Source organism: Negativicutes bacterium (assembly GCA_021372785.1).
Taxonomy (GTDB): domain Bacteria; phylum Bacillota; class JAAYKD01; order JAAYKD01; family JAAYKD01; genus JAJFTT01.
Genome location: JAJFTT010000071.1, coordinates 1 through 57,671 on the forward strand (window position 1 = coordinate 1; position 57,671 = coordinate 57,671).

46 protein-coding genes, 5 tRNA genes, 1 other RNA gene, 1 riboswitch and 1 other annotated feature (1 of these 54 running past the window's edge) are annotated in these 57,671 nt (G+C 50.7%); of the genes, 7 read left to right on the forward strand and 45 right to left on the reverse strand.

The window, feature by feature from the left end:
• Positions 1-268: 268 nt before the first annotated feature.
• Positions 269-745: a transcription elongation factor GreA gene (gene greA / locus LLG09_08710; GenBank protein ID MCE5197189.1), complete on the reverse strand. Its 477-nt coding sequence runs from the start codon at positions 743-745 to the stop codon at positions 269-271.
• A gap of 73 nt (positions 746-818) precedes the next feature.
• Positions 819-1,814 (reverse strand): tRNA dihydrouridine synthase DusB, encoded by a 996-nt coding sequence (gene dusB / locus LLG09_08715; protein ID MCE5197190.1) that lies wholly within the window; start codon positions 1,812-1,814, stop codon positions 819-821.
• A gap of 180 nt (positions 1,815-1,994) precedes the next feature.
• Here dusB and LLG09_08720 point away from each other — a divergent pair, with 180 nt between their 5' ends.
• The 4 genes from LLG09_08720 (at position 1,995) to LLG09_08735 (ending at position 7,392) form a co-directional block, all read left to right on the forward strand.
• A complete protein-coding gene (locus LLG09_08720; GenBank protein MCE5197191.1) occupies positions 1,995-3,413 on the forward strand; it encodes a M20 family metallopeptidase in 1,419 nt (472 codons plus the stop codon).
• A 317-nt stretch (positions 3,414-3,730) separates the two neighbouring features.
• Entirely contained in the window at positions 3,731-4,726 is a 996-nt protein-coding gene (locus LLG09_08725) for an ATP-binding cassette domain-containing protein (protein ID MCE5197192.1), read from the forward strand.
• Entirely contained in the window at positions 4,713-6,044 is a 1,332-nt protein-coding gene (locus LLG09_08730; protein MCE5197193.1) for an ABC transporter permease, read from the forward strand. Before LLG09_08725 ends, LLG09_08730 begins: the two co-directional genes overlap by 14 nt.
• Position 6,045: 1 nt before the next feature.
• Positions 6,046-7,392, forward strand: coding sequence for an ABC transporter permease (locus LLG09_08735; GenBank protein ID MCE5197194.1), 1,347 nt, complete (start codon positions 6,046-6,048; stop codon positions 7,390-7,392).
• Positions 7,393-7,668: 276 nt separating this feature from the next.
• Here the strand turns inward: LLG09_08735 and LLG09_08740 are convergent, their stop codons facing one another.
• Positions 7,669-8,367, reverse strand: coding sequence for a polysaccharide deacetylase family protein (locus LLG09_08740; protein MCE5197195.1), 699 nt, complete (start codon positions 8,365-8,367; stop codon positions 7,669-7,671).
• A gap of 524 nt (positions 8,368-8,891) precedes the next feature.
• On the opposite strand from LLG09_08740, the gene LLG09_08745 reads away from it, so the two are divergent.
• A complete protein-coding gene (locus LLG09_08745) occupies positions 8,892-9,494 on the forward strand; it encodes a transposase (GenBank protein MCE5197196.1) in 603 nt (200 codons plus the stop codon).
• Positions 9,495-9,744: 250 nt separating this feature from the next.
• Here the strand turns inward: LLG09_08745 and LLG09_08750 are convergent.
• From LLG09_08750 to LLG09_08815, 14 genes are all read right to left on the reverse strand, one after another.
• A tRNA-Sec gene (locus tag LLG09_08750) sits at positions 9,745-9,841 on the reverse strand.
• 95 nt (positions 9,842-9,936) lie between these two features.
• A complete protein-coding gene (gene selB, locus LLG09_08755) occupies positions 9,937-11,847 on the reverse strand; it encodes a selenocysteine-specific translation elongation factor (protein ID MCE5197197.1) in 1,911 nt (636 codons plus the stop codon).
• 8 nt (positions 11,848-11,855) lie between these two features.
• Positions 11,856-13,280: an L-seryl-tRNA(Sec) selenium transferase gene (gene selA, locus LLG09_08760; GenBank protein MCE5197198.1), complete on the reverse strand. Its 1,425-nt coding sequence runs from the start codon at positions 13,278-13,280 to the stop codon at positions 11,856-11,858.
• Between the two features lie 252 nt (positions 13,281-13,532).
• Positions 13,533-14,708 carry a glycine reductase gene (locus LLG09_08765; GenBank protein ID MCE5197199.1) on the reverse strand — a complete coding sequence of 392 codons (1,176 nt, stop codon included), beginning with the start codon at positions 14,706-14,708 and terminating at the stop codon, positions 13,533-13,535.
• Positions 14,709-14,724: 16 nt separating this feature from the next.
• Positions 14,725-16,266 (reverse strand): DUF5940 domain-containing protein, encoded by a 1,542-nt coding sequence (locus tag LLG09_08770; protein ID MCE5197200.1) that lies wholly within the window; start codon positions 16,264-16,266, stop codon positions 14,725-14,727.
• Positions 16,267-16,396: 130 nt separating this feature from the next.
• Positions 16,397-17,707 carry a glycine reductase complex selenoprotein B gene (gene grdB / locus LLG09_08775; protein ID MCE5197201.1) on the reverse strand — a complete coding sequence of 437 codons (1,311 nt, stop codon included), beginning with the start codon at positions 17,705-17,707 and terminating at the stop codon, positions 16,397-16,399.
• Positions 17,708-17,747: 40 nt separating this feature from the next.
• Positions 17,748-18,212, reverse strand: coding sequence for a glycine/sarcosine/betaine reductase complex selenoprotein A (locus LLG09_08780; GenBank protein ID MCE5197202.1), 465 nt, complete (start codon positions 18,210-18,212; stop codon positions 17,748-17,750).
• Positions 18,213-18,313: 101 nt separating this feature from the next.
• Positions 18,314-19,600 carry a glycine/sarcosine/betaine reductase component B subunit gene (locus LLG09_08785; protein ID MCE5197203.1) on the reverse strand — a complete coding sequence of 429 codons (1,287 nt, stop codon included), beginning with the start codon at positions 19,598-19,600 and terminating at the stop codon, positions 18,314-18,316.
• Between the two features lie 52 nt (positions 19,601-19,652).
• Complete coding sequence (locus LLG09_08790; GenBank protein MCE5197204.1) at positions 19,653-19,967, reverse strand: thioredoxin family protein; 315 nt, start codon at positions 19,965-19,967, stop codon at positions 19,653-19,655.
• A gap of 81 nt (positions 19,968-20,048) precedes the next feature.
• A complete protein-coding gene (locus tag LLG09_08795; GenBank protein MCE5197205.1) occupies positions 20,049-21,272 on the reverse strand; it encodes an FAD-dependent oxidoreductase in 1,224 nt (407 codons plus the stop codon).
• A gap of 34 nt (positions 21,273-21,306) precedes the next feature.
• Positions 21,307-21,684, reverse strand: coding sequence for a GrdX family protein (locus tag LLG09_08800; GenBank protein MCE5197206.1), 378 nt, complete (start codon positions 21,682-21,684; stop codon positions 21,307-21,309).
• 138 nt (positions 21,685-21,822) lie between these two features.
• Positions 21,823-21,924, reverse strand: a riboswitch (glycine riboswitch).
• A gap of 151 nt (positions 21,925-22,075) precedes the next feature.
• Positions 22,076-22,795, reverse strand: coding sequence for a copper homeostasis protein CutC (locus LLG09_08805; protein MCE5197207.1), 720 nt, complete (start codon positions 22,793-22,795; stop codon positions 22,076-22,078).
• Between the two features lie 32 nt (positions 22,796-22,827).
• Positions 22,828-23,835 carry a selenide, water dikinase SelD gene (gene selD, locus LLG09_08810; GenBank protein ID MCE5197208.1) on the reverse strand — a complete coding sequence of 336 codons (1,008 nt, stop codon included), beginning with the start codon at positions 23,833-23,835 and terminating at the stop codon, positions 22,828-22,830.
• Between the two features lie 210 nt (positions 23,836-24,045).
• Positions 24,046-25,209, reverse strand: coding sequence for an amidohydrolase (locus tag LLG09_08815; GenBank protein ID MCE5197209.1), 1,164 nt, complete (start codon positions 25,207-25,209; stop codon positions 24,046-24,048).
• 181 nt (positions 25,210-25,390) lie between these two features.
• Here LLG09_08815 and LLG09_08820 point away from each other — a divergent pair, with 181 nt between their 5' ends.
• Both LLG09_08820 and LLG09_08825 read left to right on the forward strand, forming a co-directional pair.
• Positions 25,391-26,599: an alanyl-tRNA editing protein gene (locus LLG09_08820; GenBank protein ID MCE5197210.1), complete on the forward strand. Its 1,209-nt coding sequence runs from the start codon at positions 25,391-25,393 to the stop codon at positions 26,597-26,599.
• Positions 26,586-26,987 (forward strand): NusG domain II-containing protein, encoded by a 402-nt coding sequence (locus tag LLG09_08825; protein MCE5197211.1) that lies wholly within the window; start codon positions 26,586-26,588, stop codon positions 26,985-26,987. The genes LLG09_08820 and LLG09_08825 overlap by 14 nt, the downstream gene beginning before the upstream one ends.
• A gap of 98 nt (positions 26,988-27,085) precedes the next feature.
• On the opposite strand, the gene LLG09_08830 is transcribed toward LLG09_08825, so the two are convergent.
• From LLG09_08830 to LLG09_08965, 28 genes are all read right to left on the reverse strand, one after another.
• Positions 27,086-28,303 carry an LCP family protein gene (locus LLG09_08830; protein MCE5197212.1) on the reverse strand — a complete coding sequence of 406 codons (1,218 nt, stop codon included), beginning with the start codon at positions 28,301-28,303 and terminating at the stop codon, positions 27,086-27,088.
• 182 nt (positions 28,304-28,485) lie between these two features.
• Positions 28,486-30,165, reverse strand: coding sequence for a DEAD/DEAH box helicase (locus LLG09_08835; GenBank protein MCE5197213.1), 1,680 nt, complete (start codon positions 30,163-30,165; stop codon positions 28,486-28,488).
• Between the two features lie 209 nt (positions 30,166-30,374).
• Positions 30,375-32,744 carry an endonuclease MutS2 gene (locus tag LLG09_08840; protein MCE5197214.1) on the reverse strand — a complete coding sequence of 790 codons (2,370 nt, stop codon included), beginning with the start codon at positions 32,742-32,744 and terminating at the stop codon, positions 30,375-30,377.
• A 22-nt stretch (positions 32,745-32,766) separates the two neighbouring features.
• On the reverse strand, positions 32,767-35,238 hold the full coding sequence (locus LLG09_08845; GenBank protein MCE5197215.1) for a U32 family peptidase: 2,472 nt from the start codon (positions 35,236-35,238) through the stop codon (positions 32,767-32,769).
• An 8-nt stretch (positions 35,239-35,246) separates the two neighbouring features.
• Positions 35,247-37,316 carry a phenylalanine--tRNA ligase subunit beta gene (gene pheT / locus LLG09_08850; protein MCE5197216.1) on the reverse strand — a complete coding sequence of 690 codons (2,070 nt, stop codon included), beginning with the start codon at positions 37,314-37,316 and terminating at the stop codon, positions 35,247-35,249.
• Between the two features lie 14 nt (positions 37,317-37,330).
• Positions 37,331-38,359 (reverse strand): phenylalanine--tRNA ligase subunit alpha, encoded by a 1,029-nt coding sequence (gene pheS, locus LLG09_08855; protein ID MCE5197217.1) that lies wholly within the window; start codon positions 38,357-38,359, stop codon positions 37,331-37,333.
• Positions 38,360-38,720: 361 nt separating this feature from the next.
• Positions 38,721-39,515, reverse strand: a complete 795-nt coding sequence (locus LLG09_08860; protein ID MCE5197218.1) for an RNA methyltransferase — start codon at positions 39,513-39,515, stop codon at positions 38,721-38,723.
• Between the two features lie 72 nt (positions 39,516-39,587).
• Entirely contained in the window at positions 39,588-39,944 is a 357-nt protein-coding gene (rplT, locus tag LLG09_08865; protein MCE5197219.1) for a 50S ribosomal protein L20, read from the reverse strand.
• A gap of 34 nt (positions 39,945-39,978) precedes the next feature.
• Positions 39,979-40,176, reverse strand: coding sequence for a 50S ribosomal protein L35 (gene rpmI / locus LLG09_08870; GenBank protein ID MCE5197220.1), 198 nt, complete (start codon positions 40,174-40,176; stop codon positions 39,979-39,981).
• 33 nt (positions 40,177-40,209) lie between these two features.
• Positions 40,210-40,698: a translation initiation factor IF-3 gene (gene infC, locus LLG09_08875; protein ID MCE5197221.1), complete on the reverse strand. Its 489-nt coding sequence runs from the start codon at positions 40,696-40,698 to the stop codon at positions 40,210-40,212.
• Positions 40,699-40,753: 55 nt separating this feature from the next.
• Positions 40,754-40,874: a sequence feature (ribosomal protein L20 leader region), on the reverse strand.
• A gap of 75 nt (positions 40,875-40,949) precedes the next feature.
• On the reverse strand, positions 40,950-42,350 hold the full coding sequence (locus tag LLG09_08880) for a glycine--tRNA ligase (protein ID MCE5197222.1): 1,401 nt from the start codon (positions 42,348-42,350) through the stop codon (positions 40,950-40,952).
• 20 nt (positions 42,351-42,370) lie between these two features.
• Complete coding sequence (gene trpS, locus LLG09_08885; GenBank protein ID MCE5197223.1) at positions 42,371-43,366, reverse strand: tryptophan--tRNA ligase; 996 nt, start codon at positions 43,364-43,366, stop codon at positions 42,371-42,373.
• Positions 43,367-43,396: 30 nt separating this feature from the next.
• Positions 43,397-43,873, reverse strand: a complete 477-nt coding sequence (trmL, locus tag LLG09_08890) for a tRNA (uridine(34)/cytosine(34)/5-carboxymethylaminomethyluridine(34)-2'-O)-methyltransferase TrmL (protein MCE5197224.1) — start codon at positions 43,871-43,873, stop codon at positions 43,397-43,399.
• 77 nt (positions 43,874-43,950) lie between these two features.
• Positions 43,951-46,557, reverse strand: coding sequence for an alanine--tRNA ligase (gene alaS / locus LLG09_08895; GenBank protein ID MCE5197225.1), 2,607 nt, complete (start codon positions 46,555-46,557; stop codon positions 43,951-43,953).
• A gap of 352 nt (positions 46,558-46,909) precedes the next feature.
• The gene (locus LLG09_08900) at positions 46,910-47,932 is read right to left on the reverse strand and encodes an NAD(P)-dependent glycerol-3-phosphate dehydrogenase (protein MCE5197226.1); all 1,023 of its coding nucleotides are present in this window, start codon (positions 47,930-47,932) and stop codon (positions 46,910-46,912) included.
• A 1-nt stretch (position 47,933) separates the two neighbouring features.
• Positions 47,934-49,250: a ribosome biogenesis GTPase Der gene (gene der, locus LLG09_08905; GenBank protein ID MCE5197227.1), complete on the reverse strand. Its 1,317-nt coding sequence runs from the start codon at positions 49,248-49,250 to the stop codon at positions 47,934-47,936.
• 2 nt (positions 49,251-49,252) lie between these two features.
• The gene (locus LLG09_08910) at positions 49,253-50,596 is read right to left on the reverse strand and encodes a DUF512 domain-containing protein (protein MCE5197228.1); all 1,344 of its coding nucleotides are present in this window, start codon (positions 50,594-50,596) and stop codon (positions 49,253-49,255) included.
• A 108-nt stretch (positions 50,597-50,704) separates the two neighbouring features.
• The gene (locus tag LLG09_08915) at positions 50,705-52,795 is read right to left on the reverse strand and encodes a bifunctional 4-hydroxy-3-methylbut-2-enyl diphosphate reductase/30S ribosomal protein S1 (GenBank protein MCE5197229.1); all 2,091 of its coding nucleotides are present in this window, start codon (positions 52,793-52,795) and stop codon (positions 50,705-50,707) included.
• Positions 52,785-53,375 (reverse strand): 1-acyl-sn-glycerol-3-phosphate acyltransferase, encoded by a 591-nt coding sequence (locus LLG09_08920; protein ID MCE5197230.1) that lies wholly within the window; start codon positions 53,373-53,375, stop codon positions 52,785-52,787. Before LLG09_08920 ends, LLG09_08915 begins: the two co-directional genes overlap by 11 nt.
• Positions 53,372-54,082, reverse strand: a complete 711-nt coding sequence (gene cmk / locus LLG09_08925) for a (d)CMP kinase (GenBank protein MCE5197231.1) — start codon at positions 54,080-54,082, stop codon at positions 53,372-53,374. Before cmk ends, LLG09_08920 begins: the two co-directional genes overlap by 4 nt.
• Before the next feature lie 19 nt (positions 54,083-54,101).
• Positions 54,102-55,370 (reverse strand): NAD(P)/FAD-dependent oxidoreductase, encoded by a 1,269-nt coding sequence (locus LLG09_08930; protein MCE5197232.1) that lies wholly within the window; start codon positions 55,368-55,370, stop codon positions 54,102-54,104.
• Positions 55,352-56,149 carry an rRNA pseudouridine synthase gene (locus LLG09_08935; protein MCE5197233.1) on the reverse strand — a complete coding sequence of 266 codons (798 nt, stop codon included), beginning with the start codon at positions 56,147-56,149 and terminating at the stop codon, positions 55,352-55,354. Before LLG09_08935 ends, LLG09_08930 begins: the two co-directional genes overlap by 19 nt.
• Before the next feature lie 190 nt (positions 56,150-56,339).
• A tRNA-Tyr gene (locus LLG09_08940) sits at positions 56,340-56,425 on the reverse strand.
• A 5-nt stretch (positions 56,426-56,430) separates the two neighbouring features.
• Positions 56,431-56,506 (reverse strand) — tRNA-Glu (locus LLG09_08945).
• 77 nt (positions 56,507-56,583) lie between these two features.
• Positions 56,584-56,659, reverse strand: a tRNA-Ala gene (locus LLG09_08950).
• 58 nt (positions 56,660-56,717) lie between these two features.
• A tRNA-Gln gene (locus LLG09_08955) sits at positions 56,718-56,793 on the reverse strand.
• A 147-nt stretch (positions 56,794-56,940) separates the two neighbouring features.
• Positions 56,941-57,303, reverse strand: an RNA gene (gene rnpB, locus LLG09_08960) — RNase P RNA component class A.
• 49 nt (positions 57,304-57,352) lie between these two features.
• Positions 57,353-57,671, reverse strand: partial view of a class I SAM-dependent methyltransferase gene (locus tag LLG09_08965; GenBank protein MCE5197234.1) — the 3' portion only. It continues 389 nt past the right edge of the window; only the last 319 of its 708 coding nucleotides appear in the window; its start codon lies off the right edge, out of view; the stop codon is at positions 57,353-57,355.

Here is a 57,671-nt window from a genome sequence, read left to right on the forward strand (position 1 = left end):
CATCTCCTCTTCGGTCACTCGTTTTTTGAATTGACCGGTTCTTCTTTTCTTCGTCTTTTTTCTTTCGCTGTTTAGTTCTCAAGGATCTGTGTCCTCACGTTCCGGTTTGCTCTTGTTCCGTGAGTGCTTTGTTATAATAGCATAGCGAAATTCCTTTGTCAACTCAAAAACCCTTGAGAATTTGATGTTTCACAAAGAATTTAATTCTACTCCCGAAAAATAAAACAGGCCTCCGCCAAGAGGTCTGTCTTTTGAAGTAAAAGCCCGATTAGCGGCTGATATTCAGAATTTTATACTTTGAACTGCCAACCGGCAGGGGAACTTCCACAATTTCGCTGACTTTTCTGTTCAGCAAGGCTTTGCCCAAAGGAGATTCGTTGGAGATTTTATTCACAAAGGGATCGGCCTCGGCTGTGCCCACAATGGTATAGGTAAATTCGTCGCCGTACTCTTCATCGTGCACGGTCACGGTGGCGCCGACGTTAATAATGTCCTGGCCAATGCCGTCATCTTTGATTACGACAGCATTGCGCAGCATTCTCTCCAGATTCTGAATTTCCCCTTCCACGAAAGCCTGTTCGTTTTTGGCGTCATCATATTCCGAGTTTTCACTCAAGTCACCATATTCTTTCGCTTGCTTAATCCGCTCAGCGATTTCACTGCGTTTTACCGCCTTTAAATACTCTAAACGTTCTTCATTCTTCTTTAAGCCGTCCGCTGTCAAATATACCGGTTGATCGATCATTCCTGTCACCTCATAAATTATGTCGTCTGTTCAGCCTAGAATGCACCTAGTATATGCTATTTTGCGAAAACTGTCAACAGGATTCCAGGATCTGATCCTCCGGCAGGCCTGCCAGCTCTCTCTGATAGGTCAGCAAAATCCGTTCCATTTCCCCGACTGATTTGGCGCTGTTCAGCAAAATCCGGATACCGGAAGCACCGCGCAGGCTTTTTAAATACCATGCCCCGTGTTTACGCATTTCACGCACGCCAATATGTTCCCCCTTATAGGCAACCAATTCATGCAGATGCCGAATCGCCATTTGAATTCGCTCGCGGTAATTGGGTAAACTTAAGGTCTGACCGTTTGTCAGCAAGGCTACCGTATTGCGTATCAACCAGGGATTGCCTAAAACAGCGCGCCCAATCATCACGCCGTCGGCACCGGTTTCTTTCTGCATCCGCGCCGCATCTTCCGGCTGCCAGATATCCCCGTTGCCGATGACAGGAATCGATACCGTCTCCTTCATCTGCTTGATGTAATCCCAGTCTGCTTTACCGCCATAAAATTGATCCCTGGTTCTGGCATGCAGTGTGATGGCTGCGATGCCGGCGGCTTCGGCTCGTTTGGCCATCTCCAGGCAGTTGATGTTCTGCGCATCCCAGCCCAGCCGCATTTTCACCGTAACGGGTACCGCGGCGTGCAAAACGACTGCGGTCATAATCCGAGACGCCAGTTCCGGTTTCAGCATCAAGGCGGAGCCTTCTCCATTTCTGACGATTTTTGGCGCCGGACAGCCCATATTCAGATCGATGAGATGCGGCTGCATCCGGTTGATGATTTCCACAGCCTGAAGCATCGGCTCCACTTCGGAGCCGAATAATTGCACCGCAACAAAGCCCGGCTCGCTGATTTCAGCGATCTTCAGGGTGGCTCTTTGCGAATAGATCAGACCTTTATCGCTGATCATTTCAGTTACACTCAAAGCGCAGCCCATTTCTTTGCAGATGCGCCGAAAGACAAGATCGGTCACACCGGCCATGGGAGCAAGGACCACAGGATTGGGAAAATGATAATCTGCTATCTGCATTGTTTCACCCGCTTAGAAAAGCTGCCTCAACGGATGAGACAGCCTGTATATTTTTATCTGCCGACTTTTTGTTTATCATATCATATCTGTGTGAAAAAAGAAAGGCAGGTTGATTTTTTCCGTTGAAATGGTTATACTGAAGAGAGTCAAGAAGAGAGTTTTTTATGGAGGAGGAATCGTATGAGTTACCGTGAAGATCTGGCGCAGTTAATCGACGCCAAAAAGGACGCATTCTGCCATATCAGTGATGAAATTTGGGGGTTTGCCGAATCCAGATTCCAGGAAGTAAAGTCATCGCAGCTGCAAGCGCAGTATCTGACGGAGCAGGGATTTCGCGTTACGCAGGGTTTAGCCGGTGAGGCTACGGCAATTTTAGCTGAATTCGGCAGCGGCATACCGGTCATTGCCTTGCTTGGAGAATTTGATGCTCTTTCCGGTCTTTCTCAGGAAGCGGACAATACGGTGCACACACCAATTGTGCCGGGTAAGGATGGTCATGGCTGCGGGCATAATCTCTTGGGTACTGCTTCTTTGGCTGCTGCGGTTGCCTTAAAGGAATATATGGAGCAGCAGAAATTAGCCGGTACCATTCGTTATTATGGCTGCCCTGCCGAAGAAAATGCCGGAGGCAAGGCCTTTTTGGTCCGTGACGGCTACTTCAAAGACTGCGATATTGCAATCACCTGGCATCCTGGCAGCATCAATGGCGTGACACCCACCGGTTCTCTGGCCAATTTCCGCGCCTTTTTTACCTTCCATGGCAAATCCGCTCATGCCGCCGGAGCGCCTCATCTCGGCCGCAGCGCTTTGGACGCCGTGGAAATTATGGACGTCGGCGTCAATTATATGCGTGAACATATGATCGATGAAGCGCGCATCCATTATGCCATCATCAATACCGGCGGCACAGCGCCCAATGTTGTGCAGTCGGAAGCCCAGGTGCTGTATGCCATCCGCGCTCCCAAAGTCACCCAGGTGATGGAGCTGTATGAACGCGTCTGCAATGTGGCACGCGGGGCCGCTTTGATTACGGAAACAACGGTCGACATCCGGCAGGTAGCCGCTTACTCCGATTACATTGCCAACGACGTGATCAACAGCCGTCTCTCAGAGCATATGGACGCTTTCTTGCCGGTTGGCTATACAGAAGAAGAATTGGCTTATGCCAAAGCCTTCCAGGCGGTGATTACCGACCTCGACCGCAACAATTTGAAAGTGGAAGCAAAGCGGATCGCCGGTCACGATGCCGGCAAATTGCTGGAAAAACCGCTTTTTGATTTCAAAATAGAACAGAAAGGCGCCAGCAAAGGTTCGACCGACGTTGGTGATGTCTCCTGGGTTGTACCAACCGGTCAATTCAGCGTTGTCACCTTAGCTGCCGGAACGCCGGGCCATGCCTGGCAAACCGTTGCGCAGGGTAAGAGTTCCATCGCGCATAAGGGAATGCTGCTGGCAGCTAAAATCATGGCGGCCGCCGCCTATGATTTCCTGACCAATCCAAAGCTGATCCAAGAGGCGAAAGCCGCCTGGCTCGCCGATCTCGACGGGGAAACCTATCCCAATGCTTTGCCGCGTGATGCCAAACCGGAAATTTGGTAAATTGGTTTGATTGCAATCTCAAATACTGGCTTGGTGTATTAACAGGCAATCCTTGAGCAACCGCGCGGACCAGCTGCCTGCCAGTTAAAAAACTGCTTTTCTTGATGGTTCGCCTGTATCAAGAAAAGCAGTTTTTTTATCGCATTTCTCCCATTATTTAGGTCGATTTGGTAAGCAGTCATTTCTCAAGATAGAAATATCACTGTTTCTCTTGCGGCTTTGAGGAGTTTATTTTCTGTAACATTCATGCTTTTATAAATTCCGATCTGAATCCTCTAAGCAATCGCAGTTGCGCAGAAAATAGGAGAAAAAACAAAATGAGCTTAATCGTCTCGAATTTAACCAAGAAATATGAAGACAAGACCGTGCTGGATCACTTAAGTTTTCAAATGATAAAACCGGGTGTCTATGCGCTGCTCGGTACAAACGGCGCCGGTAAAACAACCGCGATCCGGATGATGCTGGGTATGCTTTCCCGTGACAACGGCGAGGTGCTTTGGAACAATCGGCCCCTGGATACCGCTACCTGCAATGTCGGTTATCTGGCGGAAGAACGTGGCCTTTATCCCAAATATGCTTTGATGGACCAACTCATCTACTTTGCCAGGCTGCGCAATGTGCCGACAGCGGAAGCGAAAAAGCGCATCAGCGATTGGGCGGAACGGTTGGAAGTGACGGAGTACTTATACCCAGGCTATGCCAATGGCAGCCTGGCCGACACCACCGGCAAGAGAGCCGGCTTTGGTTTTGGCAGCAAACGCAGAAAAGCAGCTCCGCCAAAATTGGCAGATCAGCTTTCCAAAGGCAATCAGCAGAAAATTCAATTTATGACAGCCTTGATTTCCGATCCGGAGCTGATCATCCTGGACGAACCTTTATCCGGCCTCGATCCGATCAATACCGATTTGTTCCGCAATATCATCCGCGATGAAATAGACAAGGGCAAATACCTGATCATGTCCAGCCATCAGATGGCTACGGTGGAGGAATTCTGCAGCGACCTGACCATCCTTGACCGCGGCAAAGTCATCTTACAGGGACATCTGAATGAAATTAAAAAAAGTTACGGCAGAGTCAATCTCAAGCTGAAAGTGGAGCAGGATATTTCGCAGCTGCTTGACGCGGCGGCAGTGCAGCTGATTGCAGAAAAGGAATATGAATATCAATTGAAGGTGAGCGGGCAGGAACAGGCCAATCTGTTGCTTTCAATGCTGATCGCCCGGCAGATCAGCATTATCACCTTTGATCTGCGTGAACCTTCGCTGCATGAGATTTTCGTGAAAGTAGTAGGTGAATCCAATGAAACTGAATAAGAATGACTTTACCGGTATCGGCAAAGTTTATTCTTTCACCTTAACGCAATATGCCAAAAGCAAAGCCAATCTCATTGCGTTGGCGATCATGCTGCTGCTGGTTCTGGTCAGTGTCCCGCTGGTAGTATTATTCAAAGGCAATCCAACGGAAGGGATACCAACGACAAATCTGAGCAAAGTTTATCTTCTCAATGAAACCGGTTTTGCCTTGCAATTGGAAAAGGCGGCCCAGCATAATCCACAGCTTGCTGATGTTACCTTTCTTGAAGTTGAATCTGTTCCTGAGAACGCTGCGGGTCAGCTCACAGCAGAAGAACTATTCCTCCATCTCTATCCTGCCAACCATACCTACGCCATTGATGTTTTTTCGTCGAGCGCGAGTGCGCTGAGTAATGCTGAGATTTCGCAGCTGACATCCCTGATTTCCTATTTGTTTAGCCAAGCGCGCTTGTCAGGTCTGGGTGTCACGGCAGAGCAGTTTGGCGTGGTGATGTCGGGTTACAGCAGCAGTATCAGCAGTATTGAGGAGTATCTTCATCCACGCCAATCGCTTGGTATGGATGCGAAATTCCTGATTCAATATATTTATGCAATTCTTGTGATGATTCTCTGCCTCACCTCTTCAATTTATATTATCCGCACCATCATCGAAGAAAAATCCTCCAAACTGGTTGAGCTGCTGATGATCAGCATCAAACCGCTGGCTATGATCGCGGGTAAAATTCTGGCAGTCATGACCTATGTTTTCGGCATGATTCTTGGGCTTGGTGCCGCTTTTCTGCTTTCTTATTGGCTAACCGGTTATTTTGCCGATGTTTCCATCATCACGACGATGTTAACCGGTCTTGGCTTTTCCTCCGCTTTGCTCAACATCGGCTGGTTTACGATCGTCATCGTTTTGGTCTCTTTGCTGCTTGGTTACTTAACCTTCTCGTTGATCGCCGGCATCGCCGGTACCAGCTGTTCTTCCATGGAAGATGTGAATTCCGCCAGTCAGCTAACGACGATGATTGTCATGGCAGGTTATCTGATATCGCTTTTTGCTGTGAATTTTGAAAACAGCGCGGTCAGTATCATCACCTCCCTCTCTCCCATCGTCGCTGTTTTCTGCGCTCCGGTTGCTTTTGTCAGCGGCAATATTTCTTTCACCATTCTGCTGCTCTCCTGGTTTTTACAAGCCTTGACCGTGGCGTTTCTGGCTTGGTTCTGCGCAAGGATTTACCAGGATTTGCTGCTGCACAAAGGCAGCCGGGTAGAATTCAAGGAAATGCTGGTCATGGCCAAAAACAATAAAGTATCTGTAAAGGTAGGTAAATGAAATGAAAAATATCTTGAAAGGTTTACCTGCCATTTTCTCCTTTACTTTCAACCAACAGATCAGAAGCAAAACCTACAAACTCCTGACCATTGGGCTGGCAGTTCTTTGCTTTCTGATTCCCGCCGTCAGCATGACCCTCGTCGCTTATTTGAATGGCAGCGAATCCGACCAACTGACTGTTTCTTTCGTCAGGCAGGTTTATGTGGTCGATACCAGCAATACCACTAAACTGGATTATACTTTCCTGAACAGCTTGGGCAATGCTGAATTTGCCAATCTTCTCTACGTCAATTACGACGATCTGAACACCGCCAATCAGGCCGCGCAGCGCTCTGATGGAAGTGTTTTAATTCTGCTGATGGAAAAGAGTGCGGCGGGATTCGCTCTGCATCTGCTTTTACCGGATCAAACCAAGCTGACAGAACAAGACGCCCGCGGTTTTGAACGGTTTTTCAGCGCCAACTTTCAATCTGTCTTGATTCAAAAATCCAGTCTCAATCTGCCGCAGATTCTTGAATTAACCACACCCATTGCGGTTCAAATCAAAACCGAAAGCCAAACGCCCGCGATTGAACCTGTTGCCACTGCCAAAACAGTCCTATCTTACGTTCTACCTTATCTCAATATGATGCTGCTCTATTTTCTGATTCTGGCGTACGGGCAGGGGGTTGCCAACAGCGTGATTATGGAAAAAACTTCAAGGTTGATGGATACTTTTTTGGTCGCTGTGCAGCCGTCGGCTATGGTTTTCGGTAAGGTTTTTGCCATCGCGCTCTCCGGTTTGCTGCAGCTAGGCATCTGGCTGCTCTCCGTGATTGGTGGCTTTGCCTGCGGGACCTTCTTCGTTCAGGCAATGCATCCAAAAGCCAGCCTGGGAATCATGCAATTGTTCGATTCTTTCGGCGCTTTCTCCGGTATGTTTACAGTCTCCGGTCTTGTGGTTGCTCTGCTTGTTCTGATCAGCGGTTTCCTGCTTTACTGCGCTTTGGCTGCAATCGGCGGCGCCGTCGCCAGCAAACCGGAGGATTTGTCCTCAACCAATCAACTATTTATCTTGACGTTGGTCATCAGTTTTTTTAGTGTTTTTGCTTTCAGCGGAGGTTTCTCTTCCGGAGGTTTCACGAATACCGCCTGGCTGAACTGGATTCCTTTCACTGCTATCATGATTGTACCCAGCCGCGTTCTGCTGGGGCAAATGAGCCTGTTGGCCGCCATGGGGTCCCTTGCGGTGATCCTGCTGACGACTGGCTTGGTGATGCTGCTGGCCGGCAAACTCTACACGATGATGTCGCTCTATAAAGGCAACCCGCCAAGTATTAAGAAGATTTTGCTCATTTTATACCGATAAGGCAGAATGTAAAAGATGTTTCTTGCTGCTCAGAAATCATCAGAAAAACTGCTCAGACACACATAAAAAGAGGCTGCAGCAAAACAGCCAAAAAAACAGAGCCAAGTGGCTGCGAAATGATATGCTCCCCATAGAGTAGACACTCGAAATAACAAAAGTTCGAGACTACACAATGGGGAGCAGATGATTTTTCCGTTTTGCTACAGCTCCTCGTATTAGGTTGATAACCGAAAGAGATGCGGCAGATAAGACAACACCCCCGTCGCACCGGAACACTCACTTAAAACTGCCGGCGAACTGATCCAGATTTGTCCAACCGTGGACTCTAACCCTGGGGATCAAGAATTGGTTGTCTTCGGGGGTGGCTAAGCCATAGGTAACGATAACCGCCGAAGTATAGCCGGCCTCTTTCACCAACTGCGGTGTAATTTCACTGTAAGAACCGCTGGGATAACAGAAGGATTTTACCGATATATTCAATTTCTCTTCCAGCATTTTTTTGGAATTACTGATTTCCAGTTTCTGATCATCGTTACTGATCGCCTTTAAATCCAGGTGATGTTGTGTATGGCTGCCGATCTCAATGCCTGCGTTTGTCAGCGTTTTCGTTTCCTCCCAAGTGAGGTAATTGGCTCGGTCCAGTAATTCGGTCACCAGATAAACGGTACCTGTAAAGTCAAACTCCTTCATAATGGGCCATGCCTGCTTATAAAAGGAAGCATAGCCATCATCAAATGTCAAAACTACCGTTTTGGCGGGGATTTTTTTGCTGGCCAGCATTTCCTGAGCAGCGGACATTGTAGCCGTATGATACCCGTTATCGGATAAATATTCCATCTGGGCTCTGAAATTCTCCGCCGATACATAAAGACTGTTGGAGCCGGTTCCAATTTCATGATACATGAAGATCGGAATTGAAGTTCCGGTGTATTCAATGGGCGGCATAGCATTCTGACGGTTATTGGTGAATTTCATTTTACAGATACAACAAATAGAGGCTGACAGAATTGCCAAAATTGTAAGAGAGAAAAGAAACCTCAGGAGACGCTTGCTCTTTCGCTTGTTCTTTCGCTTGTTCTTCTTCTTGTCCGTAGATCCCAATACTTGTCTCTTAACCATTGCCACATCTCGCATTCTTGATTAAAATTGCTTATGCATACTCTCTATTATCCAATGCAACAGAGAGTAACCGGATACGCAAGCATTATACCCCTAATGAGCACCGAACGCAATCGGAGTCTCGGTTTAGATGTGCCCGTGTGAATCTGTTGTTTTTACTGTGTTCCCCAGTCTTCCGCGGTTCGGATCCCGGGTGTTAATGCCCATCTTCCCCACCCCTGACATTCATCCTACCATTTCGGCGCAGCCCAGAGCTTCATTACTAAAGTCAGGGACCCCGAGAAGAGGTCAACCATAGGCGGCAGCAAGACTCCGGCGCAAATTTGTTGGCCGCCTCCCCGGATGCTTCATGTTCATGGATTCCTTTTGGCGATATTGTGTTGCAGCGAGATGACACAGCGGATGCGGGTTATGAGAGCGAGGGAAATTACACCTTTTTTGAAAATAAAACCACACAGTGTTACATTAAGCCTCAAAATGATAAGCGCTCTAAAACGAAGAAATACAAGAGCAACCTGACGCTGAGAGAAAACATGGCCTATGACAGGACACTGGATGAATACACCTGTCAGGCTGAAAAGAAGCTCAGAGCAGTTCATATAGGCAAACGTAAGAGCAAGTCTGGTTTTGAAAGTGAAATCACCTACTACGCCTGCGAAGATTGCGGATCGTGTCCCTTCAAAAAGCAATGCACCCAGTCGAAGGGGAACAGGACACTGCAGGTCTCCAAGAAATTCATTGCGCAGCGTCAGCAATCGCAGCAGCGGATCACCGGTGCCAAGGGGATCTTGCTGCGGATGAACCGTTCCATTCAGTCGGAAGGAGCCATCGGCGTGATCAAGCAGGATTACGGCTTCCGTCAGTTCCTGCTCCGCGGCTATAAAAAGGTTTTGGTCGAGATTCTTTTGGTGGCAATGGGCTATAACATCAACAAGCTACAGAACAAGATTCAACAAAAATCGCACCGGCAGACAATTGTTTAAAAAACCAACGGCTTAATAATGGTTAAAACCAGAATATCTCCTGTATTTGGATGAGATTTTGTCTGACCTTTCTGTTTTTTATCTGCTGTTTTTCTTATTAGCTTGCTTTTCGTTTGCGAAAAACGATACTGGAGCAGCAAAAAGGAACTGCAGCAATTTTTCGATTTGCTACAGTTCCTTTTATACATTACGCACTTTCAACAGATTTAATTCACTGAATCTGCTCTTTTCTTTGCCTAAAAAATCAATTTGGCGGGAGTATGTGGGAATCGAACCCACCTTGGAACGTATCAGGCCCCAAACTCGGTTTTGAAGACCGGTAGGCACACCAGAACCTAGCTACTCCCAAGCAAAGATTATAGCAAATAGCAGCCGGGGATGCAAGTCGTATTTTAAATTTTACGCTATGTTTTGCCTACAGAGAAAGATTCGCTTCAATTTTTCAGCTCTTTTTTCTTAAAATCCTTTTCTCTCCCTGACGCTGTGTGATTTTGGCGGTATCAAAATACTCCAGCAAAGCCAAGGCATACTTCCTGCTGGTTGCCAGCAGATCACGGTATTCCGCCAAGCTGATTTCCGTATGTTCCCGAAAGAAGTCAAACAGCAGCTGCTCCGCCTGATCGAAATGATCTTTGTTGTAAAAAATCTCCTCCGTCAGACGCAGCAGCGAACCTTCTTCCTGCATCAGTTCCAGGATCGCGGGTAAATCTTTGCGTTTGGCATATTGCGTCAGCAGATCGCTTTTGGCAGGCGGCTCAAATCCGGCAGTCCGGAATTTCTCACTGATCTCCCGGTAGAGGGATGTCTGTTCCGCCGTTAGTTGGACTTTAAAATCATAAGCGGCTACCGTATTGCCGGTGATTTTGATCCGCTCATCGCTCAGCCAAATCAGCAGCAAAGCGGCGAATATTTTATTGCTGGTTTGCTTCAGCAGGCGGCTGTGCAGTTCTTCTTTTGCCATACCCAGGCGCAGCGGATTTTTGCGGTGAAAACGCTGCAAAATTTCTTCCGCTTGAATTTCCAGAGCCTGCAGATAGGAGGAAGCAAGCAGAATCTCTTTTTTATCAACCGTTAAGGAAACCGCCTGTTCGCTCTGCAGCAATTGTTCGATCAGCTCTTCGATCTCACTGATTTCCGGGTGCGCTTTGATAAAATCTTCCCGCAGCGGATAGGAGTCGCTGACCGCTGCCAGCATTTGCAGCAGGCGGTGCTGCGGCGATCCTTTTTCCATCCGGCGCAGCGCCTCAATCTGCTCTGTCTTAAAGCGTGTTTTCTTGCGCGGATTGGTCTGCAATACCGTGCCGCCGCCGATGGTAACCATCGGTGAATAAGAGCGCAGCACAAACAAATCGCCTTCGGCGGCGGCAACCGGCTCTTCCAACCGCAGTTGAATCAAAGCGCTTTCTCCGGGTTCGACGCTTTCCTGTTCCAGAGGAACCACCCGTCCCATCACTTCACTGGCGCCGATGTATAAACGGATTCTGGTTCTGTGCTGCAGGGGACGGGGAGCGGTGACCAGGATGCGCACCCTGGCGTCCAGCATTAAGGTCGTCTTTAGGGTGTTGACTGCCGCCAGCACATCACCGCGCCGTACGTCTGTCACATCCACGCCCGCCAAATTAACCGCCACACGCTGGCCGGCAAAGGCCTTCTCTACTTTTTCGCCATGCACCTGCAGGGCACGCACACGGACTTCGGTTTTACCCGGCATGATCTCCAATTTATCGCTGAGCGCTAAAACTCCGGTCAGCAGGGTTCCTGTCACCACCGTGCCAAAACCGGGAATGGTGAAGACGCGGTCAATGGGCAGCCGCGCCGCGGCATGGCTGTCTTTTGCTTCCACTTCTTCGGTCAGGCGATCAATCTCGGCTGTCAGTGCCGGCAATCCTTGCCCGGTCAGACTGGAAACCGCAATAATCGGCGCATCCGCCAGAAACGTATCGGCCAGTTCTTCCCTGACCTGCTCGGTGACCAGCTCCAGCCAATCTTGCTCCACCAGGTCCGCTTTGGTTAGAGCCACGATGCCACGCTTGACTTGTAGGAGCGACACGATATTTAAATGTTCTCTGGTCTGCGGCATGACTCCCTCATCCGCCGCGATGACCAGGATGACAATATCGATCCCGCCGACCCCGGCCAGCATATTTTTAATAAAGCGTTCATGACAGGGTACGTCGATCAGACCCGACCGTCTGCCGCTCGGCAAATCAAAGTAAGCAAAACCGTTCTCAATGGAAATACCGCGCTGCTTTTCTTCTTTTAAACGATCGGTATCGATCTGCGTCAACGCCCGGATCAAAGCGGTCTTGCCATGGTCGACATGACCAGCCGTACCAATAATAATATGTTTCATCGTTTCTCCTAAAGGATTGTTTGATCGATCATCTGCACCACGCCGTCCGCCACCCGCGTCAGTTCATCGTCCTGGATGGTGCGCAGATCCAGCAAATACTGGTCTTTGGCAATCCGCCCAAAGATCGGCGTCTCAAAACCGCGCAGTGCCGCTTCCAATTGCACCACACTGCAATCGCGCGGTACAATCGCCAGCACATAAGTTGGTAATTGTACCAAAGGCATGGACCCGCCGCCCACCTCAGAAACATCTTCCTGCACACGGACAAACGCTTTGCCGCCTACCCGCATGGTGATATCCAGCCAGAGCCGATCTGCTTTCTTATGCAATTCCTCTTTACGAATCGTCAGCATGCGCAGGACCGGAATTTCGCTCAGCGCCTTTTTTTCGTCCAAATACAATTTTAAAGTGGCTTCCAATCCCGCCAGGGTCATTTTGTCAATGCGCAGCGCCCGATTGAGCGGATGCTTTTTCATCAGCGCAATATATTCTTTCTTACCCAAAATAATACCAGCCTGCGGACCGCCCAGCAGTTTATCGCCGCTGATCGTCACCACATCAATCCCCGCCTGCAGAGAACTCTGTACCGTTGGTTCCGTTAAGCCATAGGCGGACAGGTCGAGCAAAATACCGCTGCCCAGATCTTCCACAATCGGTAAAGCGTGCGCGTGCCCCAATTGCACCAGATCGGCGTTGCTCACTTCCCCGGTAAAGCCAACAATCCGGTAATTGGAGGTATGCGCTTTCAGCAAAAGAGCGGTTTGGGGGCCAATGGCTTTTTCGTAATCCTGCAGATGCGTTTTGTTGGTAGCGCCAACTTCAACCAGACGGCAGCCGCTTTGCTGCATCACTTCGGGGATACGGAAAGAACCGCCGATTTCAATCAATTGTCCGCGGGAAACGACAACTTCCTTGCCGCAGCCCATCGCAGCCAGAACCAGCAGTACGGCGGCGGCATTGTTATTGACAACCATCGCATCTTCGGCGCCGCTGATTTGACAGAGTAATTGATTGACATGATCATACCGCGAGCCGCGCATGCCTGTTTTTTCATCGATCTCCAGGTTGGAATAACGGCTGGCTACCTCCAAGACTTGTTTGCAGGCGTTTTTTGGTAAAAGAGCCCGGCCCAGATTGGTGTGCAGAATGATTCCGGTGGCATTGATCACACCATGCAGACTGGGCTGCATTTTTTGTTTTGTCATGATTTTTACCCGCTGCAGGATTTCCTGTCGGTCCGGCATCTCTTCCGGGAACCAATCGGTTGGCTGCGATAAAATTTCACGGCGAAATAAAGCTAAGACCTGACGAATGGAATCCGTCACCGCCTGATGAGAATATTCTTCTATTAAAGCTTGTATGGACGGTGTTCTTAACAACAATTCCACTTGCGGAATTTGAGACAATACTTCCTGTTTCGATTTTAAACCCATTGCACTCATCCTTACTGTTCTATTCTCTAGCAAAATGGTTTGACTCTGTTTGATCAATTTCTCTGTCCGGCGGCGGTTTCCCTGCTGTTTTTCTGAAATCAGCGCAAGGAAGCCGATTTTGGCGGTCAGAAATCCGTAAGCAGGTATTTTTTTCATGATAACGAGAAAATTCCCCCCTGGTCTGACCTGAATCTCCCTGTTTCAAGCCGGCCCAGGAGGGAATTTTTTATCTTTTCGGATCAGAACTACCTTTTAGCAATAACCTGCTCTTTTCAGTTCCTCCATGGCTTTTTCCTGATCCTCTTCTGCCACCAGAATCACAGGGCCAACGCAGCCCATCCCGGTTTCGGCGTAAAACCCAGTCTTCCAGAGCACATGCGTGGCATCCTCCAATTCCATCACGTCAATACCGGTGATCTCTTCGGTAACCACCTTCCTGGCAGGTGCTTTCACTTTTTCTACTACTGCTTCCGCAGCCGCCGCTTTTTTTGTTTCTTCAAACAAGCCGGCTAGACCAGCCTTATTGACAGCATCAAATTCCGCTTTGGCAACCTGCCAGATCTTGCCGCCGGCCAATTGACCGGCATATTTGATCGCATTCGCCACCACCGGAGAACCTGAGGCACGCGAGAGGATTAAAACGGTACGTTTATAATTTTCTCCGATGCCGGGCCCGTAACCATAACCTGCCGCTTCATAATCGCCGCCGGTTTGGAAGGATGAGAACATCTTCATCAGCAGGTTGCCGGTCAGCGTATCGGTAATCATCACATCCGGAGTCGCCATCAGCAAATCATTGCCGCGCATGATGACACCGCCGTCGGCTCTGGCTGATTCGACCCATTGGAAAGAATAACCTTGCTCTGCCAGCTTATTGAGGGCGCGCTCCACCTGACGGGAACCGTCCACATTCAGGATACCGAGGGTTGGCTGAGCGATCCCCATGGTTTTAGCGGCAATGATACCATAGATCGCATTGCGAACCATCGCTTCCACCCGCTCGGTAGCGGAAGTGCCGGTCGTGGTGGCAAGAAACATTTCTTTGCCGCGTCCCGGTGTCACTACCTTGCCGACCGTAGAGACACCGATCGGGAAACTGTAATGCATGGTAACACAGGCATCGATGCTGCCGGCATCCAGCAGTTCTTCCATTTTTTTGTGCTGCGCCTGGAAATCCGCAGCGGGGAAAGTCGGAAGACCGCTGTTGTTCTGCGGTCCGATCAGACAGACCTCTAAATCCGGATTTTGTTTTTGCGCTAAGACTGCGCCGCGGATAATCTCTTCCGGACCATGCTCGCTACCCGAAACAGTAACGGCAACTTTTGCTTTATGCCCAAATTGACCGGTTTCCAGGGCCTCGGCTAAATCCAAGAAAACCTCTCCGATCATGGCTTTGATGTTTTGTTCAGCCAAAATTTCCACCTCCATAATCAAAGCATTGGGGTTATTTTGTCAAACTTTTGGCAAAATCACGCATTGCTTCGGCGATCATACCGCGAACTTCCTCTTTATTGATCCCTTTTTCCGATTCTACTTTACCATCGTTCACTTCAATTACAAAGGAAACACCATCGAACAGATTGGTCAGGCGCGCCAGGAACAGAGAGCCTTTGCCAATGATCATCGTATTCTTCAATTCCCCGGCTAACATGGCGTCACGGGCATGACCGATATAAGGTACACCGGAAGGAATATGACCTTGCGTGGGTGCAAAACCAGGCATTCCATGCGTCTCGCCAAAAGTAGCGACTTCTGTTCTATCCAGCATTTTTTTCATGACAGCCAGGGCGGCAATCATTTTATAATTGGCTGTCGGAACATCTCCGGCTCCGGCCGGAACGGTAATTTCCGGATTTTGCAGTTCCGCAGCATAACGTTCGATATCAGTAATCGTCATTCCGGCACGCAGCAAAGGATCCAGAACCAAAGCCTGCATGACAGCCTGAGGAGCAGAACCGGAACCGATCAGATGGCGGCCGACAATATCGGTCCGGATCACCGGGTTGATACCATCATTTTCACCAATATGGAAAGCAAAAGCACCTAAGCAGTCTTCCAATAATGGCATATCTTTTTTGACATGATCGCGGCCGTTCATACCGAGTTTAGCGGTGCAGCCGCCGGCTACGACCACAACATTTTTATAGATACCCGCTTTGACCAGAGCGGAAGCGGTGATCAGAGAATGTGCCGGTCCGGCGCAGAAACCGCGCATATCGACTCCTGTTGCGTTGACGGCCCCCACCATTTCACCGATGGATTTGGCAAAATTACCGCCGCCGCGCTGATTCATATCGCCGCAGGCTTCTTCGGAACACTCGATAATATAATCGACTTCTTCAGCCTTCAGAGCGGATTTCGCCAACAGGTCTTTAAAAACCAAAGTCGCGGAAGCTTTGGCAATATAGTTCTCCGCCATAACATGAGCCGTTAAGGAAGCGTCGTATTCATGAGCCCGTTTGACACAACCGACCAGGCGGCTGCCCAGACAGAGGGGTTCGGCATGCATCGTATTGATTTGTTCTTCCACTTCTGCCATGCTGTAGCTTTTACCCAGCCGTTTCAAATCGTTGGCGTTTATTAAGGGATGCTCCGCCAGTTTTTCACTGACTTCGGCCATAAAACTGGTTTCCAACATGACCAGGTCAAAGGAGTCTACGATTTTTATCATACCGAGGAATTCGGCTTCCGGCATGATTCCGCCGTATTTACCGTCGCGGCTGGCGTTCGCCAGCAAATTTTCTTTTTGCCACATCGGTTTGGCAACCGTATTCAAAAATTCCGGATGCAGGTTGCCGATGTAAACCTGGTTGGGAGCGTAAGCCACGCATTCTTCATAAGAACGCAGATGCTGCGGAATTTGCTGTAAATACTCAGAATTCGGATTGGCACGGCGTTCACTGGTCTGCGTAGTACCCATACCGAACAGCAGGGACGGCGTGTGGATCAAGGAATAAGCATTCCCTTTCATCACTGGAAAAGACATTTTGAAGACACCTCCAACAATTAATCTTAAGGTACGATACGAAAGCCCCAAGCCTTCCGCATACTCAATGAGGGTAACGACAGGAGCCGTGAAACTCCTTGCCAGGCTTGGGACCATCGCTTAGCAGCTACTATTTCTCAAATACGGTCTGTTCGTGAACTTCAGTTTGCAGAGCTTGCAACGCTCTTTCTACCAGACCGCGGCGGAGATGTTTCTCATCTTCCGGGGTCAGATTCGGATTGCCCAGCGGATGAGGAATAGCTACTGTAGGAACAATACGGTTTGCACCGACTGTTAAGGAGATCGGAACCACTGTGCACATATGAACCACCGGAATACCGGTACGTTCGATTTCTTTTACCATCGTTGCGCCGCAACGTGTGCAGGTGCCTCAGGTACTGGTGAGGATGACGGCATTGACACCGGCCGCAATCAACTCTTCTCCGATCGCATGGGCATATTTTTTGGCATTGGCCACCGATGTGCCGTTGCCGACTGTGGCGTAATAGTAACGATAGAGCTTACCGATTTTGCCTTCGGCTTCCAGGTCGCGCAGTACGTCCACAGGAAGGACGCGATCCGGGTCCTGGTTGGCATAGACGGGATCGTAGCCGCCGTGCGCAGTCTGATAGGTTGCGTCTGTCAGACCATTCACGCCCTCCAGATCGTATTTGCCATACTTGGAAGCGGAAGAAGATTCGATATGATCCGGATTGCCTTTGGGAACGATGCCGCCGGAGGTGACAAGAGCAATCGTTGCTTTCGACATATCCAGGATTTGAGGACTGGGTTCTACCCGATCGAATACGGGCATCGGATACTCGGTTGTATAGGCTTGTCCGCTGATCTTTTTAACCAGCATATCAACAGCGCGTTTGGAACCGCGTTCAGCGGCAAAATAATTGCGGCGAACACCACGGGCGATATAACCTTCTTCTTTGGGATCGCCCAGTTCAACGCCATCAATCAGCTTATAGGCAAAATTCACCATTGCCGGCAATGCTTTACGCATACCGACAGCGGAATTGGCAGTTTCCACGATATAGGTATATTTCCGGTAGCTGTCAACACCGGGGCTTTCAATATACATACCGGTCACGGTAGGAATATTGAATTTCTCGCTCACGGCTTTGCAAATTGCACCGCAGGCCATACCGTACCGTCCGGCATTGAAAGCAGGACCGGCAATTAAGATGTCAGGATTGAATTTTTCGATCATTCCCAGGATGACAGCCGTAGCCTCATCCATGTTCTCGTTGAAATAGTTATCGCCACAGATGACTGTTGCGACAATCTCACCACGCTCTTGCATCAGGTTTTGGATCTGCATGCCGGGTCCTACAAAACCTTCTTGCAAAATCGGTGCAATATCAGCCTTGTCCTCACCGCCGATTTGGCCGTAGAACTGGTTAATATAGTGGACCACACGGATCTTCTTCATAGTGTTCCCTCCTACAATTGGAAGTTTCATCGCCTAAGACTTAGTATTTTGAATATTGTTTGCGAATGGTGCTTACTTCGTTCTTAATTGCTTCCACATCCAACACCATTTCCATCATGCCAATTTGTTCTTCGTAAACAGCGGCATCACATTCTGATTTGATTTCATCTTCGATTACATGATAAACAGCGAGTCCCAACGGGACCCCCGCCAAAGGACCTGCAAAGGTCGGATCTCCAGCAGAAACGGTTTCAGCAGCCAAGCCAGCGGCTTCGGCTTCAGCACCGCCAAGAATTACAATTAAATTCTCAGCACCGAGTTCTTCTGCAGCTTTTTTAATCCGAGCTTGATTTTCCAGATCCATGGCACCGGCAGCCGTTCAGACGAAGCATTCCGTGGTCGAAAAAACCACTTCCGCGCCGGCCGTAGCTAAAACTGCTTCAATAGCACCACCGGGAATCCCATCACGATCACCAAGGATCGCAACTTTTTTACCCTTTAACACGAGCGCCAACTCCTTCCATCCTGATTTCATTTTTAAAACCTGTAAATTTCTCCTGACACGGTAATTAACGGGATCGATTGCTTTCAAATCAGGCTGACTTGCTAGATTTGTTTTGCAGTTAACGTGAAATATCCCACTTCGTTGGTCGCACCGGTAATTACCTGGATCTCAGCTTCGATGGAACCGTCTTTTCTCAAAGAACCGTTCCAGCCGCCGGCAATCATATCGGCAACTTCCACATGTCCAATCACTTTGGCCATCGGCGGCAATAAAATGACTTCATTCGCATTGCCGGCAGTGACGCAGGCATTGGCCAGGACGTTCGCATCCGCTAAAGACTGAGAAGCACCATCGCGTCCGGCATATTCGTCGGTAACGAGAACGGTTTTCACACCTTTTTTCTCCAATTTGACGCAATTCATCATCAAGTCGGCATCGGGGTTGCCAAAGCCTTCTTCTGAGATGATGGCAGCATCGGCACCCAGCATCTCCACCAGTTTGGCCGTGAAATTAGAGGAACGTTCTTTGTCAGCCAAAGTTACATTTTCATTGGTAATGACAACGCCAATGAAGTTGTAGTCTTTGCCATGACGTTCCAATAAATCGGTGATGACCGGGCTGTTTTCATGTACAATGGTAGGATTCTTGTCGCAGGCAGACACGCAGTTGCCGCTGACAATCGCACCATCAAACACTTCGGTGGGAGAGATTAAGGTGGGGAGAATCCGTTTCGCATCGACGCCGTAAACATAGGTATCATGGAGCAAACCTTGGGTTTGCAGCATGTAGACATAGACAACCTTCGGCAAATCGGCGTATTTTTCAGCGGATTGGAAGATCGGCAGATGCTCGTAGACTTTTTCTTCGTCGACTTTGGCAGTGCGGCCGGCTTCCGCCAAATAAGCGGCAGCTTTGAATCCGATCAAACGGACGGAAGCTTCATGATCGTGCTGTAATACGCCAGGTTTCGGTTCGGCAATGACAACCACATTATGCAATTTGGAGAACGGTGTATAGTCAGAGCCGGGACCGGTCATATCGATAATACCTTCCTGGAAACCAACGATTTTACCGGTGGTGACAACGGCCATACCCTGCAATACATGAGTGCGGCCCTCGCCAACCATATCAACCTTACCAAGCATACCCGGGAAAACATTACCGGGACCTTTTACTTTTACGCGGGGTTCAATGACGTCTTTCACCGGAATAATACGGACAGACTCGCCCGGATGGACGATATCAACATCAACTGAAGCAATGCGTTCATCGCCTGCCACAGCTTCCAGTAATGCCGCTTTATTGATTGTAAGCGTGCCATTGCTGATCTTCGTTTCTTCACCGAATTTTACGTCTGTAATATGAATATAACCCAGTTCCAACCGCATTAGGTTCACCTCCTGATATCCTTCGCCTTTTCTGGCGAGGGTATAACAACCATTAGAATTTTGCTAATTCCGCTTTGATATTCTCTTCCGTTGCATCGTCTTTGGTCAGTTCGTTCAATTTTTCGCCATTTTTATAAAATTGAATGGTGGGCAGCCCCAGAACCTTCTCTTTGATGCAAAGGCGGCGGTTTTCTAAAGCATTGACTTTACAGAACTTTACTTTGCCTTCCCATTCTTCTGCCAATTGTTCTACAGAAGGAAGAAGCGCCATGCAGGGATCACATTTGGGAGACCAAAAATCCACCAAAACAGCTCCCGGAAATTCGCGGACTTCCGCATCAAAAGTCTCTTTTGTTAGTGCAACCATCTATTTCACCTCCTTTACAGTGATCGGAAACCCTCTATAAGCGACCATCGAATCCAAGCATTCGACGAACACTCGCAGCATTTAGAGCGCCAATTCGGCGATTTTTACCGCCAGCGCCGCTTCATCAATCGTTTCGTCAAAACGCGCTACGATTTTAGCTTCTTTATATAACAGGATCACCGGAATATCCTTTATCTCACATTTGCGGGAAATGCGGATATTGCGGTAAGTATCAATCTTCACCAATTTGAGCTTGCCTTTGTAAGGCGCCATCATGGCTTCCAGGCGGGTATTCAGATCAATGGTAGAAGGTTTGGTAGGATTCCAGAAAGACACCACCACGGGGATCTTCTCGTCGAGAACCGTTTCCCGGAAGCCTTCTTCTTCATGGATGAATTTCTCAGCGGCAGTGGCGGCAATGGCGCCGTCAGCGGCAGCCGTAACCACTTGGCGCAGGAATTTTTGTCTGGCATCGCCAACGGCATAAATCCCGTCGACATTGGTTTCACACATTTCATTGGCAATAATGTAGCCGCGTTTGTCCATAGCCACAATATCTTTCAGCCAATCGGTTTGCGGTATCATACCGACAAAGAAGAAAACGCCATTGGTTGCTAATTCCGAGATCGCGCCGGTCTTGATATTCTTCAATTCTACGGTATCGACTAAGCCGTCACCTTTGATGGCGTTGACGGTAGAGTTCCAGACCCATTTCATTTTGGGATTATGGAAAGCACGTTCTTTTAAGACGGGAGTGCAGTCCAGCGTCCCTTCGTCATGCAGGACAATGACGGTGACGCTCTCGGCAAACTTCGTTAAGTACATCCCCTCTTCGATCGCCTGATCACCGGAACCGACCACCACAACATCCAATTCCGTAAAGAAATCGGCATCGCAGGTAGCGCAGTAGGAAACGCCTTTGCCTCTGAATTCCCGTTCGCCCGGGACGCCCAGTTCACGCGGCACAGCGCCAACCGAGAGGATCACGACTTTGGCTTCAAAGGTATTTTCTTTGCCTTTCACGATCTTATAATCACCGGCGTCGACAATATCAATGACCTCATCTTTGACAAATTCAGCTTCGAATTTCTTGGCGTGCTCGACCCAAACCTTCATTCCTTCCTGACCGCTTATATGAGGTACACCGGGATAATTCTCCCAGTCTTCAGTCGTCGCAATCTGACCGCCCGGCCGACTCTTTTCAATCACTACCGTAGAAATTTTGGAACGGGCACCATAGATTGCAGCGGCTAAACCACCGGGGCCACCGCCGACGATCGCGAGATCAAACTTATAATGAGCCATGATAAACTCCTCCTTTGAACCTTCTCAGTAAAATCTAAAAATGTGACAAACTTTGCAGCCCGCTCATCAGCAAAGAATGATCAATCATTGCATAATCTGCTTTGATTGCTTCACTGCGCGGCCGCAAAGGTCTATCCATGAGTAATTTGGCTGCCGTAGCCATGCTGCTTTCAATAATCTGTAAAGAAAATTCGTCTACCTGCGCCAGGGGTTTCGGTTCTAAAATCACCGATTTATAGGGTGTCTGATTCGGTTTCACACTGCCGGTCAGCGGATGTGAAATTAGGACATAGCCGGCATGGACCAAATCACGTACCCGCGTCAGGATTTCCAATAAAGTCTCGTCATAATAAACAGCTCCCTCAATCGGGGCAACCTGAGGATTGTTGGTAATGATCAGTACTTTTTTCATATTGTCTCCTAAGCAAAAAAAAACAGAGAATAAAGGGAATAAACGCCCTATTTCTCTGTCCTTGTAACCTGAGAGATTTATTCTGTCCAAAAAGGACAGAGTTTACTCCATCGGTGTTCTGGGAACTTTCCAGAGTGCTGTCAATCATCGGTCCTTTTACCTGAAAGTTTTCGTCGTTTTAGCAAAACGGACGTTGCTCCTTCGGTGGCATTGCGATCTGCTCTCTCCCGATTATCTCATTCAGCCATATTAATTTTTACTATTGAAAAAAAAAGAGAATTCCTCCGTGCTTCTATTTATATTCTTGATACGAAAAGGAAGCACCTCCCTTGCATTCTGTCTGTTTTCGATTTTTTAACAATACTTATAGTAAGAGCTTCGTTTGCAGCAGTTACAGCGCGGCGCGGTCGACCAAACTCACCTCATTTTCAGCCGGCAGCTTAATCGCACCGAAATGCAACGCCGGATTTCCGTCTGTAGAATGATCCAGATAGCTGGTCCGCGGCGTCAGATGAATTTGAGCAGAACCGCTTTGTCGGATGAATTCCTCAACATTAGACAGGTTTAAGCCACCGCCGGGCAGAATTTCAATGCGTCCCGCCGCCTTCTGTTCTAAGCGGCGAATCAGCTCGACGGCCTCAACAACGCAAGGTTTTTGACCGCTGGTCAGAATTCGGCTGAAACCAAGCTGAATTAACTGTTCCAGTGCCTGCAGCGGCTGCGGGGTGAAATCAAAGGCCCGGTGAAACACCGCCTGCTTCGAACCGATCAGGTCCAGTATTGTGCGGCAGCGTTGGCTGTCGATTTCACCGTTCGCCTGCAAGACAGCAAAAACCAAACCATCGGCACCGGCCTGCAGCAAAGCTTTGGCATCCCAACACATCGTTTCGAATTCGTTTTCGGAATAACACATTCCGCCGCCGCGCGGACGCAGCATAGCCATGACGGATAACGAGGTCGCGGATTTGATTTGCCGGAGAGAGCCGATACTGGGCGTTAAACCACCCAAGGCCAGAGCGCTGTTCAATTCGATGCGTTTAATACCGGCAGCAGCCGAAGCAAACGCATCCTCGGCAGTGGCGCAGCAGGTTTCAATCAGGATTTGTTTCATGCTCCTGCATCCTTTCCGGTTCCTTGCTGCCGTTAGACAATGTGGATTTTGCCGCCATTGCCCAGCACCCGGCCGACATTCGCGTAAAATACGCCGGCAGCCTGATACCGTTTCTGCAATTCAGCGGCAGCCTGTTTTGGCAAAGACAACAGCAATCCGCCGGAAGTCTGCGGATCAACTAAAATATCCTGCAGCCACAGCGGAACGCTCGGCTCCATATCGACCCGCCCGGCGACATGCTCCCGGTTGCGGTAGGCGCCGGCCGGAATCATCCCCATCTCCGCCATTCCCCGGGCGCCGCTCATGACGGGAATTTTTGAACTGTCGATCAGCAGGTTTTTACCGCTGCCCTGCGCCATCTCGCCAAGGTGACCTAAAAATCCAAAGCCGGTGATATCCGTCGCCGCCGAAAGCGGCAAATCGTAAGCCAATTCCGCCGCCTGCCGGTTGAGCAGCCGCATCCAGTCAATTGTCACTCTTAAAACTTCAGGAGTCAGCAAATCGACTTTAGCAGCCGTATTTAAGATACCGCTGCCCAAAGGTTTGGTCAGCAATAAAACATCACCTTCCTGCGCACCTTGATTGGTCCAGATTTTTTTAGGGTGAACCAACCCGGTCACAGAGAGTCCGTATTTCGGTTCGTTGTCCTGCACAGAGTGGCCGCCAACCGTTGAGGCGCCGGCTTCCGTCACCTTATCGGCACCGCCGCGCAAAATTTCCCCTAGGATCTCCGCGGGAAGCTGATTGGGGAAACAAACAATATTCAGCGCTAAAATCGGTTTGCCACCCATGGCATAAATGTCGGACAGGGCATTGGCTGCCGCAATCTGGCCAAACAGATAGGGATCATCCACGACCGGAGTAAAAAAGTCGAGGGTTTGGATAACAGCCAACTCATCGGTCAAACGATAGACGGCGGCATCATCCGAGGTTTTTATGCCAACCAGTAAATTCGGATCGGTAGGTGTGGGTAAACAGCGCAAAACTTGCGCCAGGATCGTCGGATCCAATTTTGCCGCTCAGCCGGCGGCATTGGTCATTGCAGTCAGCCGAACCGGTCTTTCCGGTTGGATCGCCTGATCGATCGGGCCAAGAAATTTGATCGGTGTTGTAAATTCCTGTTTCATGAGAAAACCACCTTCTGTTTTGATCCTTCGCTAGATTATACCCGTATTGTTGCTTATTGTAAATAGAAAACAGGAGTTGTTCCACGATGAGAACAACTCCTGCGCACAGTGACATGATAAGTACTATTTGCGTGCAAAAACGACTTCTCCGTCGATGAAGACCATATCGCAATGCGTGAGGTTGCAGAACGGATAGCCATCAAAAATCGCGATGTCAGCATCTTTACCAACTTCCAGAGAACCCAATCTGTCTTCCAGACCGAGAATCTCGGCAGCAACGATGGTCACGCCGCGGAAAGCGTCTTCTTCGCTTAACCCTTCGCGCAGGCAGATACCAATATTGACCGGCAAATATCTTGTATCGGCGGCGGTATCGGCCTGTAAACCAACTTTCACACCGGCTTTGGCTAAAATGGCGGGGTTTTGCAGAGAGACATTCCAGAGCTCCTGTTTGCTGTGGCCCATCAGCAGGGGACCGACGGTGGCGCGCACATGTTTGGCGGCCAGGATATCGGCGATCTTATAGCCTTCCGTGCAGTGTTCAATGACATAATCAAGATTGAATTCTTCGGAGATACGAATGGCGGTCAGAATATCGTCGGCGCGGTGTGCATGGATCCGCGCCTTGATCTCGCGTTTTAAAACGCGGCCAACGGCTTCCAGTTTCAGATCACGGTCCGGCAAAGGCTTGCCTTCTTTTTCGGCTTGCGCAATCTTATTCAGATAATTTTGCGCGGCAACCAAAGACAAGCGCAGAGCGGCGGCATTGCCCATCCGGGTGGCCGGGAACACTTTTTTCATCTCGCCATAACAGCGTTTGGGATTTTCACCCAGGGCCATCTTCATGGCTTCAGTTCCTGGAATGATCATTTCCTCGGCAGTGCGGCCACGCAGTTTCATGGCAAAGCCGGTACCGCCGATAATATTGGCAGAGCCGGGGCCTGTATAAACCGTCGTGACACCGGCGGCGCGAACAACGGGAATCGCAGGATCCTCCGGGTTAAGGGAATCCATACCTCTTAATTCGGCCGTGTTGTAATTCGTGATTTCATTGCCGTCGGATGTGGCAGGCAAACTGGGATCGCCAAACAGGGAGAGATGAGAATGGGAATCAATCAAACCGGGCATCACTGTTTTTCCGGCTGCTTCGACGATGGTTGCGCCTTCCGGAATGGCAAGCTCACTGCCGACAGCCATAATTTTACCATTTTCAATTAATACTGTGCCGTTCTCCAGAGTACCGTTGGTAATGGTGTAGACCTTACCGCCACGAATCGCTGTAATCAATGCAATCTCCTCCTTAAAAAATTGAATGAATCCTCCTCGGACCTAAAATCAGGCCGATGATTATTTTTATTCTCTAAAGAAATCTCAGACTCCTTCCGAATCGGCGGGGATTTTTTCCGGCGCTCTTTCTTTTTGGTGTGACAGTCGTTATAATAGAAGAAAAAAGAATTAGGTGAAAAAAATGATTCAGGGAAAACTCTATTACGATCAGCCTTACCTAAAAGAATTCACAGCGGAAATTCTCTCCTGCCGGCAGAATGAGCAGGGTTTATGGGAAACCGAACTGACGCAGACAGCTTTTTATCCTACTTCCGGCGGACAGCCGCACGATACCGGCAGCATCAACCAGGCGAAGGTGATTGATGTCGTGGAACGGGGACACCGCGTGATTCATCTCTCGCAAGCCAATCCGGGCGGTCCGGTGGCGCACTGTCAAATCGACTGGCCGCGCCGTTTCGATTTCATGCAGCAGCATGCCGGTCAGCATATCTTATCCGAGGCTTTTTTAGCGCTCTGCCATGCCCGGACCATCGGTTTTCATTTGACCGAAACCAATTTGACCATCGATTTGGATGTTCAACAGCTCACACCACAGGAAATCGATTCAGTCGAAGCCACAGCCAATCGCATTGTTTGGGAAAACCATCGCATCCTGCGACATTGGGTAACGCCGGAAGAATTGGCCGAGCTGCCTTTGCGGAAAATGCCCAAGGTCAGTGAAGATATTCGCATCATCGATATCGAAGGTTATGATCTGGTTCCCTGCGGCGGCACCCATCCGGAGTCTACCGGCGAGATCGGTATGATCAAGATTCGCCGCTGGGAACGATCCAAAGCAGTCACCCGCGTCGAATTTTTTTGTGGTGGCCGCGCCTTAGCGGACTATGCCTGGAAAAATACACTCGTGCTGCAGCTGGCGAATGAGCTTTCGGTCAAAGACAGCGAACTGCAGCAAGCCCTGCCGCGCTTTTTGCAGCAAAACAAAGACACCCTCAGACGCTTAGCGGAAACGGAAGAGCAGCTGCTGCGGTTGGAAGCGGAAGGTTACTATCAGCAAAGCGGACAGCAAAATGGGGTGACCCTGGTGAAAGCCATCTTACCGGCCGCACGGACTTTGGCCGATTTAAAGAAACTGGCGCTGTATTTGGCCGAGCATCCGCACACTCTTTGCTTGCTGGCAGTTGCAGGCACGCCGCCGCAGATCACGCTGGCCCGCTCCGCTGACTTGCCGCAGAATATAAACCTGATTCTGAAAGAACTGAATCAAAGCTTCGGCGGCAAAGGCGGCGGCTCGCCTGTTTTGGTGCAAGGCAGCCTGCCCGCTGACGCCGACCTCTCTGCCTTCTTCAGACAGGCAATTCAGCTGTTCCAAAGTTATGCTGCCGTATAAACTGCGCCGCGGTGATTTGGTTCTGGTGATGCTCCTGGTTGTCATTTTTCTTCTCTCTCTCATCTACCCCGTTTGGCATTGGCTGCAGAGCGAAGCGCCGCTGACTGCGGTGATCAGTCAAAGCGGTGTCGTGATCGAGAGCATTGACCTTAGTTTGGTCAAGCAAACCTACGAATTTACAATCTGGGACGCGGCAGGGAAAGCTTATAATGTTATCGAGGTAGAGCACGGCAGAATTCGTGTCAAAGCGGCTAACTGCGCCGAGCAGATTGATGTCAAAGCAGGTTGGCTGCAGGATTATGGAGATATGGCGGTCTGCCTGCCGCATCAGCTTGTGATTGAATTAAAAAGCACTGCCGATCCGGCAGTGGATTCCATCGTCAGATAAGGCGGCAGGCATGAGCCGCGCAAAACAAGAAAGCAGGCAGATCGTTGGAACGGAATCCTTTTCCAACGGTCTGCCTCTTGCTTTGGTGTTTTTGCTGCTTATGGTGTGATAACAGTAACGGGGGGTTCGGTCGGAGGTGTCGGCTCAATCGGCGCCGCGGTGACGGGGTCCTCTGTGACCGGGACGCCGGGATCGATCCTATGATGGCCGGCCAACCATTCCGCATACTGCGCTTCCGAGAGCGACATACCCGTTTCTGCCCAGATTTGCTGCGCGATCTGCAGCTTCGCATCATGCAAAGCGATATATTCACTCGTCCAGTTTTGCTCGAGGAGCTGGAGATAATCCGCTTCCTGATCCGTCGGGATCAGTAAATCGGCTAACATCTCATACATTTCATCCAGGCGCAGCATATAGAGAGCCATCTCGCCGTAATAGAGTCCGTCTCCCGGCAGCGTCGCCGTATCAAAATCGCTGATCCCTTTGCTGATCACCGTGTTGGCTAACGTCAGCAGCTGCTTTAAGCTGAGGTTCGTTTCCACCATGGAAAAACCTTGTCTGATCAAACTCGGCAGTTTGCTGATTTTACCGGCGCTGAAAGCCTGTGATACTGCGGCCTTGATAAATTTCTGTTGTCTGGCAATTCTGCCGATATCACCGGTGCCGTCGGCACGGAAGCGCACATATTCCATTGCCGTCTGACCATCCATCAGCATTTCACCGGGCTGCAGATGAATATGAAGGTCTTGGTAGGGATCATCATAATCCATGGCTTCGTCCACCGTTATGGTGACACCGCCTAAAATGTTGACCAATTCCACAAAGCCTTCGATGTTGATTTTGATATAGCCGTCGATCGGTACGCCTAAAAGATTCTGCACCGTGCTGACCGTTGCCTCCATGCCATGCTCTGGATAAACATTGTTGATGCGGTCATAATCCTCCGCCTCAGCATCCCAGATCATCGTATCGCGGGGAACAGAGAGCATTAAAGGCGAATCTCCGTCCGCCGGCAGAGAAAAGAAAAGCATCGTGTCCGATCTGCCCAAGTCGTCGTTTCGTTCATCCACACCGACAGCCAATAAATTAAAACCGCCTGACAGAGTGGGCAAGTCCTCTCCTTCCGCCGATTGCTTTACTTTTGAGCCGAACCAGCCGAATAAATTACTTTCCGGATGGCGCAGCGCATAAATACCAATCGTAGCCCCCACCGATAAAGTAAAGACCGCCAGGGCAGCCAATACAATGATCAGTATTTTTTTTCTTTTTTTCGCTGCACTCAGCTTGGACCTTCTACTTCCCTCAGCAGTTTGCATTGTATCACTCCGGCTTCTCATTTCGCGTTTGACGTTACTTTTATTATAGAAAGATTCCATTCACTTGGCAAGAGTGAATCATGACATCTTTATGAAATAGACGTTAATTTCAGCAATTTGTTCCGAATTCTAAAAAAATACCCTGCTGTTTTAGCAGAGTACTTTTTAAAACCAGGCCTGATCTAGATCACCTTCACGGTTTTGCCTTTGATTTTGGTGTTGTTCAGTTTATCGACAATGGTTTTCCTTAACTCCTGGGGGACATCCACCAGACTGTAAGTTTGTTGAATTGTGATCGCGCCGATCAGTTTACCGGACATACCGGTGCCGCCTGCAACCGCACTTAAAATATGGCTGGCGGAAACATGATCGTTGTGGCCGATGGAAATTTTTATCACCGCCGTAGCCGGATCGCGCACAACGCGGCGGTCTCTATCATGAATGGGCTTGCCGTCTTTACCGATTTTAAAATCCGGCCGCCGTTTTGCGGCTTGTCTGCCTTCTTCTGTCAGATCGGCAATTTCGGAGACGACCACCAGGTCGTTCAACCCTTCCATCGTTTGCTCCTGTTTGAACGTCATGGCGAAAATCGCCGCCGCAATCTCGGCGGCTCCGTGTTCTGCGTCCGACATCTGTTCAATGATGGGGATAAATCTTTGATATTCTTGCGTCTTTATAAAAGCAAGCACATCGTCGACCCGCTGCTGCAGCTTATGATCTTTAATTTCGGCAAGAGACGGCAAGGCACGCTGTTTGATGTTGCTTTTGGTATAGTGCATGATATCTCTCAGCTGATTAAACTGGCCGCGGCCCTGAATCAGCGTAAAGGATTTGCCGGTTTTGCCTGCCCGCGCCGTTCTGCCGATGCGGTGGACGTAGTATTCTTCATCCAAGGGCAGATCGTAATTTAAAACAATTTCAATATCATCCACATCGATGCCGCGGGCGGCGACATCGGTGGCAACCAGGATTTCGAATTTGCCGGCTTTGTACTGATTCATGACCTGGGTCCGCTTGCTCTGCTGCATATCGCCGTGCAAACCTTGGGAAGGATAGCCTCTGCTGCCCAATTCCTCCACCAATTCATCCACCATTTTTTTCGTGTTGCAGAAGATAATGGCGCGCTTCGGTTGGAAATAAGCCAGTAAGCTGCACAGAGCATCGGTCTTGCGACCGCGCGGCGTTTCAAAATAAAACTGTTCCAGAGTAGGAACTGTCATCTGTTTATTTTCAATTCGGACAAATTCCGGATCGCGCTGGAAATTACGGGTCAATTCCAGAATCGCCTGCGGCATGGTGGCGGAAAACAAAATCGTCTGACGTTCTGCCGGCGCATCCAGCAGGATCGTCTCAATGTCTTCCCGGAAGCCCATGTTAAGCATTTCATCCGCTTCATCCAAAATCAGCATCTGAATCCGGGAAATATTCAGCGTCTTGCGCCGCATGTGATCCATGATCCGACCCGGCGTACCGACCACAATCTGGCAGCCATGTCTCAGCTGCGTAAATTGGCGTTCATAGGAATCACCGCCAAAAATGGTGACAATTTGGATGCCGTTTTTATATTTGGCGAATTTGCGCAGCTCATCCGCCCCCTGCAAAGCCAATTCTCTGGTTGGACAAAGGATCAGTACCTGAACAAAAGAAGGGCTGAGGCTCAAATCAATCCGATCGAGCGCCGGTAATCCGAATGCGGCTGTCTTGCCGCTGCCGGTCTGACTTTGACCGGTCACGTCGCGTCCCTGCAAAATGAGAGGGATGCTTTGTTGCTGAATGGGCGTTGGCTCTTCGTAACCCATATCCGCAACTGCCTTTTTCAACTCTTCTGAGAGAGTGAAATCTTGAAATCTCATATTTTCCATTACTAACTCTTTCCGTCGTCGTAAAATTGCCCCATGAAACCCGCCCAACGACCATTTCGGATCACCGTGTATGATACGGACATGCTATCTTATCTGTATCGACAATACTTCAGGCAAAAAACAAAGCCATACGCGCTTGTATGGCTTTTTAATTATACTATATCCCGGAAGTTTTGTAAAGTGTTTCTTTCCGGGATTTTTCCAATCTCTCACTTTAATTCCGCCACCGTCACCCCATCGCCGCCTTCCTGGAGCGGCGCAAAGGCATAACTCTTGATGCGGGGATGCTGGCGCAGGAATTCTCTGACGCCGCTGCGTAAAACGCCGGTGCCTTTGCCATGGATGATCCAAACTTTACTCAGTTGTCCCAGGTAAGCGTCATCCAGGAATTTATCCACATTCTGGATCGCTTCATCCAGCGTCTGGCCGCGCAGATCAAGCTGAGTTTTCAGAGAGTCCGCTTTATTGACCATCGCCTCGCTGGCAAGCCTGCTGACGCCGGCAGCAGGCTTGGCTTTTTTCTTTTTGGCTGTGTTCAGCTGCGTGATCGGGACCGTCAGTTTCATGGCTCCGGCCTGAATCGCCACATCACCGTTGACGGCCATTTCGCCGATGATCTCGGCTTCAATATTATATTTGGTCCAAACGACTCTGTCGCCGATCTTTACGTCGCTCACCTGTTTGCCGCCGCTGATATCGTCAACATTCTCATCCAGGGCTGCCATGCTGCCTGCCATGCGGCGCAGCGCTTTGCGTGAGCGCTGCGCCGCGTCGGTCAATTCGCGTTCCGTTACATCCTGCCGCAGACTGCGCAAATTTGCCAGAAGTTCTTCTGCTTCCAACCGGGCTGCTTTGACGACGCCGGCTGCTTCCGATTGCGCCCGCTGAACGCGTTCACGCAGCCGCTGATTGGTTTCTTCCTTTTCCCTGGCAATCTCTTTGATTCTTTGCTCCAATTCATTGCGCAGCAGATTGGCTTCTTCCCGATCCTGCTTGGCCTGCCGCATATTTTCTTCCAGGGTGGAAAGCATATCTTCGACCTTAAGCTGATCGGACCCGACCAGACTGCGGGCATAATCAATAATCTCTTTGCTCAAACCCAAACGCTGTGAGACTTCAAAAGCATTGCTGCGGCCGGGTACGCCAATCAGTAAGCGATAAGTGGGGCGCAGTGTCTCAATATCAAATTCTACGCTGGCGTTCTCCACCCCATCATGATGATAAGCGAAAATTTTTAATTCACTGTAATGTGTCGTGGCGATCACTCTGGTTTTTCTCAGCAAAAGATTCTCCAGAATGGACATCGCCAATGCCGCCCCTTCGGTTGGATCGGTGCCGGCGCCCAATTCATCAAACAAGGCCAGGGTATGCTCTGTCGCCTGCTCCAGAATATGCACAATATTGGTCATATGCGACGAGAAGGTGGAAAGACTTTGCTCGATACTTTGCTCATCGCCGATATCCGCCAAAATCCGGTCAAACAAACCGATCCGGCTGCCGGCTTGGGCCGGAATTTGTAAACCGCACTGCCCCATCAGGTTTAATAGGCCAACCGTTTTCAGCGTCACTGTTTTGCCGCCGGTATTGGGACCGGTGATCAATAATTCCGTAAAACGATCCCCCAGGCGAATGTCGATGGGAACGACCTTACCTTTCAAAAGGGGATGCCGCGCCTGCCAAAAAACGAGAGAATGATCGGTGGAAATTTCCGGTTCGCTGGCATGCATGGCAAAGGCTAACCTGGCACGGGCAAAGATAAAATCGAATTCCGCCAGGGCGCTGACGGAATGCTGAATAAAGGGATAGTCAGCCCCGATTTTCGCGGAAAGTTCGGAGAGAATGCGCAGGACTTCGTCGCGTTCCTTCATCAGCAATTCTCGCAGTTCATTGTTCAGATCAACGATGGCCATCGGCTCTATGAATAAGGTCGCGCCGCTGTTGGAAGAATCATGCACAATTCCGGGTACGGCATTCCGGTTCTCCTGCTTGACCGGTATGACATAGCGGTCGTTGCGCATCGTCACCAGCGAATCCTGCAGGTATTTCTGCAAATTCGGATTGCGGATCATCGACTCCAATTTCGCTTTCATATTCGCCTGTTCGCGGCGGATACCAATGCGCAGACGCCGCAGCTCAGGGCTTGCATTGTCGGAGACTTCGCCTTTTTCGTTGATTGCGGCAAGAATTTCATCTTCCAGTTTTTTATGATTGCTTAAGTGGACGGCTGCTTCCGCTAAAAAGGGATATTGCTCTGCCGCTTCCTGCAGCAGGCGCCGGACTCTTCTGGCAGCGCCCAGCGTGGAAGCGATGTGAATCAATTCTTCCGCTTCCAGAACGCCGCCTAATTCGGCTCGCTTAATCGAGGCCCGGATATCGTGCAGACCGCCCAACGGATTGCCGCCGGACTCCAGCAGACGGCACGCTTCGGCTGTTTCTTTCTGACGGCGGTAAACCGTTTCGTAATCGGCAGACGGCAGCATTTCTTCCGCTTTTGATTTTCCCATTCCTGATGAGGTATACTCAATCAGCATCTGTTGAATTTTCGGAAATTCCAGGGTAATGAGTGATTTTGCTTGCATGTCACCCCTCCTTCTGCCATGATTATTCCACAGCGTGAAAGCTATGTCCTTTTGTGATACTGCATTGTAACAATGTTGCCAACTGATTACGGTAAAGTTTTCCTTGCTCTTTCCAATTGCGGTTATCCTGATTATAATCCCGCACCGAGCGGCACCAGATCTCCCCCGCTTTCTGCAGCACTTCCCCCGTCAGATGGCGCAAATCGACGACCAGCTGATGGAATCCTGTTTGCTCCAGTTGATAATAATGTTCCGTCAGGCACAACTCGTCACTGTTGAGCAGATGGGTCCGGCAAAAATTGCTTTGATAAACCGGAAACGCTTTCCCTGTTCTGTCCGCCAGCTGCCAGACAGGCGGCGGCTGGTGGACGGCACCCTTGTAGCAGCCAAGACAGCTGCCGTGACGGTTCCTGGTCAGGCAGTGTTTGCTGGTCATCAAATTCTGGCGCCCGCCTACGGGATAGCGCCAGTTCACCTGAGGAAATTGACTGCATAAATCGCCTGCCTGCCGTAAAGACAATTCCGGATAAACGGTTAATTCCTGACAAGGGACCTGCCGCAGCAGCATTTCCACCGCGCTGGTATTCATCAGCTGCAGCGGCCAGTCTCCGTTGACGACGGCATCGGCTTCGATCTTGCCGATCACCTCGGCCTGCGCGTTTTGAGCAATCTGAACCGGCAGCTTCAGTGCGAGCGCCTCCGTCAGCAACGGCAGCCAATACGGCCACTCCTCATCCGGCAGGATACACGGCAATGCGAACTCCAATGCAATTCCTGCCCGGCGGCAGCGCTCGGCCGTTTGCTGCAGCTGCTCTGCTGTCAAACTGCCAAAAAAGCTGTCGCCGCCCAGCGTGATGGCGTCGGGACGGCAGGTTGCCAGCGCCTGCGCCTGCGCAGCGTTTGCAACCTGAAAGCGCAGGCGGAGCTGCCGCTCCGTTTGCTTTGGCTGCGGGAAGTTCTCCCGGGGTACCGCGGGCAATACAACCGCAGTCTCTTCTCTGACCCGGCCATACCATAATAAATCAACAATCTGACGCCGCATGGCATTCAAAGCGCTGGTGGGCAGCCAAACAGCGGCCGCCAGCTCTGCCGTGCAGCTTTTTAAGACATAGGTCGTATCGTTCAGTTTTGCCATCGCTTCCTGGATCTTCAACAAATCCAGCGCATTTTTCTCTGCCGGTTGTGGCAGCCGGTCGGCAAAAGTGTACTTAATTTGTCTGTCACGACAATCAATCGTTACCCTGACCGGTTGCTGCGGCAAGATAGAAAAATGCAGCGCCACTTGCAGCGGTCTGAGACGATCCGGCTGTTCCAGCTGCCGAAAATATGCCTCTGCCTTGGCTTGCAGCGCGGCCGAATCAATCATCGCTAAGATCAATGGCTGCCCGGCCGGCAGGGCAGCCAGCTTCGGCAGAGGCAGTATCTCCTCAACGTTATAGCGGCGCCTGCTTTCAAACGTCTGCTGCTGATCCCCGCAGCGCAGCAGGAATTTGTCCCCGTTTGCCAGAGGCCGCTGACAGCGCCAATGTTCCGGTTGCCCCCGGCCCAACTGTTTCGCGCTCCAGCGGGCCAATTCCAGACCCCGATTGGCCGGGTAATCCGCATTGATCAGCAGAGGGTTTGCAGCTTCGTAAGTAAAACCGTGACTGAACCCCCGGTTAAAAGCCAGCAGCAGCTCCTCTTGCCCGTCGGGATCCGCTGTGACTGCATTTTGCTCATAGATCTGATCCAAAGCACGGCGATACTGTTCCACCACCGTCGCCACATAAGCCGGGCGTTTCATCCGCCCTTCCAGTTTGACGGCAGTGATGCCGGCGTCCACCAGTGGTTTCAGCCGATCCAGCAGGCATAAATCTTTGGTCGACAAGGGGTAGGAAGAGTGACCTTCACAGCTGTAGGCCAGGCGGCAGGGTTGGGCGCAGCGGCCGCGGTTGCCGCTGCGTCCGCCCAAAAAACTGCTCATATAGCATTGACCGGAGTAAGCAAAGCAGAGGGCGCCGTGAGCAAACACTTCCAGACCGACCGGACTCTCCTCTTGCAGCCGGCTGATTTCGCTGATCTCCAGTTCTCTGGCCAGGATCACGCGGCTGAAGCCATGACCGGCGGCCCAGGCAATGCCGCTTTGATTATGGATGGTCATCTGAGTGCTGGCGTGCAGGGCAAGATCCGGCAGCTGACGGCGCAGTAAAGCGGCCAGACCGGTATCCTGAATGATCAGCGCGTCGATCCCCTGTAAATAAACCTGTTCGGCATAGCGCAGAGCTGCCGCCAGTTCCTCCTGCCGCAGCAGCGTATTCAAAGTCAGATAGAGACGAACACCGTGATGATGCGCCAAACGGATCGCTTTCTCCAACTCTTTTTCATCAAAATTGCAGGCATAAGCGCGCGCGCTGAATTGTTTGCCGCCCAGATAGACAGCGTCCGCGCCGGCGGCAACCGCAACCTGCAAGGCAGCCAAACTGCCGGCCGGCGCCAATAATTCCACACGTTTCATCGGATCACCTACATCCGTAAGGAAGAAGCAAAGCGGCGGGCCGCTTCTTTCAGAATTCCCTGATGCCGTTCCAGCACTTCCGGTTCGGTCAGGCTATGATCTTTTGCCCGGTATGTCAGGGCAAAAGCCAGGCTCTTAAAGCCGGGTTTGACCTGGGCGCCGGTATAAACATCAAACAAAACAACGGATTCCAGAATGTCACCGCCGTTATCCGCGATTAATTTCTGCACATCGGCGGCTGAAACCTCGTCCGGTACCAGCAAAGCCAGATCACGGTTGACCGCTTGATAGCGGGAGAGGGACTGATAGACGATGCGGGGTTGGGCGAATTGCAGAAGAGCATCCGCATTGAGCTCGGCCAGGATCACTTCTTTTTGGATATCAAAGCGTTTGAGCAGATCGGGATGCAAAACACCAAAACTGCCGATTATTTTTCCGTGCAGCCGCACCGACGCGCTGCGGAAAGGGTGAAACAGTTCCGGCTCCTGCACTGCTTCAAAAAGGAGCGGCACCCGCAGCGTATGGGCCAATTGTTCCAGCATCCCTTTCAGATGATAGAAATTCGCAGCGGCTTCCTGTTTCATCCAGCCGCTGCCAAACGGCGTTCCCACCAGCGCACAAACGAGATGCGTTTCTTCCAGCGGCAATTCCTGCAGCGGTTGGCGCTTGGCCAAATAGACCTTGCCCAGTTCATATAAGCCGAGATTGAGATTTTGCCGATTGAGATTATAGGAAATCGCCTGCAGCATGCCGGGCAGCAAACTGGTGCGCATCACCCCCTGCATTTCGCTCATCGGATTGAGAATGCGGATTACATTCCGCAGGGGATGCCGCTCATCCGGATAGACTTTCAGCAAATCCTGTTCGTTGATAAAAGAATAATTCACCATTTCATGCAGGCCGAACCGGACCATCGCCTGATGGATCAAATCGATGTTTTTTTGGGCGGAACTCAAACCGCCCTGCGTGGTCATGCCAACCGGCAGTTCGGCAGGCAAACGATCGAAGCCGACCAAACGGGCGACTTCTTCCACCAAATCCACTTCCAGTTCAATATCCTGCCGGCGGGTCGGCACCTGCACCTGCCAGCCTTCTGCCATTTGTTCGACCTGAAAGCCTAATCTGCGCAGCGAATCATAAACTTTGAGATCTTCAATTGCCATTCCCAAGCGTGAGTTCAGGTAGGCGCGGCGCAAAAAGATGGAATGCTGCGTGACCGGTGCATAGTGACTGCCGGAAAGGATGATCGGATCCGGTATTCCTGCCTGCAATTGCCCGGTTAACTGAACTACCCGCTGCAGCGCTTTCTTCAATCCGTCCGGATCGACTCCTTTTTCAAAGCGAATGGCTGCCTCTGAGCGCAGGCTCATCCGATTGGCGGCACGGCGGATGAAGCGGCGCTCGAAATAGGCTGCTTCAAAGAGAATCCGTTTCGTTTGCGGTGTCACTTCACTCTGCAGCCCGCCCATCACTCCGGCGATGCCGATCGCTTTTTCAGGATCACAGATCAGGATGGTATCTGTGGTTAAGCTGCGTTCCTGACCGTCCAGCGTTTGGATCGTTTCATCCGGTCTGGCGGTTCGGACGACCACTTGATGTGCTTTTAAACAGTCAAAGTCGAAGGCATGCAGCGGCTGACCGGTTTCCAGCATAACATAATTGGTGATATCCACAATATTATTGATCCCGCGCATACCCAAGGCAGCCAGACGAGCCGACAGCCAGGCCGGCGACGGTCCGATTTTTACATCATTCAATAACAAAGCGAGATACCAGGGACACAATTCTTCATTCTGCAGCTGAATCCGCTGCCTGTCTTCCCGAATGCTGATTTCCGGCAATTGCGGTATCACCGCTTCCATGCCAAGCACAGCGGCAACTTCGAAAGCTGCTCCCCACATGCTCAGGCAATCGGAGCGATTGGGCGTCAGATCGAAATCCAGGATCGCGTCTCCGCCCGGCAGATAGTCCAGCGCGGCAATTTCGATACCGGCCGTGACCAGATGTTCCGCTATTTCCTGCGGCGCCGTCTGCAGACCGGGGATCAGCTCCTGTAACCAACTGTATAATACTTTCATTTTGCCTGCCTCCCCTAAACGCGGAATTGATTCAAAAAACGCAGATCATTTTGATACATCTGGCGCATGTCATCGATACCGAACTTCAGCATCGCGATTCGTTCCACACCCATGCCGAAAGCAAGTCCGCTGACTGCTTCCGGATCGTAGCCGTTCATCCGCAGGACGTTGGGGTGAACCAAACCGGCGCCCAGGATCTCGATCCAACCGGACTGCTTGCAGAGATGACAGCCTTTACCGCCGCAATTAAAACAGGAAATATCCACTTCCACGCTGGGCTCTGTGAAAGGGAAAAAGCTGGGGCGCAAACGAATCTCCCGCTCAACCCCGAACATCAGCCGGGCAAAGGAAAGTAAAATGCCTTTCAGTGTCGCCAGAGAAACGTTTTGATCCACATAAAGGCCTTCCACCTGATGGAACATCGGCGTATGCGTTGCATCCTCATCGCGGCGATAAACTTTGCCGGGAACAATGATCTTGATCGGCAGATTCGGCGCCATGGCTTCCATGCTACGTGCCTGCATCGGTGAAGTTTGCGTCCGCAGCAGCAGATCTTCGGTAATATAAAAGGTATCCTGCATTTCGCGGGCGGGATGATCGAGCGGGATATTCAAAGCCTGAAAATCATAATAGTCCGTTTCAATCTCCGGTCCTTCGGCAATCGTAAAACCAAGTCCGATAAAAATCTCTTTAATTTCTTTTAAGATCAAGCTGATGGGATGCATGCTGCCGGCAAGAAAAGGGTAGCCGGGCAATGTGATGTCGATCCGCTCCGACTGCAGTTTGACCGCCTGTTCTTTTTGGCGGAAGATTTCCAGCCTTTCTGTCAAATTCTCTTCTAAGGTTTGCCGTATTTCATTGGCAATCTGCCCGAATTGCGGTCTGTCCTCCTCCGGCAGCTTACCCATTTGCCGTAAAATCGTGGTAAGCTTGCCTTTCTTTCCCAAATACGCTACTTTAAAATCATTCAATTCCTGAGAATTCTGCAATTGCTTTAATTGTTCCAGCGCTTCCTCGCGCAATTCCATCAGGCTCTTTAACACGGCTTTCTCCTCCTTCAATTTCAAATAAAAAAGAGACCTCCACCCCCAAAGGGGCGAAATCTCTTCGCGGTACCACCCTTGAATCCATCCGCTGAAAACTTTGCCTGCAAAATGATCAGCCGAATAGCCTCATAGCTTGTGATAACGGCACAACCGACTGCATCTACTCCGGAGTTCTTTTGAAAAACTCTTTGTTCAACGCGGCAGCTCCCAAAGTGAACTTCCCTTTTGCACTGCGCCGACGGTTCTCAATCCACGACCGCCGCTCCCTGTAACGTGTCGACAAAAGCTACTCTCTTTGATCTTTGCTTTTCGCTTATACTGCTTAAAATAGCATAAAACCGCTGCAATTGCAAGTGGTTCAGGGCTGATTCGGCATCATTTTAAAGAGAAGAATTCCGGTTGCCACCGCAACATTCAGCGATTCCGCCGGCCCGATCATCGGAATGGTCAGCCGATAATCGGCAGCCTGTAAAAGCGAGTCGGAAATTCCCTGACCTTCATTGCCGACGGCCAGGGCGAGCGGTTGCTTCAGCCAGGGCTGATCGGCCAATGCAATGCCGCCGGTCAGTGCCGTTGCAACTAAGGGCAAATGCAATTCCTGCAGCCGGCGGATGATTGCCGCTTCACTCTCGGCTTCCATCACCAGCAGCTGGAAGATTGAACCGGCGGAAGCCCGGATTACTTTATCACTCCAAGGGTCGACACTGCCGGGCAGAAAGACGACAGCAGCAAAACCAAACGCCGCCGCACTGCGCAAAGCCGTACCGGCGTTACCGGGATCCTGCACGCGGTCGAGCAGCAGAATCCGCATCGCTGCCTGCAGCTCCTGCAGAGGATGCCTGGCAGGTGCGATGGCTGCAACGATTCCCTGGCTGGTTTCGGTCTGGCTCAGCGCTTCGATGATGCGCTGACTGACCCGATAAACAGGCACACCCGCGCCGCTCAGCTGCCGGCAGAACCCGGCAATGCGCGCTTTCTCCAGCGCAGCTGCTGTGACAAACAGCGTGTCGAACTGCGCCGCGGCAGAGTAAGCCGCCTCCAGACTGCGAATGCCTTCACATAAGAAAAGATTGCTTTGCCGGCGCGCTTTTTTTTGCCGCAGTTTGCGCATTTCCTGGATCAGGGGATTCTGCATGGATAGAAGGTCCTGCATGCGAATGCCGCCTTTCTGAGAAAAAAACCGCGGTTCGTCAAACGATTGTTCAACAATAACGCGGTTAATTGACTATTTCGCTAATTCAACTTTGGCTACTTCCACGAACTGCACAAAACCGTTCATATCACTGATTGCCAAATCAGCCAGCATTTTGCGGTTTACTTCGACATTGGCTTTTTTCAGGCCATTGATCATGCGGCTGTAGGAAAGGCCGTTCATACGGGCGGCAGCGTTGATGCGGGCGATCCATAACTTACGAAAATCGCGTTTACGCACACGACGGTCACGGCGCGCATAAAAACCCGCCTTCATGACGGCTTGGTTTGCTACTCTGAATTGCTTGCTTTTAGAACCCCTGTAGCCACGGGCCAGCTTTAAGATTTTCCCATGTTTGCGATGGGAAATCATACCGCGTTTTATTCTCATTGTTGTTCTTCCTCCTTATAACATACTTATCTCTTTAAAGATAAGGAATCAAACGGCTCATCGTGCGTTGATCGGTTTTATCGACAACGGTTGAAAAACGCAATTGGCGTTTTTGCTTGGCAGACTTGCACAACGCTTTATGGCGGTGATAAGCATGTTTACGGGTCACTAAACCGGTGCCGGTTTTACGGAGGCGCTTTGCGGCTCCTCTGTGTGTCTTAATCTTAGGCATAATAAAAAACTCCTTCCTTAGTAAAGAACTTTCCTATTTCGGTGCGATAATCATGATCATATTGCGGCCTTCCATGCGGGCCGGTTTTTCAATCACACCCACTTCGGCGACGCCTTCAGCCAATTTATCCAGGGCAATCTTGCCCAAACCGGCATGAGCGATTTCACGGCCGCGAAAACGAACCGTTGCTTTCACTTTGTCACCGTCCTGCAAAAAACGGACACAGGCTTTCATCTTGACTTCCAAATCATGATCCTCGATGGTTGGGGTGACCCGAACCTCCTTAATGTTGATCACTTTTTGTTTTTTCTTGGCTTCCCGGTCCTGTTTGCTCTGTTCATATCTGAACTTGCCGTAATCCATGATGCGGCATACCGGCGGAACGGCCGCTGCGGCCACACGAACGAGGTCTAAACTACGCTCTTGCGCTAAGCGTATCGCGTCTCTGATGCTCAAAATACCCAATTGTTCGCCGTTTTCATCAATGACACGAACTTCTCTGGCCTTAATGTCCTCGTTAATCTGGTGTCCCTTATTATTGATACCTCACACCTCCTGTGAATTCTTCTGCCATCCATACATAGAAAAAGCGCGGGTAAATCACCCGCGCAGAAAATCCCCTCATAATGATGAGAAATCCATATTTACCCGGTCTGGTTAACCGCCGGGTGAGAAGCGGATGGCCTCTTCTTGATGCTTATAAAGTATAACAGATGACAGACAGGCTGTCAAGCGCTTATTTTTTTAAATGCCGCAGTACTAAAATTGCAGGTTCAGAAGGCCAGATGTTCTGCCAGCCAAGCTTTCAACTGATCCGTTGGAATGCGGATCTGTTCCATTGAATCCCGCATCCGCACCGTCACACAGTGATCTTCTTCGGTTTGGAAATCCAGAGTGACACAAAAAGGCGTACCGGCTTCATCCCAGCGGCGATAACGTTTGCCGATGCTGCCGGCTTCATCGTATTCTACCTGCCATTCCTTGCGCAGCTGACGGAACAGAGCCTCGGCGGGTGCGGCTAACTTCTTGGAGAGCGGCAGAATCGCCACCTTGACCGGTGCCAAAGCCGGATGCAGATGCAAGATCTGACGGACATCACCGTCGGGCAGTCGTTCCTCATCATAGGCATTGGCTAGAAACATCAGCGTCAGACGTTCCACACTGACAGAAGGTTCGATGCAATAAGGCAGATACTTTTCATTGGTTTTTGGATCCAGAACCCGCAGATCCTTACCGGAGTGCTGCTGATGTACACGCAGATCATAATCGCTGCGATGGGCAATCCCCCATAATTCACCCCAGCCAAACGGGAACAGATACTCAATATCCGTGGTCGCTTTGGCATAATGCGCCAATTCTTTGCTGTCATGATCCCGCATACGCAGCTGTTCCGGCTTTGCTCCCAGGCTGATCAGAAAGTCATAGCAGAATTGCCGCCAATAGGCGAACCACTGCCTATCCTCGCTGTCTTCGCCAATTCCCGGTTTGCAGAAGAATTCCAATTCCATTTGTTCAATTTCTCTGACCCGAAAGATAAAGTTACCGGGTGTGATTTCATTACGGAAAGCTTTACCGATCTGCCCGATGCCGAAGGGGGGTTTGCGCCGGCTGGAAATCAGGACATTTTTAAAGTTGACAAAAATCCCCTGCGCCGTCTCCGGCCGCAAATAGACCAAAGAATTGCTGTCGTCGGTCACCCCCTGATGCGTTTGGAACATTAAGTTGAACTGACGGATATCGGTATAATCTACGGCGCCGCACTGCGGACAGGCAATCTGATGCTCTTCGATATAGCGCTGCATTTCTTCATTGCTCCAGCCATCGGCGGAAAAATACTCGCCGTTTCCGGCAGCGTAATCTTCAATTAGCTTATCCGCCCGATAGCGGCTTTTGCATTTGCGACAATCCATCAGGGGATCGGAAAAACCGCCGACATGGCCGGAAGCCACCCAGGTTTCCGGATTCATCAGGATGCCCGCATCCAAACCGACATTGCTGTCTGTTTCCTGAATGAATTTCTTCCACCAGATTTTCTTGATGTTATTCTTTAGTTCCACACCCAAAGGACCATAGTCCCAGGTGTTGGCCAGCCCGCCGTAGATATCCGAACCGGGATAGACGTAACCTCTGATCTTACAGAGCGCCACCAGTTTATCCATTGTCACTTCTGTCATTTTTGCTGCTCCGTTCCTTCTTATTTAAAATAAGAAATCCGCATGGCATCGCGGACTTCCCGCATTGTCTCTTTGGCAACTTCCTCGGCGCGCCGCGTGCCGGCCATCAGGATCTCATCCAACAATTGCGGTTGATTCTGATAAGGAATCCGCCGCTCCCGCATCGGCTCCAGCAATTCGTTAAGTTTGGCGGTCAGGCGTTTTTTGCAGGCTACGCAGCCCATCCTGCCGGCTTTGCAATCCTCACAGATTTCCGCTGATTCTTCCGCGTTAAAGGTTTGATGATATAAGTAAACGGTACAAACAGCAGGGTGCCCCGGATCGGTTGCCCGGATGCGTTCCGGATCCGTCACGGCCTTATTGATCTGCGCGGCGACTTCTTTGGCGCTGTCGGATAAGTAGATGCAATTATCCAGGCTTTTGGACATCTTGGCTTTGCCGTCCAGACCAGGCAAGCGGCCGACTTTGCCAACCAGCCCCTCCGGTACAACCAGAACCGGCGCATACAGTTCATTGAAGCGGCGGGCGATTTTCCGCGTCAGCTCGATATGAGGCATTTGGTCCTGACCGACCGGCACCAGGTCTGCTTTACAGAACGTAATATCCGCTGCCTGTGAAACGGGATAACCGAGAAAGCCGTAATTCAGGTCATGATAACCGTACTGTTCCGCTTCCGTTTTGATGGTAGGGTTATGGCGCAGCACATTGACGGAAACAAAATTGCCGTAAAACATGGTCAGTTCGGCCAGCTGCGGAATCATGGATTGGATAAAAATCGTGGCGATCGCGGGATCAATTCCGATTGCCATATAATCTTCGGTGACTTGACGGATGGAAGCCGCCAGGCGCTCCGGCTGATCCCAATTGGTCGTCAGCGCCTGCGTGTCGGCGATAATCAGAAATGTATCATATTCATGCTGCAATGCCACACGATTGGCCAGCGAGCCGACATAATGGCCTAAGTGCAATTTTCCGGTTGGCCGATCACCGGTGAGAATTCTTTTTTGCTGTTTCATCTTGATTCCTTTCTTTTGCTGTAATCGGGATCAGATTTCTCCGTCGCAGAGCTGATCAAACCCGGTTTGACGCAAGGCTTCGAAGAGGATTATCGCTACCGCATTGGATAAGTTGAGTGATCGCGTTTCGGCTAAAATCGGGATACGGATATTATGATCCGGCTTGAGACTCAAAACCTCCGGCGGCAATCCTCTGGTTTCCGGTCCGAAAACCAGAAAATCTTCATCCCGATATGCCATATGATGATAGGCGGTATGCCCTTTGGTGGTAGCAAAGAACATGCGTTTGCCGGTGTAGGTTTGCAGGAAAGCCTGCCAGTCCTGATGGATTTCCAGGCGCAGATACTGCCAATAGTCCAGACCTGCACGCTTCAGGTATTTGTCTTCTAAGGAAAACCCCAACGGTTTGACCAAATGCAGCACCGAGTCGGTTGCCGCACAGAGTCTGGCAATGTTGCCGGTATTGGGTGGAATTTCCGGCTGATAGAGCACAATATGGATTGACATTTTGCTCACATTCTTCCCCTGGTATTTCCGGGCGGCGCAGGCTTACTGCACCAAAGCCTGCGCCGCCGCAGACAGAACTATTTCTGCAGTTGTTTGGCTACGATCGCCGCAACCTGCTGCAGGGCTTCCGGCAATTTCTCCGGATTTTTTCCGCCCGCCTGCGCCAGGTCCGGCCGGCCGCCGCCGCCGCCTCCGACCAATTTGGCAATTTCCCTGATCAGGTTGCCGGCATGGAATTTACCGTTCAGGTCTTTGGTCGCCGCCGCCAGCAAGCTGGCATTGCCATCGATCTCGCTGCCCAGCATGACGATTCCGCTGCCCATTTTATCGCGCAGCACATCGGCCATTTGGCGCAGATCGTCTGTTTTTTCCGCTTTGACTTGGGCGACCAACAAAGTGACCCCCGCCACCTGTACTGCTTTTTTCAGCAGCACCGACACGGCCTCCGCATTGCGTTCCGCCTGCAGCGCTTCCAGCTTTTTCCCCAATTCTTTATTCTGCTGCAGCAACTGCTGCAGCCGGACAGGCAGATCCTCTTCTTTGCTTTTTAATATACCGCTGATTTCGCCCAGCAATTGTTCTTTTTTGGCAAAATATTCGCTGCTTTTCCAACCGGCAACGGCTTCGATCCGCCGCAAACCGGAACCAATGCCGGCTTCCGAAAGAATTTTGAAGCTGCCGATTTGACCGGTGCGCTGCACATGCGTGCCGCCGCACAACTCCAAAGAAGAACCCATCCCGACCACACGCACGATTTTGCCGTACTTCTCGCCGAACAGCGCCATGGCGCCCCTGTTTTTGGCTGCATCGACCGGCATTTCTTCCGTCACAACCGCAACATCCTCTAAAACAGCGGCATTGACCAGATGTTCAATTTGTTGCAGCTGCGCCGGCTCCACCGCGGAAAAATGGCTGAAATCGAAGCGAATCCGCTCGGAACTGACCTCGGATCCGGCCTGATGCAGATGTTCTCCCAGCACCTGCCGCAGCGCCTGCTGCAGCAGGTGGGTGGCGGAATGATGACGGGCAATCGCCAGGCGACGCTCGTGATCCACAACGGCAAGCACCTGATCCCCTACGCCAAGGCGCTGATTGACTTTTACCTTGAGCAGCGTGACGCCGCTTTCTTTCAGCGTATTCCGGACCGTGTGGCGCAGTTCTCCGCTCTCAAGATAACCGGTATCTCCCACCTGACCGCCGCTTTCTGCATAAAAAGGGGTTCGATCTAAAATCAGATCGACCTCTTCGCCGTCACCGGCCATTTCCATGGCGTTGCCTTCCTGATAAAGGCCAACGATGACAGCCTGATTCTGCTCTGTTTGATACCCGGTAAACCGACTGCTGACCCGGGAAAGATCCGCTTTGCCGGCTCCCATGGCATCGACATCCTGACGAGCCGCTCTCGCCCTGTTGCGCTGTTGGGTCATTTCTTGCTGAAAACCTGCGATATCTGCGCTCATCCCCTGTTCTGCCAGCAATTCCTCGGTCAATTCCAACGGAAAACCGAAGGTATCATGCAGTTTGAAAGCAATGCTGCCATTGAGACAGGTTTCCTTTTTTTCTTTCATCTGTTCCACGTATTGTTGCAGCAAGGCAAGACCCGATTCCAGGGTCTCCCCGAAGCGTTTTTCTTCCAATTCCACAACTTTCAGAATAAATGCGCGCTTTTCTGCCAAATCCGGATAACCGACTTTCATACAGTCGATTACCTGACCGGCAACTTCCGCCATAAATGCATCCTTTAGGCCAACCAAACGGCCGTAGCGAACCGCGCGGCGCAGTAGGCGGCGCAAAACATAACCTCGTCCTTCGTTGCCGGGTAAAATCCCATCGCCGATCATAAAGGTAACGCCGCGCACATGATCCACAATGATTTTCAAAGCCAGGCTCGCCGCACTCTTGCCGTCATACCAAACGCCGCTGCGCCGGATAAGAAGATCCAGCACCGGCCGGTTGAGATCAATTTCAAATACAGAAGGCACGCTCTGCAGCACAGCCGCCAGACGATCGAGTCCTAAGCCGGTATCGATACATTTTCTCTCCAAAGGATGATAATTGCCGTCTTCGTCACGATCAAACTGGGTGAAAACCAGATTCCAGATCTCCAGATAGCGATCGCAGCTGCAGCCCATGCCGCAATCCGGTTTCCCGCAGCTGAATTCCGGACCCTGATCATAGAAAATTTCCGAATCGGGTCCACAGGGACCGATACCGACTTCCCAAAAATTATCCTGATCGCCTAAGAATATATGATCTGCCGCGACGCCGATTTCCTGACGCCAGATAGCGTAAGCCTCCTGATCATCGCGATGCACGGTAATATAGAGCCGATTGGCATCCAACTCGATCGTTTGCGTTAAAAATTCCCAGGCCCACCGGATGGCTTCTTTCTTAAAATAATCACCGAAAGAAAAATTGCCCAGCATTTCAAAACAGGTTGCGTGTCTGCCTGTTTTGCCAACATTTTCGATATCCGGGGTGCGAATACACTTCTGCACCGAACAGACTCTGACTGCCGGCGGTTTGGCAATACCGGTGAAATAAGGTTTGAAGGGAGCCATACCCGCTCCGATCATGAGTAAGCTGGGGTCGTCGACCGGAACCAGGGATGCGCTTGGCAGCACCAAATGCCCTCTTTCCGCAAAGAAATCGAGGAAAGTTTTTCTGATCTGATCACCTGTCAATTTTTTCACTTTCAACACCTCCGTAAAAATTAAAAGTCCCTGAGCTGATTACAGCTCAGGGACGACTTTCTTCGTGGTACCACCCTGGTTTATTACTATGCTGCGCATAGCAACCTCTCATCGCAGATAACGGCGCGTACCGTTTGTGTTGACACAAACACTCCGAAGCGGCCTGCAATAAAGTTGAATTCAGATCCCTCTCACCATCGGATCCTCGCTGGGGAACGCCACAGTATTGTCTCTTCCTCATAGTATAAGTTTAATTATAATTGAAACAACAGTCAGCTGTCAAGGTTAATGTTCTGTCGTTATCTTGTATTTTCCAAATTTTTAAAGTCTTATTTTCTGCAACTCACCATTTTTTCAGCGCTAAATCGGAATTCTCCGGTTTCGCCATGCGATTCATCAACTGTTCCACCTGCAGGCGCGCTGACGCGCCTTCATAGAGAATTCCATAAACAGCTCTTGTGATCGGTAAATCCAGATCCAGCTGCTCTGCCAATTGGTAGACGGCTGTCGTGGTGCGCACACCTTCCACCACTGACTTGGTGCCGGCCATGATATCATCTAAACTGCGTCCCAAACCCAGCTGTTCACCGCACCAGCGATTGCGGCTGTGCGGACTGGCGCAGGTGGCGACCAGATCGCCCATGCCGGAAAGGCCGGCAAAGGTTTCCTGATCGGCGCCGAGCCGGCAGCCAAGACGGCTGATCTCAGCCAAACCCCTGGCAATCAGAGCCGCTTTGGCATTATCACCCAGCTTGAGCCCATCACAAATACCCGCCGCCAGAGCGATGATGTTCTTCAACGCACCGCCCAGTTCCACTCCGATCGGATCGGGACTGATATAAATTCTAAAATAGGGACGCATCAGCAATTCCTGAAAGTAGAGCGCAGTCTCTTTGCTGACGGCACCGATCACACTGGAAGCGGGAGAAGCAGCGGCAATTTCTACTGCCAAATTCGGACCGGACAGGACTGCCAGTTGATTTTCTTTGGCTTTGCCCATCCCGATGATGATCTGTGACATACGCAAAGCGGTATCCGGCTCCAGGCCTTTGGTTGCGCTGAGCCAGGGCAGCCGCTGCACGTCCGGCGGCATTTGCTGCAGAAGCGCGCGCAACCCTTTGGCAATCACCACATTGACAACTGCTTTTGCCTCTGCGAGTACAGCGCAGAGATCAACGCCGGCGATAATCGTGTCCGGCAAGCTCACCCCCGGCAAAAAGGACTGATTCTGATGTTCTTCGTTAATCTGTTGGGCAACCTCTCTGTCGTAACTCCAGAGATCGACCCGATGACCGTTCTCTGCCAGCATTTTGGCGATCACCGTACCCCAGGCGCCGGCTCCTAAAACCGCTATCTTCTTATCCATCTTACTGCCTCTCGCGCTGACGGAAGGACAGCCGAATCGGCGTTCCTTCAAAGCCATAGGTAGTGCGTATCTTGTTTTCCAGATAGCGAACATAAGAAAAATGAGCCAATTCCGGGTCGTTGACAAAGAAAACAAACAGCGGCGGCTTGGTCGCAACCTGATTGACGTAGTAAATCTTCAAGCGGCGGCTGCCCATGCTCGGCGGCGGAGTCAGACGCATGGCTTCCTGCAGCAAATCGTTGAGACCGCTGGTCTGCAGGCGCAAAGAATGCTGATCCGCCACATAATCCACCATATCCAGCAAACGGGACATTCTCTGCCCGGTGAGGGCGGAAACGAAGATCACCGGCGCATAGGTGCAGAAAATCAGTTCATTGCGGATTTTTCTGGTTTCCTGTTCGGCGGTGTTGGTGTCTTTCGCTACCAAATCCCATTTGTTCATGACGATGATCATCGCTCTGCCCTGTTCGTGCGCATAGCCGGCAATGCGTTTATCCTGTTCGGTGACTCCCGCCGTCGCATCGATCACCATCATCACAACATCGGAGCGTTCGACCGCTCTCAGCGCCCTTAAAACACTGTAATGTTCCACATTTTCATAAATTTTACTTTTCCGCCGCATACCAGCCGTGTCGATCAGGATATATTTCTTGCCGTCACGTTCGAACGGCGTATCAATAGCATCGCGGGTTGTACCCGGGACATCACTGACAATGACACGCTGTTCGCCTAAAATCGCATTGATCAAAGAAGATTTGCCCACATTGGGGCGTCCGATAAAACTGATTCTGATGATATCATCGTCTTCTTCTTTCTCTTCCAGACGCGGCAGGGTAGCCACGATTTTATCCAGCAGATCGCCGATATTTAAGCCGCTGTCGGCGGATATTTCAATCGGATCACCCAAAGCCAATTCATAAAAATCATAAATAGCATTGACCATTTCCAGATTGTCGATTTTATTGACGACCAGAAGCACGGGCTTTTTGGAGCGGCGCAGGTATTCGGCAATTTCCTTATCGTCCCCCTGCAGGCCTTGCTTGCCGTCCGTCATAAAGACGATCGTGTCTGCTTCGGCAATGGCTATTTCCGCCTGCTTTCTGATCTGGACGGAAATATCATTGCTGCCTTCTACCTCAATCCCACCGGTATCAATCAAGTTGAAATGATAACCGGTCCACTCGGCCTCGCCATACAGGCGGTCTCTGGTAATCCCCGGAATATCTTCCACAATGGCGACACGCTGACCGACTAAGCGGTTAAACAGGGTGGATTTCCCCACATTCGGGCGGCCAACAATCGCTACAATCGCTCTCATTTTTAAAATCTCCTTTTTAGCGAAGCCGGTTTACTACGTCGACTGCGTTTTTTGAATAATGCATGATACAAGGCGCTGGCGGTTGGTTCAATGATCCGAATCTCGGCTTCGGCAAATTTTCTGACGATTTCCTGCGGCCTGATGTCATCCAAAAACAGATCGCCGGCATCGCGCAGCATGACGGAAGGAATCAGCACCAGCTCGCCCGCTTCGGCGCTCAGCTGGCTGAGAATGTCCCTGCCGGTAATCAAACCGGCCACCGTTACTGTTTCACCAAAAAAATGATTACTGATCGGTTGGACGGTGACTTGCAGTTCCGGTGTTTGATTCAGCAGATCGGCAACTTGCTGCAGCATGGCGGCCGCGCTGATTCCGGTCACCAGCCGTACCCGGCGCGGAGCAATCAAATCATGCTGGTTTGCCCAGAGCTGCTGCCAGTCTGCCAGGAAAGAACGAAGCATTCCCACGCCGTCTTCCAGGACCGGATAATCTTCATAGTATGCGGCGTCCGGTATTTGCCGCTCTGCTTGCAGGAAGATCTCATCCGCAGGCCAAAGTAAACGTGTCTGATAGCGCTCAAGACAGTCTGCCTGCAGTTCCTCCGCCAAAGCTAAGATGGCAAGGGCCTCTGCTTTGTTTTGCAGTCTTAAAGAAGGCAGTTGCTGACGGTGACCCGTCAACCCGACCGGTACCAAAGCAATACTGGCCACGCCCGGGTAAAGATCCAGCAAGGCTGTACAGGTGTCACGCAAAATCGCACCGTCATTCAGGCCGGGACAAATCACAATCTGGCAATGAAGCCGAATACCCTGATTGACCAAATAGAGGAATTTCTGCCGGAATTCGTGATCCTGATTGCAGAGCAAAGCCTGCCGCTGCTGCAGATCCCAGGCATGTACGGAGATAAATAGCGGTGATAATTTTAAACTGCTGATCCGCTGCAGATCAGCCCAGGAAGTATTGCATAAGGTAATATAGCTGCCGCTGAGGAAAGACAAACGATAATCATCGTCTTTGTAATAGAGACTGCCGCGCATGCCGCGGGGCAGTTGATCCACAAAACAAAACTGACAATGATTCAGGCAAACCTTGGGTTTATCCAGGGTCAAAGTCGTAAATTCGATACCCAGGTCTTTATCAATCGGCTTCTCAAATGTGTGGGTAACACGAGCTCCCGTCAGATCCAGCCATTCCGTGACCAGAGAAGCGTCGGCAATTGCAATTTGATAATCCAGGATATCACCGATCTCCTTTTGATTGATCCGCAGCAGCTGCCAACCCGGCTGCAGCGGGCTGCCGGCCGCAGGCGATGGCGACAGAATCTTTTTTATCGTAGGGTGTGCCATGAGCTCGCTCCTTTTCCAGACTATTCAAATTAGGGGCTGCAGCAAATTGCTACAGCCCCATCTTACTCATTCTAACGCTGTGATCATTCAGGCCAAAGTAAGCGTTGATTATCTCTCGGAGTTGCTGTTTCCTTCGTTTACTTCTTCCTTCATCTCTTCCACGGCCGCTTCATCCATGCCTTCTTCTGTCTGCAGTGCTTTCAAAGAAAGGCTCAGGCGTTTCCGATTCAAATCGATATCAAGAATCTTCGCTTCCACCTGCTGTCCGACGGCAACAACATCTTCCACTTTTTCAACCCTGTGGTTTTCCAATTCGGAAATGTGGATCAAGCCGTCGATCCCCGGGCGCACATTGACAAAAGCGCCCCAGGGAGTAATGCGTACGACAGTGCCCTGCACGACATCACCGGCTGCGTATTCCTGGGCAAATGCTTCCCAGGGTTCCATTTTCATCTGTTTCAAGCCAAGTGAAATGCGGCCGGCTTCCGCATCCAGTTTCAAAACTTTCAGCTCCAACTCGTCATTGATTTTGACCACATCGGAAGGATCTTTGACGCGATAGTAATCCAAATCGGAAATATGCAGCAAACCGTCAATGCCGCCCAGATCAACAAAAGCACCGAATTTCGTGATGCGGCGAACAATACCCTTGACCACATCGCCTTCATGAGTATTCTGCCAGAAGGCTTCTTTGGCGACGGCCGCTTCTTCTTCGAGCACGATTTTGCGGTTGACAATCGCCCTGCGCTTTTCAGGGTCAACTTCAACCAAACGAACTCTCACCGTTTCGCCGATCAGATGTTTTAAATCACTGGTAAAACGCCGTTCCGCCAAAGAAGCAGGCATGAAAGCGCGGATACCGATATCGACAATCAATCCGCCCTTGACTTGTTCCAGGACTTTACCTTCCATCACTTCATTTTTATTCAGAGATTCGGTAAATTTAACCCAATACTGACGTTGGTCGGCTCTTTTTTTAGAGAAAGTAAGACGGCCTTCCTGATCTTCATTGCGAACGACCATCACGGTGATTTCGTCGCCGACTTTCAGAACATCGGTCGGCAGAATGGAAGGATCGGCAGAAAACTCTTTGCGAGGAATGATACCCTCGGACTTTTGACCCACATCCACCAAAATTTCATCATTGCCCACTTGTACCACGGTCGCTTGAATGATATCACCGGGGGTATAGCGTGGCAAATGGAAAGAATCCATATCGAATTCTTCGGTTTCTGCTGCGGGTACTTCCGGGGTCACAACCGATTCAGCTGCTTTCTCTGCGGTATCGCTGACGGGTTCCGCTTCGGCGGCTGTCTTTTCCTCTACTTCAGGGACCTTCGTTTCTTCTCCCTCAATCACTTTGTTTTCGTTTTCCAACACTGTACATTCTACCTCCTTAATTATCCAATCCGGAACGGATGCCCCGGCTGTGATTCCTACAACACGAGTTCCGGTAAACCAACACGAACACAAATCCGCCGCACCCGTAATCAAATGCGTTCTTGTATTGACTGCAAAACACAAATCATAAAGATGCCTGGAATTTGCGCTCTGTGAACTGCCGACCACCAGCATCAGATCGGCTTCCTGTGCCAATTTTACCGCAGCTTCCTGTCTGTTTTTTGTTGCGGAACATATAGTATTGATTACGACATCTATGTCAAAAATCCTTCTTATTTCTAAAACAAATTGTTTAAAAACATCCTCTGCCAAAGTTGACTGACTGACGACGGCAATTTTCCTGTTTTTAGCCACGCAATTCAGATCAGCCAGGGATTCGATGATGATGCCATTGCCCTGCGTCCATTCCAGGATTGCTTCCACTTCCGGATGACCTTTTTCACCTAAGATCAAAACCAAATCGCCTTGCTCGGCATATTTTTTGGCATAATTGAAAATAAGCTGCACGCTGGGGCAGGTTGCATCCAGGACGGTCATTTGTTTTTCCTGCAGACGCTGCCGCAAACCGGGACCAACTCCGTGCGCCCGCAGGATCACCGCCGCGTGGTCCGGCAAGGCATCCGGCTCATCCACCGTCTGCATGCCTTTCTCCGCCAACCCGGCAATCAGGCGCGGATTGTGCACCAACGCTCCCAGTGCATACAACTGCCCGTTCTGCGCCAGGTGCTTTTCCGCCAGATCGACTGCCTGCCGGACCCCGCTGCAAAACCCCAGATATTCCGCTCTCCTAATCTCCATAACTGCCCCTCTTCAGGACTGCAATTTCTTCCGCTAAGCGTCCGGTCAGGCGGCGCATGATTTCACGGTCCGGCGTCTCTGCTTTTTCCACAGCGATCGCTTCGCCATAGACAACTTGCATGGCTGTAAACCAGCGATATCGACCGATAATTGCGGCAGGAATCAATGGAGCGCCTGTTTTCATGGCAAAATAGACCGCTCCGTCATAGAATTCCAATAGCTCAGCGGTCTTGGAACGGGTTCCTTCCGGGAAAACACCTAAGATTTCACCTTGATTCAGATATTTCAAGCTGATGCGCATGGCCTGCCGGTCATTCAGGCCGCGTTTGACCGGAATCATATTGGTTCGCTGCAAAATAAAACGCAGCAGCGGGTTTTGATATAATTCTTCCTTGGCCAAAAAATGAACCGGTCGGTGAATACTGAGCGCAATCAGTATAGGGTCCAGAGCGAAAGTATGATTGGCGCAAATGACCGCGGCTCCGACGGCCGGAACCGCAACGGTATTGCGATAACGCGGCCGCCAGATCAAGCGAATGATACTGTTGGCCAAGCCAAATAAAAAACGGTAGTAAGTCATCCCGACACCTCCGCTAAAAGTCCTCGCTGTCTGCATAGTTCTTCGATTATTTCCACAACCTGTATTTGATTCAAAACTGTGGAGTCCAGATAGACTGCATCTTTCGCCTGCAGCAAAGGCGCATGCTGCCGCGAAGAATCGCGCAGATCCCGTGCCGCAATCTCCTGCATTAAATCGGTAAAACACATCTGAATTCCCTGATCGGCATAATCTTTTAAACGCCTTCTGGTCCGCTCTTGCAAGGAAGCAGTCAGATAAATCTTTAAAGGCGCATCCGGCAGGATTACCGTACCGATATCGCGTCCGTCCAAAACAATTTCTCCTTCGGCTGCCATCTTGCGTTGTTTTTCCACCATGATTTTCCGAATCTCACCATGAGCGGAGAGGGGTGAAACGAGTTCGCTGACTTGCGGTAAACGCAAGTAAGGTGTCGCATCGACTCCGTCCAGCAGAATTCGCTGTCCCTGCTCTGCCAGAATCACTTTCATATCAAGACGGCGAAACAGCGCAGCCAACCCGGCTTCATCATCAATCGCGATCTGATCCTGCAAGGCGCGCCAAGTCAGCGCGCGGTACATGGCGCCTGTATCCAGGTAGCGGATCTTCAGGCGTTCCGCCAGGAGTTTGGCGATTGTGCTTTTACCGGCTCCCGCCGGACCATCAATGGCAATGACTAATTTCTTCTTATCGGAGGATTGTCGATTCATACCTGTAACCCCTTTGCAATCAGTGGAGAGATGCGGCAGATGCCTGAAATTCAGTGCGGGCAGCCCAGAAACCTGCCGTGTAGCCGCTGGCAAAGGCAGACTGCAAATTAAAGCCGCCGGTTAAGCCATCGACATCCAGCAATTCTCCGGCAAAATAAAGTCCGGCCAGCTTTTTCGATTCCATCGTCCCGGGAGTGACCTCTTTGAGATTCACACCGCCGGCGGTGACAATGGCTTCGGTCAGGGGACGCGTGCCACTGATTGTCATACGAAAATCCATCAGTAAGCCAGCCAGTTGCCGGCGCTCCGTTTTGGTGATAAAATGCATTTGCTTTTCCGGTTCAATGCCGCTTAAAGCCACTATGACCGGAATCAGACTCTGCGGCAGCAGATCATCCAAACCATTCTTAAATTGTTTATTTTGATAGTTCAAAAAATCTCTCTGCAGCCGCAAATCGAGCTGTTCCGGTTTTAATGCCGGTTTCAGGTTGATGGCAAGCTGCACTTCCGGTTCGGATTTGCTGTCTAAAAGCGCTCTGCTTAACGATAAAACCACCGGTCCGCTGACGCCGAAATGGGTAAAGAGCATTTCGCCGAATTCAGAGGCGAGCTTCTTCTCTGCCTGCCAGAGCGATACCTCTACATTGCGCAGGGAAAGACCCTGCAGCTGCCTGACCCATTCCTCCCGGACCAAGAGCGGCACCAGAGAAGGCCGCAGAGCGACAATGGTATGACCGGCTTGTTTCGCCAGCAGATAGCCGTCTCCCGTCGACCCTGTCATGGGATAGGAATTTCCTCCGGTTGCCAAGATCACCGCATCGGCAGCAAGTGATTGATTGCCAACGACGACACCTTTGAGCAGGCCATTTTCCAGCCAAAGCCGCGTTACCCGCGCCAGATAACGAATTTCGACCCGCAAAGTCAGCAGCCTTTTCTGCAGAGCCTGCACGACGGTCGCCGCCTGATCGCTGACCGGAAAAACCCGTTTGCCGCGCTCGATTTTCAATTCCACGCCCAGGTCCGTAAAAAACGCCTGACATTTTTGACTGTCGAATTCATGAAAAGCGCTGTACAGGAATTTACCGTTGCCGGGGATATTGGCGACCAGTTCTTTGGCGGTGCAGTCGTTGGTCAGATTGCAGCGGCCTTTACCGGTAATACTCAGCTTTTTGCCTAGTTTCTCATTGCGTTCCAACAGAATGACCTGAGCCCCGCATTCTGCTGCCCGGATCGCTGCCAGCATCCCGGCCGCTCCGCCGCCAACGACAATTACTCTTCTTTTTTCCACAAAATCTCCTCGCCTGTTTTCTGATGTTTCGCTGTAATCTGTGCTTTGCGCACGGGTTCCCCGGCTTCTTTTTTTAACATTTCCACTTCCTGCTCTGTCAGCTTGCGTGATTTGCCCACGGCTAAGGCGCCTAACGATAACCCGCCTTCGCGAACGCGCATCAGGCGCAGTATCCGGTAATCGAACAAGGCAAACATTCTGCGAATCTGCCGGTTGCGTCCCTCCCGCAAGGTAACTTTCCAGACACAGCCCGGCCGCTCGGGACTCTCGATGGGCTGTAAACCGATTGTCTGTGTCCTGACACCATCCAGGAGAACACCGGCCATCAGTTTGAGGCGATCTGCCTCCTGCAGCGGATGATCCAGCCAAACGTGATAGCATTTTTCCACCTGATACTTGGGGTGCGTCAGGCGGTAAGCCAAATCGCCATCATTGGTCAGCAGCAATAAACCTTCGCTCTGAAAGTCCAGCCGTCCAACCGGATAGAGCCTGGTGTTATAAAAGCTGACCAGGTCTGTCACAGCGCTGCGTCCCTCCGGATCTCCCACTGAAGCAATCGTTCCTCTGGGCTTATGCAGCATTACGGTTAAAAATTGCGTCTGCACCTGCACCGGCTTACCGGCCAGGGTGATTTCGTCCTTTTCCGGATCTGCTTTGCGACCCAATTCTTTTACGACAATTCCATTGACGCGCACCAAACCGGTAGTAATAAATACTTCCGCTTCCCTGCGGGAAGCCAAACCGGCAGCGGCGATGATTTTTTGTAAACGCTCTTCCATCTCGATAAATACCTTTCAGACTGTCTTCTCAGGGTTTAAACTCTCCTACCTTATTCTATTCACCGTAAAGCCGCCGCATTCCTTTCCCTTCCCGGGAGAATTCCGGGAATTGCGGCCTGCTATTCTCGTGTTTACCCTCCGGAGCTGTTCTCATGGAAAAAACCGGATTGATAGCATCAATCCGGTTTTTTGGTGGTGGGAGATGGATTCGAACCATCGAAAGCGAAGCTAGCAGATTTACAGTCTGCCCCCTTTGGCCAACTCGGGAATCCCACCATGTATGGTGACCCCATCGGGATTCGAACCCGAGTCGTCAGCGTGAAAGGCTGATGTGTTAGACCGCTTCACTATGGGGCCGTATTTGGTTGAAAAGAGGGAAATTCCCGCGCAGAAAACCTTTGTGTTCAGCAAGACAAGAAAACGGGTCCGAACAATGGTGGAGGATAGCGGGATCGAACCGCTGACCTCTTGAATGCCATTCAAGCGCTCTCCCAGCTGAGCTAATCCCCCATGTTTGCGATTCCGCTCCGGGAATCCTGCCAGGAAAAAAAACGACCGAAAAAGAAAGTGGTTGGGGCAGCAGGATTCGAACCTACGGTGCGGGAGTCAAAGTCCCGTGCCTTAACCAGCTTGGCGATGCCCCAATCAACGAGAGTTATTATAACAAGTAGAATATGGCTTGTCAAATAGTTTTCTGGGGTTATTGAATGCCGCAAGACATCTATTTCGCCATGTCCGGCATTTTTTGCAGTCTGTTTTACGAAAATTCAGGCTGCTGCTACAAAAACTTCAAACCGGCTGGGTCTGTAAGCCGAGTTCTGTCCTATGCCGTAAGGCACGAAATGATCATTTATCTTGGATACCGGTTACCCGATACCTCCAGCGACCAACCCGGAAGATCAGCGAGCAGCTTCATTTGCTTCCCTATTTGGTCTTGCTTCGAATGGGGTTTACCGAGCCAGCCGGTCACCCGACTGCTGGTGCGCTCTTACCGCACCTTTGCACCCTTACCGGAAAATCCGGCGGTATCTTTCTGTGGCACTGGCCTTAAGGTTACCCTCACTGGACGTTATCCAGCATCCTGCTCTGTGAAGCTCGGACTTTCCTCAAAAAGCACCTTGCGGTCTTCTTTTTGCGATCATTCAACCAACCCGGTCTGAAGTTTGTAACAGCAATTGAGTATAGCTGAAAACACTGCAAAAGTCAAATGGATTCTCCGAGAATTTGTCTGATGAGCTGCAGCTGCTCCTCGGCGCTCCTGCTTGCCGGACTGACATCACGCCGGGCCTGCCGCATACCGGCAAGCGCTTTTGTTAAAAGAGCCGTCTCACGCCGCAGCAAAGACAGCACGACCGCATCCCGGCGCTGCAGATTGAAACGTCCATACTGCAATTCCAGATCGGTCCACGCTTCGCAGCGCGCGGTATAGACTGCGGCAAAGGCCTGGTAATAAAACTCTCTTTCCTGCACAATGGTTTCCGCCTCAATGGTAAAGCCGGAATTTCCCAGCCATTGCCGGACT

Coding starts and splice junctions, on each gene's coding strand:
- LLG09_08920 (MCE5197230.1), bottom strand. CDS start 53,375: ATGACTTACTACCGTTTTTTATTTGGCTTGGCCAACAGTATCATTCGC.
- pheT (MCE5197216.1), bottom strand. CDS start 37,316: ATGAAAGTATTATACAGTTGGTTACAGGAGCTGATCCCCGGTCTGCAG.
- LLG09_08795 (MCE5197205.1), bottom strand. CDS start 21,272: ATGGCTCATTATAAGTTTGATCTCGCGATCGTCGGCGGTGGCCCCGGT.
- LLG09_08825 (MCE5197211.1), top strand. CDS start 26,586: ATGCTGCCGTATAAACTGCGCCGCGGTGATTTGGTTCTGGTGATGCTC.
- selB (MCE5197197.1), bottom strand. CDS start 11,847: ATGAAACATATTATTATTGGTACGGCTGGTCATGTCGACCATGGCAAG.
- LLG09_08790 (MCE5197204.1), bottom strand. CDS start 19,967: ATGGTTGCACTAACAAAAGAGACTTTTGATGCGGAAGTCCGCGAATTT.
- LLG09_08860 (MCE5197218.1), bottom strand. CDS start 39,515: ATGCAGGACCTTCTATCCATGCAGAATCCCCTGATCCAGGAAATGCGC.
- cmk (MCE5197231.1), bottom strand. CDS start 54,082: ATGAATCGACAATCCTCCGATAAGAAGAAATTAGTCATTGCCATTGAT.
- trmL (MCE5197224.1), bottom strand. CDS start 43,873: ATGTCAATCCATATTGTGCTCTATCAGCCGGAAATTCCACCCAATACC.
- LLG09_08765 (MCE5197199.1), bottom strand. CDS start 14,708: ATGGAGGTGGAAATTTTGGCTGAACAAAACATCAAAGCCATGATCGGA.
- greA (MCE5197189.1), bottom strand. CDS start 745: ATGATCGATCAACCGGTATATTTGACAGCGGACGGCTTAAAGAAGAAT.
- LLG09_08830 (MCE5197212.1), bottom strand. CDS start 28,303: ATGCAAACTGCTGAGGGAAGTAGAAGGTCCAAGCTGAGTGCAGCGAAA.
- LLG09_08820 (MCE5197210.1), top strand. CDS start 25,391: ATGATTCAGGGAAAACTCTATTACGATCAGCCTTACCTAAAAGAATTC.
- LLG09_08915 (MCE5197229.1), bottom strand. CDS start 52,795: ATGGAGATTAGGAGAGCGGAATATCTGGGGTTTTGCAGCGGGGTCCGG.
- LLG09_08880 (MCE5197222.1), bottom strand. CDS start 42,350: ATGACAGAAGTGACAATGGATAAACTGGTGGCGCTCTGTAAGATCAGA.
- LLG09_08835 (MCE5197213.1), bottom strand. CDS start 30,165: ATGGAAAATATGAGATTTCAAGATTTCACTCTCTCAGAAGAGTTGAAA.
- LLG09_08800 (MCE5197206.1), bottom strand. CDS start 21,684: ATGAAAAAAGTACTGATCATTACCAACAATCCTCAGGTTGCCCCGATT.
- LLG09_08900 (MCE5197226.1), bottom strand. CDS start 47,932: ATGGATAAGAAGATAGCGGTTTTAGGAGCCGGCGCCTGGGGTACGGTG.
- der (MCE5197227.1), bottom strand. CDS start 49,250: ATGAGAGCGATTGTAGCGATTGTTGGCCGCCCGAATGTGGGGAAATCC.
- LLG09_08935 (MCE5197233.1), bottom strand. CDS start 56,149: ATGGAAGAGCGTTTACAAAAAATCATCGCCGCTGCCGGTTTGGCTTCC.
- dusB (MCE5197190.1), bottom strand. CDS start 1,814: ATGCAGATAGCAGATTATCATTTTCCCAATCCTGTGGTCCTTGCTCCC.
- LLG09_08785 (MCE5197203.1), bottom strand. CDS start 19,600: ATGCGGTTGGAACTGGGTTATATTCATATTACAGACGTAAAATTCGGT.
- LLG09_08740 (MCE5197195.1), bottom strand. CDS start 8,367: ATGAAATTCACCAATAACCGTCAGAATGCTATGCCGCCCATTGAATAC.
- LLG09_08735 (MCE5197194.1), top strand. CDS start 6,046: ATGAAAAATATCTTGAAAGGTTTACCTGCCATTTTCTCCTTTACTTTC.
- LLG09_08845 (MCE5197215.1), bottom strand. CDS start 35,238: ATGAAACGTGTGGAATTATTGGCGCCGGCCGGCAGTTTGGCTGCCTTG.
- trpS (MCE5197223.1), bottom strand. CDS start 43,366: ATGAAACAGCAAAAAAGAATTCTCACCGGTGATCGGCCAACCGGAAAA.
- LLG09_08910 (MCE5197228.1), bottom strand. CDS start 50,596: ATGGCACACCCTACGATAAAAAAGATTCTGTCGCCATCGCCTGCGGCC.
- selA (MCE5197198.1), bottom strand. CDS start 13,280: ATGGGTTTAAAATCGAAACAGGAAGTATTGTCTCAAATTCCGCAAGTG.
- LLG09_08770 (MCE5197200.1), bottom strand. CDS start 16,266: ATGTCTTTTCCAGTGATGAAAGGGAATGCTTATTCCTTGATCCACACG.
- LLG09_08725 (MCE5197192.1), top strand. CDS start 3,731: ATGAGCTTAATCGTCTCGAATTTAACCAAGAAATATGAAGACAAGACC.
- rplT (MCE5197219.1), bottom strand. CDS start 39,944: ATGAGAATAAAACGCGGTATGATTTCCCATCGCAAACATGGGAAAATC.
- LLG09_08840 (MCE5197214.1), bottom strand. CDS start 32,744: ATGCAAGCAAAATCACTCATTACCCTGGAATTTCCGAAAATTCAACAG.
- rpmI (MCE5197220.1), bottom strand. CDS start 40,176: ATGCCTAAGATTAAGACACACAGAGGAGCCGCAAAGCGCCTCCGTAAA.
- LLG09_08720 (MCE5197191.1), top strand. CDS start 1,995: ATGAGTTACCGTGAAGATCTGGCGCAGTTAATCGACGCCAAAAAGGAC.
- LLG09_08805 (MCE5197207.1), bottom strand. CDS start 22,795: ATGAAACAAATCCTGATTGAAACCTGCTGCGCCACTGCCGAGGATGCG.
- LLG09_08730 (MCE5197193.1), top strand. CDS start 4,713: ATGAAACTGAATAAGAATGACTTTACCGGTATCGGCAAAGTTTATTCT.